52 protein-coding genes and 1 tRNA gene (1 of these 53 cut by a window edge) are annotated in these 56,908 nt (G+C 66.3%); 18 read left to right on the forward strand and 35 right to left on the reverse strand.

Going from position 1 to position 56,908, the window contains the following annotated elements; genetic code table 11:
- Window positions 1-240 precede the first annotated feature (240 nt).
- Complete coding sequence (locus tag E8M83_RS25900) at window positions 241-381, forward strand: hypothetical protein (RefSeq protein WP_170976742.1); 141 nt, start codon at window positions 241-243, stop codon at window positions 379-381.
- A 1-nt stretch (window position 382) separates the two neighbouring features.
- Here E8M83_RS25900 and E8M83_RS08945 read toward each other — a convergent pair whose 3' ends face one another.
- Window positions 383-1,879 carry a class I adenylate-forming enzyme family protein gene (locus E8M83_RS08945; protein ID WP_137173020.1) on the reverse strand — a complete coding sequence of 499 codons (1,497 nt, stop codon included), beginning with the start codon at window positions 1,877-1,879 and terminating at the stop codon, window positions 383-385.
- Between the two features lie 181 nt (window positions 1,880-2,060).
- Between E8M83_RS08945 and E8M83_RS08950 the strand changes: the two genes are divergently transcribed.
- From E8M83_RS08950 to E8M83_RS08965, 4 genes are read left to right on the forward strand one after another with little or no spacing between them, the layout of a single operon-like run.
- Window positions 2,061-2,963 carry a formate dehydrogenase accessory sulfurtransferase FdhD gene (locus tag E8M83_RS08950; RefSeq protein WP_373995042.1) on the forward strand — a complete coding sequence of 301 codons (903 nt, stop codon included), beginning with the start codon at window positions 2,061-2,063 and terminating at the stop codon, window positions 2,961-2,963.
- Window positions 2,964-3,671, forward strand: a complete 708-nt coding sequence (locus E8M83_RS08955; RefSeq protein ID WP_137173021.1) for an ABC transporter permease — start codon at window positions 2,964-2,966, stop codon at window positions 3,669-3,671.
- An 8-nt stretch (window positions 3,672-3,679) separates the two neighbouring features.
- Window positions 3,680-4,333: an energy-coupling factor ABC transporter ATP-binding protein gene (locus E8M83_RS08960; RefSeq protein ID WP_373995041.1), complete on the forward strand. Its 654-nt coding sequence runs from the start codon at window positions 3,680-3,682 to the stop codon at window positions 4,331-4,333.
- 25 nt (window positions 4,334-4,358) lie between these two features.
- Complete coding sequence (locus tag E8M83_RS08965; protein WP_137173023.1) at window positions 4,359-5,162, forward strand: substrate-binding domain-containing protein; 804 nt, start codon at window positions 4,359-4,361, stop codon at window positions 5,160-5,162.
- Window positions 5,163-5,169: 7 nt separating this feature from the next.
- Here the strand turns inward: E8M83_RS08965 and E8M83_RS08970 are convergent, their stop codons facing one another.
- The 13 genes from E8M83_RS08970 to E8M83_RS26470 all read right to left on the reverse strand — a co-directional run bounded on the left by E8M83_RS08970 (window position 5,170) and on the right by E8M83_RS26470 (window position 18,510).
- On the reverse strand, window positions 5,170-6,126 hold the full coding sequence (locus tag E8M83_RS08970; protein ID WP_137173024.1) for a zinc ribbon domain-containing protein: 957 nt from the start codon (window positions 6,124-6,126) through the stop codon (window positions 5,170-5,172).
- 115 nt (window positions 6,127-6,241) lie between these two features.
- The gene (locus tag E8M83_RS25905) at window positions 6,242-6,415 is read right to left on the reverse strand and encodes a hypothetical protein (RefSeq protein ID WP_170976741.1); all 174 of its coding nucleotides are present in this window, start codon (window positions 6,413-6,415) and stop codon (window positions 6,242-6,244) included.
- A 7-nt stretch (window positions 6,416-6,422) separates the two neighbouring features.
- A complete protein-coding gene (locus tag E8M83_RS08975; protein ID WP_137173025.1) occupies window positions 6,423-8,129 on the reverse strand; it encodes a LeoA/HP0731 family dynamin-like GTPase in 1,707 nt (568 codons plus the stop codon).
- Window positions 8,129-10,324, reverse strand: coding sequence for a hypothetical protein (locus E8M83_RS08980; protein ID WP_137173026.1), 2,196 nt, complete (start codon window positions 10,322-10,324; stop codon window positions 8,129-8,131). Before E8M83_RS08980 ends, E8M83_RS08975 begins: the two co-directional genes overlap by 1 nt.
- A 114-nt stretch (window positions 10,325-10,438) precedes the next feature.
- Window positions 10,439-11,902 (reverse strand): ribonuclease G, encoded by a 1,464-nt coding sequence (gene rng / locus E8M83_RS08985; protein ID WP_137173027.1) that lies wholly within the window; start codon window positions 11,900-11,902, stop codon window positions 10,439-10,441.
- 125 nt (window positions 11,903-12,027) lie between these two features.
- The gene (locus tag E8M83_RS08990; protein WP_137173028.1) at window positions 12,028-12,642 is read right to left on the reverse strand and encodes a nucleoside triphosphate pyrophosphatase; all 615 of its coding nucleotides are present in this window, start codon (window positions 12,640-12,642) and stop codon (window positions 12,028-12,030) included.
- 26 nt (window positions 12,643-12,668) lie between these two features.
- A complete protein-coding gene (gene rlmH / locus E8M83_RS08995; protein ID WP_109346453.1) occupies window positions 12,669-13,139 on the reverse strand; it encodes a 23S rRNA (pseudouridine(1915)-N(3))-methyltransferase RlmH in 471 nt (156 codons plus the stop codon).
- A gap of 9 nt (window positions 13,140-13,148) precedes the next feature.
- Entirely contained in the window at window positions 13,149-13,871 is a 723-nt protein-coding gene (gene rsfS, locus E8M83_RS09000; protein WP_137173029.1) for a ribosome silencing factor, read from the reverse strand.
- Complete coding sequence (gene nadD, locus E8M83_RS09005) at window positions 13,871-14,569, reverse strand: nicotinate (nicotinamide) nucleotide adenylyltransferase (RefSeq protein ID WP_137173030.1); 699 nt, start codon at window positions 14,567-14,569, stop codon at window positions 13,871-13,873. The genes rsfS and nadD overlap by 1 nt, the downstream gene beginning before the upstream one ends.
- Window positions 14,566-15,477: an oxygen-dependent coproporphyrinogen oxidase gene (gene hemF, locus E8M83_RS09010; RefSeq protein WP_137173031.1), complete on the reverse strand. Its 912-nt coding sequence runs from the start codon at window positions 15,475-15,477 to the stop codon at window positions 14,566-14,568. Before hemF ends, nadD begins: the two co-directional genes overlap by 4 nt.
- A gap of 85 nt (window positions 15,478-15,562) precedes the next feature.
- Window positions 15,563-16,828, reverse strand: coding sequence for a phosphoribosylamine--glycine ligase (gene purD / locus E8M83_RS09015; protein WP_137173032.1), 1,266 nt, complete (start codon window positions 16,826-16,828; stop codon window positions 15,563-15,565).
- 14 nt (window positions 16,829-16,842) lie between these two features.
- Window positions 16,843-17,568, reverse strand: coding sequence for a YebC/PmpR family DNA-binding transcriptional regulator (locus E8M83_RS09020; protein ID WP_137173033.1), 726 nt, complete (start codon window positions 17,566-17,568; stop codon window positions 16,843-16,845).
- Between the two features lie 90 nt (window positions 17,569-17,658).
- On the reverse strand, window positions 17,659-18,510 hold the full coding sequence (locus E8M83_RS26470) for a DUF2182 domain-containing protein (RefSeq protein WP_137173034.1): 852 nt from the start codon (window positions 18,508-18,510) through the stop codon (window positions 17,659-17,661).
- Window positions 18,511-18,898: 388 nt separating this feature from the next.
- On the opposite strand from E8M83_RS26470, the gene E8M83_RS09030 reads away from it, so the two are divergent.
- The 9 genes from E8M83_RS09030 to E8M83_RS09065 all read left to right on the forward strand — a co-directional run bounded on the left by E8M83_RS09030 (window position 18,899) and on the right by E8M83_RS09065 (window position 30,834).
- Complete coding sequence (locus tag E8M83_RS09030) at window positions 18,899-19,300, forward strand: methylglyoxal synthase (RefSeq protein ID WP_137173035.1); 402 nt, start codon at window positions 18,899-18,901, stop codon at window positions 19,298-19,300.
- 11 nt (window positions 19,301-19,311) lie between these two features.
- Window positions 19,312-20,289, forward strand: a complete 978-nt coding sequence (locus tag E8M83_RS09035; RefSeq protein WP_137173036.1) for a quinone oxidoreductase — start codon at window positions 19,312-19,314, stop codon at window positions 20,287-20,289.
- Window positions 20,286-20,447: a hypothetical protein gene (locus E8M83_RS25910; protein ID WP_170976743.1), complete on the forward strand. Its 162-nt coding sequence runs from the start codon at window positions 20,286-20,288 to the stop codon at window positions 20,445-20,447. The genes E8M83_RS09035 and E8M83_RS25910 overlap by 4 nt, the downstream gene beginning before the upstream one ends.
- A gap of 4 nt (window positions 20,448-20,451) precedes the next feature.
- Window positions 20,452-21,378 carry a TIGR03571 family LLM class oxidoreductase gene (locus E8M83_RS09040; protein ID WP_137173037.1) on the forward strand — a complete coding sequence of 309 codons (927 nt, stop codon included), beginning with the start codon at window positions 20,452-20,454 and terminating at the stop codon, window positions 21,376-21,378.
- A gap of 191 nt (window positions 21,379-21,569) precedes the next feature.
- Entirely contained in the window at window positions 21,570-23,477 is a 1,908-nt protein-coding gene (locus E8M83_RS09045) for a glycoside hydrolase family 2 protein (RefSeq protein ID WP_137173077.1), read from the forward strand.
- 10 nt (window positions 23,478-23,487) lie between these two features.
- Entirely contained in the window at window positions 23,488-25,719 is a 2,232-nt protein-coding gene (locus tag E8M83_RS09050; protein ID WP_137173038.1) for a glycoside hydrolase family 3 N-terminal domain-containing protein, read from the forward strand.
- 39 nt (window positions 25,720-25,758) lie between these two features.
- Window positions 25,759-26,814 (forward strand): LacI family DNA-binding transcriptional regulator, encoded by a 1,056-nt coding sequence (locus E8M83_RS09055; RefSeq protein ID WP_137173039.1) that lies wholly within the window; start codon window positions 25,759-25,761, stop codon window positions 26,812-26,814.
- Window positions 26,815-26,954: 140 nt separating this feature from the next.
- The gene (locus E8M83_RS09060) at window positions 26,955-28,340 is read left to right on the forward strand and encodes an enolase C-terminal domain-like protein (protein ID WP_137173040.1); all 1,386 of its coding nucleotides are present in this window, start codon (window positions 26,955-26,957) and stop codon (window positions 28,338-28,340) included.
- Window positions 28,341-28,407: 67 nt separating this feature from the next.
- Window positions 28,408-30,834 carry a TonB-dependent receptor gene (locus tag E8M83_RS09065; RefSeq protein WP_170976744.1) on the forward strand — a complete coding sequence of 809 codons (2,427 nt, stop codon included), beginning with the start codon at window positions 28,408-28,410 and terminating at the stop codon, window positions 30,832-30,834.
- 119 nt (window positions 30,835-30,953) lie between these two features.
- On the opposite strand, the gene E8M83_RS09070 is transcribed toward E8M83_RS09065, so the two are convergent.
- On the reverse strand, window positions 30,954-31,601 hold the full coding sequence (locus E8M83_RS09070) for a DUF4136 domain-containing protein (RefSeq protein WP_137173042.1): 648 nt from the start codon (window positions 31,599-31,601) through the stop codon (window positions 30,954-30,956).
- 184 nt (window positions 31,602-31,785) lie between these two features.
- On the opposite strand from E8M83_RS09070, the gene pepN reads away from it, so the two are divergent.
- The 3 genes from pepN (at window position 31,786) to E8M83_RS09085 (ending at window position 35,800) form a co-directional block, all read left to right on the forward strand.
- Complete coding sequence (pepN, locus tag E8M83_RS09075; RefSeq protein WP_137173043.1) at window positions 31,786-34,443, forward strand: aminopeptidase N; 2,658 nt, start codon at window positions 31,786-31,788, stop codon at window positions 34,441-34,443.
- 141 nt (window positions 34,444-34,584) lie between these two features.
- Entirely contained in the window at window positions 34,585-35,586 is a 1,002-nt protein-coding gene (locus E8M83_RS09080; RefSeq protein ID WP_137173044.1) for a class 1 fructose-bisphosphatase, read from the forward strand.
- A gap of 138 nt (window positions 35,587-35,724) precedes the next feature.
- Window positions 35,725-35,800: transfer RNA gene (locus E8M83_RS09085), tRNA-Thr, on the forward strand.
- A gap of 92 nt (window positions 35,801-35,892) precedes the next feature.
- On the opposite strand, the gene E8M83_RS09090 is transcribed toward E8M83_RS09085, so the two are convergent.
- The 17 genes from E8M83_RS09090 to E8M83_RS09165 form a co-directional block, all read right to left on the reverse strand.
- Complete coding sequence (locus tag E8M83_RS09090; RefSeq protein ID WP_170976745.1) at window positions 35,893-37,206, reverse strand: type II secretion system protein GspD; 1,314 nt, start codon at window positions 37,204-37,206, stop codon at window positions 35,893-35,895.
- Window positions 37,203-37,517: a hypothetical protein gene (locus E8M83_RS25915; protein WP_170976746.1), complete on the reverse strand. Its 315-nt coding sequence runs from the start codon at window positions 37,515-37,517 to the stop codon at window positions 37,203-37,205. The genes E8M83_RS09090 and E8M83_RS25915 overlap by 4 nt, the downstream gene beginning before the upstream one ends.
- A complete protein-coding gene (locus E8M83_RS09095; RefSeq protein WP_137173046.1) occupies window positions 37,514-38,050 on the reverse strand; it encodes a GspMb/PilO family protein in 537 nt (178 codons plus the stop codon). The genes E8M83_RS25915 and E8M83_RS09095 overlap by 4 nt, the downstream gene beginning before the upstream one ends.
- The gene (locus E8M83_RS09100; protein ID WP_137173047.1) at window positions 38,047-38,691 is read right to left on the reverse strand and encodes a PilN domain-containing protein; all 645 of its coding nucleotides are present in this window, start codon (window positions 38,689-38,691) and stop codon (window positions 38,047-38,049) included. Before E8M83_RS09100 ends, E8M83_RS09095 begins: the two co-directional genes overlap by 4 nt.
- Window positions 38,684-39,811 carry a pilus assembly protein PilM gene (gene pilM, locus E8M83_RS09105; RefSeq protein WP_170976747.1) on the reverse strand — a complete coding sequence of 376 codons (1,128 nt, stop codon included), beginning with the start codon at window positions 39,809-39,811 and terminating at the stop codon, window positions 38,684-38,686. Before pilM ends, E8M83_RS09100 begins: the two co-directional genes overlap by 8 nt.
- Window positions 39,808-40,995 (reverse strand): diguanylate cyclase, encoded by a 1,188-nt coding sequence (locus tag E8M83_RS09110; protein ID WP_170976748.1) that lies wholly within the window; start codon window positions 40,993-40,995, stop codon window positions 39,808-39,810. The genes pilM and E8M83_RS09110 overlap by 4 nt, the downstream gene beginning before the upstream one ends.
- A 30-nt stretch (window positions 40,996-41,025) precedes the next feature.
- On the reverse strand, window positions 41,026-41,922 hold the full coding sequence (locus E8M83_RS09115; protein ID WP_137173050.1) for a DNRLRE domain-containing protein: 897 nt from the start codon (window positions 41,920-41,922) through the stop codon (window positions 41,026-41,028).
- Entirely contained in the window at window positions 41,919-42,374 is a 456-nt protein-coding gene (locus tag E8M83_RS09120) for a prepilin-type N-terminal cleavage/methylation domain-containing protein (RefSeq protein ID WP_137173051.1), read from the reverse strand. Before E8M83_RS09120 ends, E8M83_RS09115 begins: the two co-directional genes overlap by 4 nt.
- The gene (locus E8M83_RS09125; RefSeq protein ID WP_170976749.1) at window positions 42,371-42,802 is read right to left on the reverse strand and encodes a prepilin-type N-terminal cleavage/methylation domain-containing protein; all 432 of its coding nucleotides are present in this window, start codon (window positions 42,800-42,802) and stop codon (window positions 42,371-42,373) included. Before E8M83_RS09125 ends, E8M83_RS09120 begins: the two co-directional genes overlap by 4 nt.
- Window positions 42,803-42,816: 14 nt before the next feature.
- Window positions 42,817-43,344, reverse strand: coding sequence for a GspH/FimT family pseudopilin (locus E8M83_RS09130; RefSeq protein ID WP_137173053.1), 528 nt, complete (start codon window positions 43,342-43,344; stop codon window positions 42,817-42,819).
- A 21-nt stretch (window positions 43,345-43,365) separates the two neighbouring features.
- A complete protein-coding gene (locus E8M83_RS09135; RefSeq protein ID WP_137173054.1) occupies window positions 43,366-43,932 on the reverse strand; it encodes a type II secretion system protein in 567 nt (188 codons plus the stop codon).
- 140 nt (window positions 43,933-44,072) lie between these two features.
- Window positions 44,073-45,176: a type II secretion system F family protein gene (locus E8M83_RS09140; RefSeq protein ID WP_137173055.1), complete on the reverse strand. Its 1,104-nt coding sequence runs from the start codon at window positions 45,174-45,176 to the stop codon at window positions 44,073-44,075.
- Between the two features lie 11 nt (window positions 45,177-45,187).
- Complete coding sequence (locus tag E8M83_RS09145; protein ID WP_170976750.1) at window positions 45,188-47,221, reverse strand: ATPase, T2SS/T4P/T4SS family; 2,034 nt, start codon at window positions 47,219-47,221, stop codon at window positions 45,188-45,190.
- A 2-nt stretch (window positions 47,222-47,223) separates the two neighbouring features.
- Window positions 47,224-48,750 carry an HD domain-containing phosphohydrolase gene (locus tag E8M83_RS09150; protein ID WP_137173057.1) on the reverse strand — a complete coding sequence of 509 codons (1,527 nt, stop codon included), beginning with the start codon at window positions 48,748-48,750 and terminating at the stop codon, window positions 47,224-47,226.
- Entirely contained in the window at window positions 48,740-49,156 is a 417-nt protein-coding gene (locus tag E8M83_RS09155) for a response regulator transcription factor (RefSeq protein ID WP_137173058.1), read from the reverse strand. Before E8M83_RS09155 ends, E8M83_RS09150 begins: the two co-directional genes overlap by 11 nt.
- Window positions 49,153-50,970, reverse strand: coding sequence for a cell wall metabolism sensor histidine kinase WalK (locus E8M83_RS09160; protein ID WP_137173059.1), 1,818 nt, complete (start codon window positions 50,968-50,970; stop codon window positions 49,153-49,155). The genes E8M83_RS09155 and E8M83_RS09160 overlap by 4 nt, the downstream gene beginning before the upstream one ends.
- 186 nt (window positions 50,971-51,156) lie before the next feature.
- The gene (locus E8M83_RS09165; RefSeq protein ID WP_137173060.1) at window positions 51,157-52,116 is read right to left on the reverse strand and encodes a LysR substrate-binding domain-containing protein; all 960 of its coding nucleotides are present in this window, start codon (window positions 52,114-52,116) and stop codon (window positions 51,157-51,159) included.
- Between the two features lie 162 nt (window positions 52,117-52,278).
- Between E8M83_RS09165 and E8M83_RS09170 the strand changes: the two genes are divergently transcribed.
- Window positions 52,279-53,529: an aminotransferase class V-fold PLP-dependent enzyme gene (locus E8M83_RS09170; RefSeq protein ID WP_137173061.1), complete on the forward strand. Its 1,251-nt coding sequence runs from the start codon at window positions 52,279-52,281 to the stop codon at window positions 53,527-53,529.
- A 1-nt stretch (window position 53,530) separates the two neighbouring features.
- On the opposite strand, the gene E8M83_RS09175 is transcribed toward E8M83_RS09170, so the two are convergent.
- The 3 genes from E8M83_RS09175 to E8M83_RS09185 form a co-directional block, all read right to left on the reverse strand.
- Window positions 53,531-54,715: a DUF2325 domain-containing protein gene (locus E8M83_RS09175; RefSeq protein ID WP_137173062.1), complete on the reverse strand. Its 1,185-nt coding sequence runs from the start codon at window positions 54,713-54,715 to the stop codon at window positions 53,531-53,533.
- Between the two features lie 611 nt (window positions 54,716-55,326).
- Window positions 55,327-56,679: an ATP-binding protein gene (locus E8M83_RS09180; RefSeq protein ID WP_137173063.1), complete on the reverse strand. Its 1,353-nt coding sequence runs from the start codon at window positions 56,677-56,679 to the stop codon at window positions 55,327-55,329.
- A protein-coding gene (locus E8M83_RS09185) for a response regulator (RefSeq protein ID WP_137173064.1) crosses the window boundary here: on the reverse strand, window positions 56,679-56,908 show its 3' portion. 505 nt of this gene lie beyond the right edge of the window; only the last 230 of its 735 coding nucleotides appear in the window; its start codon lies off the right edge, out of view; it ends in the stop codon at window positions 56,679-56,681. Before E8M83_RS09185 ends, E8M83_RS09180 begins: the two co-directional genes overlap by 1 nt.

A 56,908-nucleotide genomic window follows, 5' to 3' on the forward strand; every position in this document is an offset into this window, starting at 1 on the left:
CAGAGGCTGCATCAAACCCTGGGCTACCAAACGCCAGCCGCCGTCGATGCAGCATTCCGTGTGCTCAAATAGATGTCCGAGAAATCCGGACCACCTCAGGTCTGACATTCGGACACGACCTCAGCTTTAATTGACGTCTGAGAATGGCAATTCAATGCCTGCGGGGCTGATATTGTTGGGGCTGTGTCCGAATGTCAGACCTGACCCCCGTCGTGACCCCCGTCGTGTGGCCCCCGTCGTGTGGAAGAGCTGCGCAAGCGCCAGCGCGCGGGCGAGGGCATGCGCTTCATCACCATGTGCTCGGAGCATCCGGACGTGGTGGGTCATCCCGGCGTCGACGTCACCGGGCCCGATTACGACTGGAAGAAGCGGCGGCGCTAGTTCAGTTCAGCGGCAGGCGGCGCTTGAGGATCTTGCCGCTCGGCGCGGCCGGCAGTGCCTCCATGAACACGATGCGCGCCGGCCGTTTATAGGGCGCCAGGCGGGGACGCAACCATGCCTGCAGCACCGCCTCGTCCACCCCGTGCGCCTCGACGAAGGCGACGACCTCCTCCTCGGCCCCGGGCAGCGGCCGTCCAAGCACGGCCGACTGTACGACCGCCGGATGCGCGTTCAGCGCCGTCTCGACTTCTAGCGGATAGACATTGAAGCCGGAGCGGATGATCAGTTCGCGCGTGCGGCCCAGCAGGAACAATGCGCCGTCGGGATCCTGGCGCGCCAGGTCGCCCGTGGCCAGCCAGCCGCCCGCAGGCAGCGCCGCGGCAGTCGCTGCCGGGTCGCGGAAGTAGCCGCGCATGCGCCCCGGACTGCGAACCCACAGCTCGCCCGGCTCGCCCGGCGCCACCTCGCGGCCATCGCGCCCCACGATGCGCACCGCGACGCCGGGGATCGGCAGGCCGACCGACGTATCGGCGCGCGGGGCGTCGAGGCGGGTCTGGCTGACCGTCGGCCCGCCTTCGGTCAGGCCGTAGCCGTTGTGCAGCGGCAGGCCGAACATGGCCTCGACCGCGCGCTTGAGGGCCGGGTCGAGCGGCGAGCCGCCGGCGTAGCAGAAGCGCAGGCGTGACGGGATCGTGCCAGCGCCGTCTTCCTGCAGGGCCAGCAGGCGGGCATACATCGCCGGCACGCCCTGCACGATGGTCAGCTCGCCCGCCCGGATCGAGGCCAGCAGGGCCCCGGCGTCGAAGCGCGGCGCCAGCCGCACGCAGGCGCCCGCGTACAGGGTGCCGAGCAGCATCGAGGCCAGGCCATACACATGCGAGACCGGCAGCCCGCCCCAGGCGCGGTCGCTTGGCGCCAGGCCGCGCAGCCGGCTCGAGGTGGCGGCCACGAACAGCAGGCCGGCGTGGCTCAGCATCACGCCCTTGGGCTGGCCGGTGGTGCCGGTGGTGTAGACCAGGGCCGCGACCTGGTCGCCGCCCGGGGCCACCGGCTCGGGCGTGCAGGCGGTGTCCAGCGGGCCGGCCAGCACGCCGGGAAATTCGCCAGGGCAGGGCAGGGCGCCGGCGCGCGCGGCATGCCGCGCGGCGTCCGGCGAATTGCCGGTCAGGTACAGCACGCGGCGCGCGCCGCTGTGTTCACGGATGGTGGCCAGTTCGCCCTCGGAGAGGCGCGCGTTGACGTTGACGCTCCAGGCGTCGATGGCGGCGGCGGCGAACAGCAGCGCCACCTGGGCCACGCAGTTCTCGGCCACCAGCATCACGCGGTCGCCCGGACGCACGCCGAGTCCGCGCAGCAGCGCCGCATGCGCATCGGCGGCCGCCGCCAGTTGCGCATACGAGCATGCGCGGCCATCCTCGACCAGGGCCGGCGCGTCCGGCCTGTGGAGCGCGCGGTGGCGCAGGATGTCGCTGATGCGTCGGAAATCGGAGGGCTGCATGGTGCGAAGTTGCTGGACGAAAGGCGGATGTTATACCGCCCACGGGGCTCCATCGCAAGCGAGCTTGCATAAAAGTAAATGAATTCAGCCGTGCGCCGGCCTGGAGGTTTATACTATTTTTGTAAAACCGCCAACAAGAGGAGGCAATGTCTTGGCCAGGAAGGACGCAAGCGGCAATGCCATGCGCAGCGATGCGCGCCACGGTTCCGGCGCCGGCCGCCCGCTGCTGTCCGAGGCGCGCGCCGTCCTGACCCACGAGGTGCTGGCCATCGACGAGCGCGGGCGCCGCTCGACCATCGCCATCCCGGCCGAGCGGCCGCTGACGATCTACGTCGACCGGCGCGAACTGGTGACCCTGATGACCCTGGGCGGCGCGCCCGAGGCGCTGGTGCTGGGCTACCTGCGCAACCAGCGCCTGGTGCGCTCGCTCGCAGACATCGTGTCGATCCAGGTCGACTGGTCGGTGGACGCGGTGGCGGTGGTCACCCGCCACGGCATCGACGATGTCGAGGCGCGCACCGCGAAAAAAGTGGTCACCACCGGCTGCGGCCAGGGCTCGGTGTTCGGCGGCCTGATGGACGAGGTGGACCAGATCGCGCTGCCGCCGCATGCGCGGCTGGCGCAGTCCAGCGTCTACCGCATCGTCGATACCATCCGCACCCAGCAGTCGGTCTACAAGCAGGCCGGCTCGGTGCACGGCTGCGCCCTGTTCTCGGGCGGTGGCGAGCTGCTGTATTTCGTCGAGGACGTGGGCCGCCACAACGCGGTCGACGCCATCGCCGGCCTGATGTGGCTCGACGGCGTGGAGGGCGCCGACAAGGTGTTCTACACCACCGGCCGGCTCACCTCCGAGATGGTGATCAAGGGCGCGCAGATGGGCATTCCCTTCTTGCTGTCGCGCTCCGGCACCACGCAGATGGGCCAGATGGTGGCCGAGCGGGTCGGCATGTCGCTGCTGGCGCGCTGCAGCGGACGCCATTTCCTGCTGCTGGCCGGGCACGAGCGCCTGGTATTCGAGGCGCAACTGCTCGACACCCCCTACGTGCGGCCGGACCTGCGCGCCGACGCCGACCCACGCAGCTAGATGGCGCTGCTGGACGCCACCACGCACGCCTTCGCGCTGCTGTTCAGCGGCGACCCGGCCCTGTGGCACATCGTCTGGGTCTCGATCAAGACCAGTTTGCTGGGCCTGATGCTGGCCACGCCGCCGGCGGTGCTGCTCGGCTACCTGATCGCGATGCACCGCTTTCCCGGACGGCGCATCGCGGTCTGGCTGGCCCAGGCCGCGCTGTCGCTGCCCACTGTCCTGATCGGCCTGCTGCTGTACCTGATGCTGTCGCGGCGCGGACCGCTGGGCGGGCTCGAATGGCTGTTCTCGCAGCCGGGCATCGTGCTCGGACAGCTCATCATCGGCCTGCCGGTGCTGCTGGCCTTCACGCTGGCGGCAGTACAGGCGCTCGACCCGCGCTACGCCGAGACCGCGCATGCCCACGGCGCTTCGCGCCTGCGCGTGATGTTCACCGTGCTGCACGAGGCGCGCTACGGCGTGATGGCGGCCGTGATCAGCGGCTTCGGGCGCGTGATCTCGGAAGTCGGCTGCGCGCTGATGGTGGGCGGGAATATCGAGGGCGAGACGCGCACCATCACCACCGCGATCGCGCTCGAGACCAGCAAGGGCGAGTTCGCCCAGGGCATCGCGCTGGGCATCGTGCTGGTGACGCTGGCGCTGTTGATGAACGGCGTGCTGGTGCTGCTGCAGGGCGAGGCGCACAACCCGGGAGCGAGACTATGACTGCTGCCGTGCCTCCGTTATTGACCGTGCATGGCCTGCGCAAGGCCTACGGCGAGCGCCTGCTGTTCGACATCGAACGGCTCGCCATCGACAGGGCCGGCGCCTACGTGCTGACCGGCGCCAACGGCAGCGGCAAGAGTACCTTGCTGCGCATGCTCGGCGGCCTGGAACGGTGCGACGCCTGCACGGTCGAATTCGAGGGGCGCCGCCTGCCGTTGTATCCATATCCGGGCGAGCTGCGGCGCGGCATCGTCTACGTGCACCAGCACCCGATCATGTTCTCGACCAGCGTCGGCCACAACATCGCCTACGGCCTGCTGGCGCGCGGCGTCGACCGGCAACTGGTGCGAGGCCTGGTCGACGAGGCGATGGCCTGGGCCGGCGTGCTGCACCTGCGCGACAACATCCCGGCGCGCCTGTCGGGCGGCGAGAAGCAGCGGGTGGCGCTGGCGCGCGCCCGCGTGCTGCAGCCGCGCCTGCTGCTGCTGGACGAACCGACGGCCAATCTCGACGGCGCGGCGCGCGAGCAGGTCATCGCGCTGATCCCGACCCTGGTCGAGCAGGGCGCCAGCGTGGTGATGGCCTGCCACGACCGCGACCTGATCAACCTGCCCGGCGTGCGGCGGCTCAAGCTGCGCGAGGGGCAGTTGGAAGTGCGATAAACCCCATTACAACAAGGAGAAAACCATGCAACGCCGTTCGCTGTTAGCCGTCCTGCTGTGCGCCGCCTTCGCCTCGCCTTCGGTGCTGGCGCAAGAAGTGATCCGCCTGTCGACCACCACCAGCACCGAGAACTCGGGCCTGCTCAAGCACCTGCTGCCGGTGTTCGAGGCCAAGACCAGGACCCGTGTCCACGTGATCTCGGTCGGCACCGGCAAGGCGCTCGAGCTGGCCAGGAACGGCGATGTCGACGTGACGCTGGTCCATGCGCGCGAGATGGAAGACAAGTTTGTCGAGGAAGGCTGGGGCGTGGACCGGCGCGACGTGATGTACAACGACTTCATCGTGGTCGGCCCCGAGGCCGATCCGGCGCGCATCAAGGGCGCGAAGGATGTCGTGGACGCTTTCAAGCGCATCGCGGCGACAGACGTCAGGTTCATCTCGCGCGGCGACAACTCGGGCACCGACACGATGGAAAAGGGCTATTGGCAGCGCGCGGCGGTCAAGCCGCAGGGCGCCAATTACGTCTCGGCCGGCCTGGGCATGGGCGAAGTGCTGAACATGGCGGCCGAGATGCGCGCCTATACGCTGACCGACCGTGCGACCTATGGCGCCTATAAGGCCAGGACCGGGCTGGCAATCGTGGTCGAGGGCGACAAGCGCATGTATAACCCCTACGGCATCATCGCGGTCAATCCGGCCAAACACGCCGGCGTGAACTACAAGGGCGCAAAGCAGCTGATCGAGTGGATCACCTCCCCCGAAGGGCAGGCCCGCATCGCCTCGTTCAAGCCGGCGGGCGAGCAGTTGTTCTTCGCGCCGGAGCGCTGACGCTACTTTAGCGCGACGGGTCGTTCATGCCGGTCAGGCTCAGCACCTGGCCGTCCTCGGTCACGACGCCATCCTTGAGCACGATGGTCGAGGCGCCGCTCACATCCGGCAGTTCGAGTTCGATGGTGTCGCCGCGCTGCACGAAGCTGCCGCGTGCCGAACAGGTGCCGAACATGGGCGTCGGCCTGACGCCTGAAGCATCGGCCAGCAGGAAGAAGAACAGCGTCTCGCAGCTGTTGCCGCGACCGCCGCTGCTGGCCATCAGGATGGCTTCCTTGCCGCCCGAGAGCGTAAAGCTGCGCAGCGGGAACTGCCAGCCGGCGTCCTCGCCGCTGAACAGCACCCGGCCGCCCAAGGTAAGGGCGCGGGCGCCATTTGCATCGGTACGGCGGTCGAGGAGGCCGGCGACGGTCGACAGCGACGCTGGCAGCTTGTCGGCATTGCTGTCGACCAGGCCACGCTCGGTTACCGGCCCGCCATCCGTGTCGGCCCGCGTCTGGGTGGCCGCGGGCGGCTCCTCGTACAGCGCTTCCTCGGGGGCGACAAAGGCGCCTACCACCATGAGCAGGGTGAAGGCGATCATGATGCCGATGCCCCACTGCGACCATCTGCGCTGGACCCGGTTGAAGTGTTCGAGGCTGTCCCATTGCTTGTTTTTCCAGGCCATCTCGCGGCCCTTGAAACCCAGCCAGATCGCGACGATCCAGCCGAGATAGGGCACGAAGGCCAGCAGGCCGATCCAGGTACGGTTGCCGATCGCCCAGATCCCGTTGAGGAAGAAGGCGCCCCAGCTCCAGCCTTTCACGCCGTCGGGCATGCCGTCCGGCGTCCCGGGAACAGGGACGGGCGCGTCGCGCTTGTCGAGGTTGACGGCGGCCGGGGCCTCGCTGCCGGCCTTGTGGCCGCAGACCGAGCAGAAGGCGGCGTCCGGCGCCATCTGCGCGCCGCAATGTGAACAGAACATGGGTGCTTTCCTGCTGTTGACGAAGAAAAGCGGCGCCGCGAACTTCGCGGCGCCGCAGGGCGATTATAACGATCGTCGCAGGCGCTAATGTCACTTATTCCCACATAGGGTGCGATCAGATCGATCGCGGATCGGTCTCGCGCGCGAACACGCGGTGGCCGGCCAGCGCGGTCTTGAACGCGATGAGTGCGGCGTCGGCATTGGCAGGGTCGCCCAGGAACAGGCCCGGATCGGCGAACCGTCCGGCAGCTTGTGCGGGACCGAGGCCCTGGACAGCAGATCGGATCATCGACCGTTCAGGCTACGACCTCGGAAAACTGCACGTCGATCGCTTCGCCCATTTGCCGCCATTCATGGAAGCGCCGGCGCTGTACTCGCTGTTGCTCCACATTGTTCTGAACTTCTTCCACGTCGGCCTGGAGCTCAAGGAAGCCGGCAAAGAATTGTTCGACAAAGCGTGGTCCATCGAGGAGCTGGACCAGTTCCTCGCGCTGCCTTTCGAAGTTATCGACCATCTTGGCCATGGCCTTCTGGAACTCTTCGCGGCGCTTGGCCTGTTCCCAGCTGTCCCATGCTTCCAGCGCAAGGCCGACGACCGCCAGCGCACCATTCACGCCCTTGGCAAGGTTCGTCGCTCCCCAGGGTTTGAACTTCAGCATTTTTCCAAGGTCAAGCCCGATGTATTTGGCGGCAGTCACGATGCCGTCGCGTGTTGCAAGAACGGTGGTGTTGTTGACCACCTTGCTCTTGACCAGGTAATCCAGGCCCTGCTTGCCGAACTGCGTAACGGTGGAGTTGAAGTGATTGACCTCGGCATCGAAGCCGATCTTCATATTGCTGATTTCCTGTGTGACGGATTTTAGCTGGCGTTCGAATTCATTTTGCAGGCGGGTTGATACCATGATGCCGTTGCTGCCGACCTCGCGTTCAAAGAAGTCCGGGAAGGTATCCATGTTGACGCCTTTGGCCTGGAGAATCAGGTCGGCGAAATAGTCGATCACGAAGCTGCGCAGGCTGATGCGCGTATCGACGATCTGCGACTTGGCGCCGAGCAGCTGCTTTTGCAGGCGCACGCTCATGCTCTCCAGCTTGTCGACTTCGGCGGCGATGCGCTTGTCGTTCTGCACCGCCACCGGCAGCTGCTTGGACAGCACGTCGCGGATCACGCTTTTCCTGGTTTCGCTGACGATCACTGAGGCGCCACCATTTGCCGCGATCTTTTCCGACGTCGCCGCTTGCAACAGCCCGATATGCGACAGCGCCTTGAACTGGTCGAGATTCGAAAGCCAGTGTTCGGTTCCCAGGTCGAATGGATTGGCGGCCACGCCGACGATCGACAACTGGGTTGCTTCATCGGCCTGCAGGGCGATCAGTTCGGTCAGGCGGCCACGCACATTGTCCTGCTTGACCGCCAGGTTCTGTCGATACTGGTGCTCGTCCTCGACGTCCGCCACTTCATCGAACCGGCTCAGCACGAACACCGTGCGCGGCAGCAGGTTCAGCGTGCGGAACAGCCACACCAGGTCATCCTTGTGGCTTTGCTTGATCGGATTGGTCGGATCCATCACGTACAGGACCAGGTGCGCCTCGCTGACGTATTTCTTGGTGATGTCCTTGTATTTCTCGAGCGCGTGCGTTTCGGCGTTCACCTGTTCCTTGAATCCGAACAGGCCCGGCGTGTCGATCAGCACGAAATCCTGGCCGACCTCGTAGATGCGTACCTCATTCGACGATTCCTGGTGACTGATGTTCATGGTGGACTTGTCGAGCTTTTCCATCCATGCGGCCGCGATCGATGTCTTGCCGTCGGAAAAACCGCCCACCAGCGCCACCTTGAGTTTTTCGCCTGCAACGGTATTGACCGCGGTGTCGAGCTTCTGCTGCACGCTGGGATCGATCTGTACACCGACCTGAGCCCCCATGTGCAGGAAGTCTCCCAGCTTTTTCAATATCTCCAGCGATTTCGATTGTTGTGCCTTGAATGCACCGAGCGTGTTTTCCATTACAGAGTCCCTGCGGTTTCGATTTTCTTGGAAAGGTTTTTGAGTTGACGCTCGGACTTGCCGAGCATCGTGACGACACTGGCGATCTGGGCCGCCGGCTTATCCAGCACCGCTTTCAGGGCCTCGACCTTCGGCTCAAGCTGCGGTAAAGCAGCGGCCAGGCTGTCGTTCAGGGATTCGCGCATCTTGTCGGCGATATTGTCCAGGTTCGAATTGGCCGATTTGCGCTGCTGCGATTTCTTGTAATCCGAGCTGAAGAATCCGATAACTGCCTTGACCGCACCGGCCAGTACCGTGATGGCGCCAATTGCCAGCACTACCCAACCGGCTGGATTCCAGATCATCAGCGCGCCGCCAACCAATGCGCCCAGCAGGCCGGGAATATTAATACCGTTGTCGATATCGATCTTCAGGTCGAGCTTGCCGCCAAGTCCGGTGACGCGGATGTTTCCATAGGCGTCCATCAGTTCGGCCGCGAAGGTCTGGAAGCGTTTGACGATATCGTCGATCTGGACCTGGAATTTCTCGACCTCCTTCTGCATGATGCCCGGCAGCTCGGCGACCAGCGTGGCCTGTTCCCTGGCGATGAACCGCTCCAGCGCATCCTTGAAATCGTCGTTGCTGATGTCGCCCTCGATCTCGTCGTAGATTTTCTTGCGCACGTTATTGTTGAACCGGGAGATCGCGCTCTCGCCCTGCGATTCGAGCCGCGACTTGAGTGCATCGAGCGCGGTCTCGAGCTGCATTTGCGCTTGTTCGGCATCCTTTTTCAGTTCTTTGCCGAGCGGTGTGAAGGATTCGCGCAGGGTCTTCGAAACTTCGTCGATGGTGCCGCGGACAACCTGGTTCGCCTTGTTGTAATTGGAGCGGGTAATCTTGCGCTTGAAGTCCCTCACCAGGTCGGTCAGCAGCAGCTCGCGAAAAGCCGCGACGCCTGACCGCTCGAGTAACTCCTGTCCGCTTCGCTTTGCCATGAACTTGGCCTTGTTGGCGGCGTTCTGCGAGTCGGGCACGAGACACGATGCGGCTGCAAGGAACGCCGGATAGGCGCTCAGTGCCACCGTACCGCGATATTGCTCACCCAGGACTTCATGCATCCGGCGATCGAGATCCTGCAGGCTGGCCTGTTCGTCGTCGCTGACCAGGCGATCCGCCTTGAGCTGGATCGGATTCGTGACACGCTTGTTATAAACCGTCCATACCTCGGTTTGCGCACCAAGGTGCTGCCTGATCTTTTCCAGCGTTCCGGGCTGGCGGTCATCGCCTTTTTGCGGCGCTGCGGCCTTGTTGGTGACGTAGAAAACAGCATGCGCTTTTTGTACGCCGGCCAGGATGGCGTCCATCACGCGGGTTTCCTTGCCTTCGATGCCGGGCACGTCGAGTAATGCGAACCGCTGTTCGCCGTTCGAGAAATGATACGGGGTGGTGTCGAGCGTAAAGTCCGAGGTGCCGTTACCGATGATGGCGCCGTCGGCACGGCTTTCGAGAAGCGCCAGCGACGCTTCGGCCTGCTTTAGCGACTGTTCGCGACCTTCATGTTCCTGCCGCGCCGCGCGTTGTTGCTGTTCAAGCGCGGCGGCTTCCTGGCGCTTGGCGGCTTCGGCAGCCTGCAGTTCCTTTTCCAGGTGTGCAGTTTCCTTTTGCTGCGGCAGCTTGATGAAGAGATCGAGCAGCTTGCGCCATACGGATGCTGTTTCCTTATGCCGGGCGATTTGCTGTCGCAACTCATCGACGCGCTCGCGCTGGATGTGGGTTTGGCGAGAGAAATGATCGTCCAGTGCATCCAGGCTGGCCTGGCAGGTTGAACAAGCTTGCGCGGCTTCTTCGACGGCATTGCGCATCTGCGCCAGATGTTCCCCACTAATGCCGTATTTCTGCTGTAGATCCCTGAATTCCTGCTGCTGCGCCAGTTTCCCGGATTCGTTCAGCAGCATCCGCATCGTTTCGATGATGGTGGATTTACCGGCGTTCGTTTCGCCGTAAAAGGCGATGGTGAAGGTGTCCCATTCGGCATTCTTGCTCAGCGATTCGATGTTGCCGCGCAAATCCTTACTGAGTTCGCTGAAGATCTGGACCGCTTTATCTTTCGCTTGCGAAGTATCCTTATCAGAGGGTAAGTCTTTCAAGCTTTGTAAAACAGTATCCAGCTCCGATAAGACACTAATGTAAATATCTTTAGGTAACTGCAAATCCATGGCGCATATCCCATTCAAACAGGCCGGTTGAATGGGTATTTTATTTCCAAAACGCAAAAATGCGAAATAGAAATTTATTTTTCACCTAGGAAAAACTGAAAGACGTGTATTCGCTTACATGAGGATCACGTCGTACTGTTCCTGGTGATACCCTTTTTCGACCTGCAACGAAATGCGCTTGCCGATAAAGTCGCCCAGCATCGCCAGATGCTGCGATTCTTCTTCCAGGAACAGGTCGATCACCTCTTGCGAGGCGACAATGCGGAATTCGCGCGGGTTGAACTGCTTGGCTTCGCGCAGCAGCTCGCGCAGGATCTCGTAGCAGATCGTGCGGCTGGTCTTGACTTGCCCCTTGCCCGAGCAGGCCGGGCAGGGTTCGCACAGGATGTGGGCCAGCGATTCGCGGGTGCGCTTCCTCGTCATCTCGACCAGGCCCAGGGCCGAGAAGCTGCTCACCGAGACCTTGGTGCGGTCGCGCGCCAGGGTCTTCTTCAGCTCGGCCAGCACCGCGTTGCGGTGCTCGTTGTTCTCCATGTCGATGAAGTCGAGGATGATGATGCCGCCCAGGTTGCGCAGGCGCAGCTGGCGCGCGATGGCGTGCGCCGCCTCCAGGTTGGTCTTGAAGATCGTGTCGGCGAAGTTGCGCCCGCCGACGTAGCCGCCGGTATTGACGTCGATGGTCGTCATCGCCTCGGTCTGGTCGACGATCAGGTAGCCGCCCGATTTCAGGTCGACGCGCCGGCCCAGCGCGCGCAGGATCTCTTCTTCCACGCCGTACAGGTCGAACAGCGGTCGCTCGCCCGTGTAGTGCGCCATGCGCGACAATACGCTCGGGGTATAGACCTGGGCGAATTCGGCCAGCTTGATGAAGTTCTCGCGCGAGTCGACCTGGATGCTGGCCGTCTCGTCGTGCACGAAATCGCGCAGCACGCGCTGGGCCAGGCTCAGGTCCTGGTACAGCAGGGTGGTGGGCGGCAGGGTGCGGGCGCCCTGCACGATGGCGCCCCAGGTCTTGCGCAGGTAGTCGACGTCGGCCCCGATATCGTCGCTTGATGCTTCCTCGGCCATCGTGCGCACGATGTAGCCGCCTTTTTCGTCGGCCGGCAGCAGGCTTTGCAGGCGCGCGCGCAGGCGTTCGCGCTCGGCTTCCTTTTCGATCTTCTGCGAGATCCCGATATGCTGGTCTTGCGGCAGGTACACCAGCATGCGCCCGGCGATCGAGATCTGGGTCGACAGGCGCGCGCCCTTGGTGCCGATCGGGTCCTTGATGACCTGCACCGTCAATACCTGGCCGTCGAACAGCAGTTTTTCGATCGGGGTCGGCGGGGCATTGCCGCCGTCGTGGCTGCGCGCTTCCCAAATGTCGGCCACGTGCAGGAAAGCGGCGCGCTCCAGGCCGATGTCGATGAAGGCCGACTGCATCCCCGGCAGCACGCGCACCACCTTGCCCAGATAGACGTTCCCCGCCAACCCGCGCGTGAGCGTGCGCTCGATGTGCAGCTCTTGCACCGCGCCCTGCAGGACCAGCGCCACGCGCGTTTCCTGCGGTGTGATGTTGATGAGGATGTCTTCGTTCATGGATCCTGCCGTGCGTATTGTTCAGGATGACATGATACACCCCGAAGGGGGCGCCGTAGGGTCGGCGGCTCTGCCGCCGACGCGGTGATGGTTGGCCGTGAAATCAGCCGGCACGAACACAAAGATTAAATCGCCAACCCGGCCTTGCGCAGCAGGTTCGCGGTCTCGAACAAGGGCAGCCCCATGATGCCGGAATGGCTGCCCTCGATATGCTCGATGAACAGCGCAGCCGGGCCCTGGATGCCATAGGCGCCGGCCTTGTCATACGGTTCGAGGGTGGCGCAATAGGCCCTGATCTGCGCCGCAGTCAAGGTGGCGAAGCGCACGTTCGACACCTGCGTGACCTGCTCGGTCACGTTCTGGGCGTGCACCGCGACCGAGGTCAGCACCTGGTGGGTGCGGCCGGACAGGCGTTCGAGCATTGCCACCGCCTCGCGGATATCGGCCGGCTTACCGAGGATCTCGCCGTCGATCGTGACAGTGGTGTCGGCTGTCAATACAGGGCGCAGCGGCTGGCGCCGCTGCAGCAGGAGGTTGTAGGCGAAGGCGCCCTTGGCGCGCGCCACGCGTGCCACATAGGTGTGCACGTCTTCGCCCGGCAGTACGTCTTCGCTGACGTCGACCACGCGGCCCGGATCGCTGCGCAGCAGCATCAGTTCAAAATCCACGCCGATCTGGCGCAACAGTTCGCGCCGGCGCGGGCTTTTCGAGGCGAGGTAGATTTTATTCTGGTTTTTCATCGCGGGTTGGTTCGGCGTCGAGCCGTTCAGACACGGTGGTAGGGATGATTCTGGGTGATCGACCAGGCGCGGTAAAGCTGTTCCGCCAGCATGACCCGGACGATTCCGTGCGGCAGGGTCATGCTGGAGATGCGGATCAGCCCTTCAGCGCGCGCCTTCAGCTCGGGATCGAGGCCGTCGGCGCCGCCGATCAGGAAGGCGGTGTCGCGGCCGTCGCGCTGCCAGGTTTCAAGCTGTTGCGAGAGCCCGACGCTGGTCAGGTCCTTGCCGCGTTCGTCCAGCGCGACGATGCGCACGCCCTTCGGCAGCGCCGCCTCGATGCGCTCGCGCTCGAGCGCCATCGCGGTGGCGGCGGTCTTGCTGCCGGAGCGCTCGACCGGCTTGATTTCCTTGAGCACGATGCGCAGCTCGGGCGGCATGCGCTTCGTGTACTCGGTGAAGCCGGACTCGATCCAGGCCGGCATCTTGTGGCCGACCGCGGCAATGATCAACTGCATGCCTCGCCCTTACTCGGCATCCTTCTTGATGCGGCGGATCACCTTCTTGACCGGTGCGGCGGCTTCGGCGGCAGGTGCGGCCTTCGGTGCGGCGGCCTTGCTCACGCGCTTCGGCGGCTTGGCCTTGGTCGCTTCGACGGCGGCGACTTCGGTCTTGCTCGGCGCGACCTTCACGGTCTTGCCGGTCGGGACTGCCTTGGCGGCTGCCTTCTTCGCGGCCGGCTTCCTGGCGGCAGCCGTCTCGGTCGTGGCGGCCTTGGTCGCGCGCTTGGCGGCCGGCTTGCGTTCGTTGACCGGCTTGGCGGCTTCTTGCGCCTGGTTGGCGGCCAGGTGCTTCGACTTCGGCTTGGCGGCGTCGGCATCGATGCCCTCGGCGGTCGACTTGCGCTTGGCGGCGCCCAGCTTGACCGGCTTCTCGCCCCAGATCTCTTCGAGGCGGTAGTACTGGCGGATCGCGGGCTGCATGATGTGGACGATCATGTCGCCCAGGTCGACCAGCACCCATTCGCCGGTGTCTTCGCCTTCCATGCCGATGACGTCGCCGCCGGCAGCCTTGACCTTGTCGCGCACCGAAGCGGCCAGCGCCTTGGTCTGGCGGTTCGAGGTGCCCGAGACCACGGCGATGCGGTCGAACAGGCTGGTCAGGTGGGTCGTGTCGAACAGGACGATGTCCTGGCCCTTGACGTCTTCGAGGGCGTCGACCACGAGGGTTTGCAGTTTCTTGATATCCATTAGTTTTTGTACAGGTTATGTTGTTGAATATAGTCTAGCACTTGCGCCATCCCGAGCGCGCTTGCATCCGCGCCGGAGTGCAAGGCCGTCCGGAGCTGGCTGGACGAGAGGTCCACATCCAGCGTCGGCGCGAGGCAGACTTTTCCGTGCGCCAGCAGGCGCACGGTGTCGGGCGTTGCAAGCCGCGCCGACAGTTCTTGGGCCACCATGGGTGGCAATGCTTCTTGCGCCAGGTCGTAGCCTGGACGCGTCGCCACGCCCAGGTTGGCGAGGGCAAACAATTCGCGCCATTCGTTCCAGCTGTCGAGCTTGCGCAACTGGTCGGCGCCCATCAGGAACACGATCGAGGCCCGCGGGCCCAGCTCCGCGCGCAACACGCGCAGGGTTTCGACCGTGTAAGTCGCGCCTTTACCCTGTTTTGTGCGTTCGACTTCCTGCAGGTCGATCGTCACCGGCAGCGCCTCATTGCGCAGCGGTGCGAAGGCTAGTTCGAGCATCGCGATGCGGTCCGCATCGCCGGCTTCGAGGCCGGTCTTTTGCCACGGCTGGCCGGCCGGCAGGATGCGCAGCAGGTCGGGCCGCAACAGCCGGGCGAACAGCTGCGCCAGCGCGACGTGGCCCCGGTGCACCGGATCGAAACTGCCGCCCAGGACGGCGATGCAGCGGTTGCGGCCAGGCGCGCCGGCGGCCCCGGTCACGGCGCCAGCCAGTCCCGGTGCACCAGGAAGTCGGAATACAGGCGTGCCTCGGGGCTACCGGGTTCGGGATGCCAGTCGTAGCGCCATTTGACGATCGGCGGCATCGACATTAGGATCGCTTCGGTACGCCCGCCCGACTGCAGGCCGAACAGGGTGCCACGGTCCCAGACCAGGTTGAATTCGACGTAGCGCCCGCGCCGGTAGGCCTGGAAGTCGCGCTCGCGTTCGCCATACGGCTGGTCCTTGCGGCGCTGCAGGATCGGCAGGTAGGCATCCAGGAAGCGTTCGCCCACGCTCTGCACCAGCGCATACGATTGCTCGAAGCCGAGTTCATTGAAATCGTCGAAGAAGATGCCGCCCACGCCGCGCGGTTCCTTGCGGTGCTTGAGATAGAAGTAATCGTCGCACCAGGTCTTGAAGCGCGGATGCAGCTGTTCTCCAAAAGGCGCCAGCGCATCGTGGCAGACCTGGTGGAAGTGGCGCGCGTCGTCCATCTCGCCATAATACGGGGTCAAATCCATGCCGCCGCCGAACCACCAGACCGGCTCCTTGCCGGGCGCGGTCGCCTCGAAAAAGCGCACGTTCATGTGCACCGTGGGCGCGTACGGGTTACGCGGGTGCAGCACCAGCGACACGCCCATCGCTTCCCAGGCGCGGCCGGCCAGTTCCGGACGCACGGCCGTGGCCGATGGCGGCAGTGCCGCGCCGCGCACGTGCGAGAAGTTCACGCCGCCGCGTTCGAACACATTGCCTTCCTCGACCAGGCGCGAGATGCCGCCGCCGCCTTCGGGGCGCACCCATTCGTCGCGCAGGAACGGTTTGCCATCGACCTGTTCGAGACCGTGGACGATGCGCGCCTGGAGCTCGAGCAGCCAGGCCTTGATGGCGGCGGGATGGGGGGAAGACATGGGGATTTGACCGGGGAATGAAAAGTGCGCAGATTGTACACCTGCGCACCTGGTAGTTATATCTGGCGTTCGTGGTGGCCGGGCTTTACTTCACGCCACGCCAGCCGATGTCGCGCCGATACTGCGCGCCATTGAAGTGGATTTTCTCGACGGTCTCGTAGGCCTGCTTCTGCGCCATCTTGACACTGTCGCCCAGGCCGACTACGCACAGCACGCGCCCGCCGCTGGTCTGCAGCTTGCCGTCCACCAGGCGGGTGCCAGCGTGGAAGGTGACGCATTCCGGGACCTCGGCCGGGATGCCGTCGATGACGTCTCCCTTGCGCGGGTTGTCCGGATAGCCGGCGGCGGCCATCACGACGCCCACGGCGGTGCGGCGGTCCCATTCCAGCTCGACCGTGTCGAGGGTGCCGTTGCAGGCATGTTCGAGCACGGTGGCGAAGTCGCTTTTCAGGCGCGCCATGATCGGCTGGGTTTCCGGGTCGCCCATGCGGCAGTTGAATTCGAGCGTGCGCGGGTTGCCTTCGGCATCGATCATCAGGCCGGCGTACAGGAAGCCGGTGAACGGGATGCCGTCGCGCGCCATGCCCTGGATGGTCGGGTTGATGATCTCGCGCATCACGCGCGCATGCATCGACGGCGTCACGATCGGCGCCGGCGAATAGGCGCCCATGCCGCCCGTGTTCGGGCCCTGGTCGGCATCCTTCAAGCGCTTGTGGTCCTGGCTGGTGGCCAGCGCCAGCACGTTCTTGCCATCGCACATGACGATGAAGCTGGCTTCTTCGCCGGCCAGGAACTCCTCGATCACGATGCGGGCGCCGGCGTCGCCGAAGGCGTTATCGGACAGCATGTGGTCGACCGCGCCATGCGCTTCCTCGAGCGACATCGCGACCACCACGCCCTTGCCGGCGGCCAGGCCGTCGGCCTTGATGACGATCGGCGCGCCATTGGCGTCGATGTAGGCGTGGGCCGCGGCGGCATCGGAGAAAGTCTCGTATTTGGCGGTAGGGATGCCGTGGCGGTGCATGAAGGCCTTGGCGAAGTCCTTCGAGCTCTCGAGCTGGGCCGCTTCGCGGGTCGGGCCGAAGACCTTGAGGCCGCGCGAGCGGAACAGGTTGACGATGCCGGCCGCCAGCGGCGCTTCGGGGCCGACCAGGGTCAGGGCCACGCCCTCGGCCACCACGAAGTCGGCCAGCGCTTCAGGGTCGCTCAGGTCGACCGTCACCAGGCGATCGTCGAGCGCGGTGCCGCCATTGCCGGGCGCGACGAAGACCGTCTGGGCGCGTTCCGATTGGGCCAGTTTCCACGCCAGCGCGTGTTCGCGGCCGCCCGAGCCGACTACGAGGATTTTCATATTGCGTACCAAGGTTATTCTTCGATCACGGCGTTGGTGAACACTTCCTGGACGTCGTCCAGGTTTTCGAGCGCATCGAGCAGTTTCTGCATCTTGACCGCGTCTTCGCCCGTGAACACGGTCTCGGTCGCGGGCTTCATGATGACTTCGGCCACTTCGGCCTTGAAGCCGGCAGCTTCCAGAGCCCCTTTGACGCTCGCGAAGGCGTGCGGATCGCACAGCACTTCGAAGCCGCCTTCTTCATCGGCGGCGACGTCGTCGGCGCCGGCTTCGAGCGCGGCTTCCATCAATTTGTCTTCTTCGACGCCCGGCGCGAACAGGAACTGGCCGGTGTGCGTGAACATGAAGGCGACCGAACCCTCGGTGCCCATATTGCCGCCGAACTTGCTGAAGGCGTGGCGCACTTCGGCCACGGTGCGTACGCGGTTGTCGGTAAGGCAGTCGACGATGATCGCCGCGCCGCCGATGCCATAGCCTTCGTAGCGCACTTCTTCATAGTTGACGCCTTCGAGTTCGCCCGAGCCGCGCTGGATCGCACGGGTGACGTTATCCTTCGGCATATTCGCATCAGCCGCCTTCTCGACCGCCAGGCGCAGGCGCGGGTTGGACGGGATATCGCTGCCGCCCATGCGCGCGGCCACGGTGATCTCCTTGATCAGGCGCGTCCAGATCTTGCCGCGCTTGGCGTCGGTAGCGGCTTTCTTATGCTTGATATTGGCCCATTTGCTGTGTCCAGCCATGTCGAGGATTCCTTAGACGGTATGCAAGAGTGGCCGGTATTTTAGCATAGGCCCCTCTTGCAAAATCGTCGCCCGGCACGGCTTCGACTGTCATGGAAACAACAGTCGGGTTCCCAGGGCGAGCAGCGCCAGGCCGCCCGCGCAGGCGATCCAGTGGCCGCTGACGAGGCGGATCTCGGCCAGCACGAACAGGCCGACGACGACGATCGCGGCCGGGTTGTCCGGCCCGGCGGCCAGCAGCAGGAGCATCAGGAGCCAGCAACAGCCCAGGCATTGGCGAGCATGAAACGCGCCGCGCCCCAGCGCGCCGGCCAGGCCGTCGCGCCAGCCGGCCAGGATGCCGGGTAGTGGCGCCCGACAGTGCTCCAGGCAGGCATGCTTGGCGGGTGTCCACTGGTAGACGCCGGCCGCCACCATGGCCAGGCCGAGGAGAAGGGGGTGGCGCACCGCGCCGCTGGGGCCGGACTCGTGCAAGGTCCATTGGACGATCGCGGCCAGCAGGGCGAAGCCGGTCCAGGCGCCCAGGTAGCCGAGCACGAACAGGGCCGTGCGCAGGCGCGCGCGCTGGGCCGCGCGGTGGCCGGCCAGGCGCGCGAACAGCACCGTGGCGCGGCTGGCCAGCGGCAGCATCAGCGCCGTACACAGGCCGGCCCAGGTCAGGAACACCAGCACCAGCTGGGCGGCCTGGTAGGCCAGGGAGGGCGCCGCGATGGCCGCGGCAGCATTGGCAGCATTGGCGGTATTGGCGGCGCTGGCCGTGCCGCCGGCACTTGCGGCGGCGCCGGCGGTAGCGGCGGCATCGGCCAGCGGTTGGGTGCTGAGCACCAGGCCGCCCAGCACCAGGCCGGCCCAGCACAGGCTGGCCAGCAGCGAGACTGCGATCAGGGCCAGCAAGACCATGCGGTCGCGGCCCAGGCGTGCTTCGACGTCGCTCAGGTTCATTGCAGCGCTCCCGGTGGACCCGCGCGCTCTGTCATGAAGGTCATGATGATTTCTCCTTTTGGTTGAGGTGCATCTTTTCGACCCTGTGCCGCATGGCCCGTTCGGCGAACGCGGCCGGATGCGGCTTGACGCCGAGGCCGCCGTCGCCGGATGAGCCCAGGGCCAGGGGCCGGCGGTGCAACTCCCTTACCACGCCCCACTCGCCACGCCGCCGCGATCGACCCGGGCATCGTGTCGAACTTCGGCGTTGCCGCCACAGCCGTGCGCCGACCTTGATCGTGTTCAGAACGCCAGGGCGCCGAAGGTGGTTTGAATGGCAGCGTGCGCAATTGCGGTATTCTTATATGCCAACCTCCCGTGCATCCGGGACCACTTGCCGCTGCCAGACATGACCACCAAAACCCAGACCACCATCCCGCGCATCGCGCTCATCGCGCACGACAAGAAGAAGGACGACATGATCGCGCTCGCCGCCGAGTACCGCGCCTTCCTGCAGGGCTGCACCCTGTCGGCTACCGGCACCACGGGCGGGCGCCTGATCAACGAGCTGGGCCTGGCCGTCGAGCGCAAGCACTCGGGGCCAATCGGCGGCGACCTGCAGATCGGTTCGTTGCTGGTCGATGGCCTGATCGACTGCGTGATCTTCTTGCGCGACCCGATGACGCCGCAGCCGCACGAACCCGATATCAACGCCCTGGTGCGCGCCTGCGACGTGCACAACATCCCGTGCGCGACCAACGTCTCGACCGCGCGCCTGGTGCTGTCGCAGCTGATGGGTACCACTAGCTAAAGGAGAACGCCATGCTCGCCAAAGCGATCCGGATCGCCGCCACCGGCGGCCCAGAAGTGATGGAGTATGTCGAGGTCGAGGCCCCCGCGCCCGGCCCCGGCGAAGCGCGCATCGTCCAGCACGCGATCGGCCTGAACTTCATCGACGTGTATTTCCGCACCGGACTCTACCCGCAGCCGCTGCCCGGCAGCCTGGGCAAGGAAGGCGCCGGCGTGGTCGAGGCGGTGGGCGAGGGCGTCACCCACGTCAAGCCGGGCGACCGCGTGGCCTATGCCGGCGGCCCGCTCGGCGCCTATGCCAGCGCGCGCACCATGCCGGCCCGCTTCCTGGTCAAATTGCCGGACGCGATCGCCTTCGACACGGCGGCCGCCATGATGCTGCAGGGGCTGACGGTGCAGTACCTGCTCCGTCAAACCTACCGGGTCGAGGCCGGCGACACGATCCTGTTCCACGCCGCGGCCGGCGGCGTCGGCCTGATCGCCTGCCAGTGGGCGCGCGCGCTCGGCGTGACGCTGATCGGCACCGTGGGCTCGAAGGAGAAAGGCGAGCTGGCCTTGCGCCATGGCGCGGCCCACGTCATCAACTACAACGACGAGGACATCGTGGCGCGTGTGCGCGAGATCACCGGCGGCGAAGGCGTGCCGGTGGTGTACGACTCGGTGGGCAAGGACACCTTCACCGCCTCGCTCGACTGCCTGCGGCGCCGCGGGCTGATGGTCAGCTTCGGTAATGCCTCGGGCGCGGTGCCGCCGTTTGCCCCGGCCGAGCTGTCGAAACGCGGCTCGCTGTTCCTGACCCGGCCGACCCTGTTCGACTACATGGCCACGCAAGAAGAGCAAGAAGCGATGACGGCCGAGCTGTTCGGGATGGTCGCCGGCGGCCAGGTGACGGTCGAGGTGCACCAGCGCTTTTCGCTGGCGCAGGCGGCCGATGCGCACCGCGCCCTGGAAGCGCGCCGCACGACCGGTTCGACGGTGCTGCTGCCATGAGGGACGCCCGTGACGACGATCCCGTGGCGCCCGCGCCGCCGCCGACGCCACCGGCGGGCGACGGCGCGCCGAAGTTCGGCCGCCTGCTGATCGTGCTGGCGCTGGCCATGCTGATGGTCGTGGCGCTGACCTTCGGTTCCGAAGCTTATTTCACTTGACGCCATGGGCGACTTCAACCGGGCATACGAACAGGTATTCGTCCCCGGCCGCCTGACGGTCGGGCTGATGACGCCCATGCAGGGGCAGCCCGGTGCGCTGGCCGACCTCGAACTGGCGCAGCAGCATGCGCGCCTGGCCGATGCGCTGGGCTTTGCCGCCCTGTGGACCCGCGACGTGCCGCTCATGATCCCGCAGGGCAGCGCGAATGAGACGGCGGCGCTGGACGATCCCTTCCTGTGGCTGGCCGCGCTCGCGGCGGTGACGCAGGATATCGTGCTGGCCAGCGGCGCCATCGTGCTGCCGCTGCGCCATCCGCTGCACGTGGCCAAGGCGGCCTTGACCCTGGACCGGATCAGCCACGGCCGCCTGCTGCTGGGCGTCGGTTCGGGCGACCGTCCGGAAGAATTCGCGCGCTTCGGGGCCGACCTGGAAACGCGCGAGCTCGCCTTTCGCGAGCATTGGGAGGCCGTCCGTGCGGCGCTGGAGCCGGGGCCGGGCGCCGGCGTCGAGAAGGGGCAGTACCGCGTGCTGCCGCCGCCGCAGGCGCGCATCCCGATGATCGCGGTGGGCAGCGCGCGCCAGTCGCTGCAGTGGATCGCCGAACATGCCGACGGCTGGGCGAGTTATCACCGCGAAGAAGACCGGCAGAAGGGCCGCATCGCCCTGTGGCATATGGCGCAGGACCAGCGCGCGCCTGGCCTGCGCAAGCCCTTCGTCCAGTCGGTGCAGCTGGACTTGCTGGACGACCCGGCGGCGCCGGCCGAAGCGATCGAACTCGGCCTGCGCACCGGGCGCCACGCGCTGGCCGCCTATCTCGAGCGCATGCGCGAACTCGGCGTCGCGCACATCCTGTTCAACCTGCAGCGGGGACCGCGGCCGGTCGACGATGTGCTGCGCGAACTGGGCGAACACATCCTGCCGCAGCTGTGAATCCCTTGTCTGGATACCGGTACCATAGTATTCGGTGATGCTGGCCTTCCCGCGGCGACGGAATCCTTTCCACGTCGCCTGATTGCCACGTATTTTGTTGACACAGCAAAAATGTCCCGCTACGATGACCGTTCAATATGATACCGGTACCAAACAATCCACGGAGTCGCCGGTCAACGGAGGAGATGACAATGAAGCTTTTCGGTAAAGCACTGGGGGGAGCCTTGTGTGCGCTCGCCCTGGCGTGGCAGCTGCCTGCATCGGCACAGGCCCAATCTACCGCCCCCGCGGCCGCCGCGGCCGCCGCGCCGGCCGCGGGCAAGCCGGTCGCCACCGGCACTGCGCCGCTGCTGCAGAACATCTACAACCGCCAGCACCTGAGCCTGAACGGCCGCTGGAACTACATCATCGACCCCTACGAGATGGGCTATTACGACTACCGTCACGAGCCCTTCGATGCCTCGCCGACCGGCAAGGGCGGCTTCTACGAAGACCTCCAGGCACGTAACAAGGACCATGTGGTCGAGTACAACTTCGAGCTGTCGCCGACGCTCAAGGTGCCGGGCGACTGGAATTCGCAGGTCGAGAAGCTGTCGTTGTATGAGGGCACGGTGTGGATGCGGCAGGTGTTCAACGCCGAGCCCAGGGAAGGCAAGCATTACTTCCTCTACTTCGGCGCCGTCAACTACCAGGCCCACGTCTACCTGAACGGCAAGAAGCTGGGCACGCACAAGGGCGGCTTCACGCCCTTCCAGTTCGACGTCAGCGGCAAGCTGAACAAGGGCCGCAACTTCGTCGTGGTCAAGGTCGACAATATGCGCCACCAGGACGAGATCCCGACCGTGAACACCGACTGGTGGAACTACGGCGGCATCACGCGCGACGTGCTGCTGGCCGAAGTTCCGGCCACCTATATCGCCGACTACAAGGTGCAGCTGGCCAAGGGCGACCTGAAACGCATCGAGGGCTTCGTGCAGCTGGCCGGCGCCCAGCCGCAGCAAAGCGTCAGCGTGAACATCCCCGAGGCCGGCATCAAGACCACGGTCAGGACCGACGCCAATGGCCGCGCCGACTTCAAGATCCCAGTGGACAAGCTGCGCTACTGGTCGCCGGAAGACCCGAAACTGTACGGCGTCGAGATCGCCGCCGCGCAGGATACCGTGAAGGACAAGGTGGGCTTTCGCACCATCGAAACGCGCGGCAAGGACATCCTGCTGAACGGGAAGTCGATCTTCCTGCGCGGGATCTCGCTGCATGACGAGAATCCGCTGGTCCAGGGCCGCCTGCGCGGCGAGGCCGATATGCGCATGATGCTGCAGTGGGCCAAGGAGCTCAATTCGAACTACGTGCGCCTGGCGCACTACCCGCACAGCGAACAGATGTCGCGCCTGGCCGACGAGATGGGCCTGCTGGTGTGGGCCGAGGTGCCGGTGTACTGGACCATCTCGTGGACCAACCCCGACACCTTCCGCAACGCCCACCAGCAGCTGACCGATATGGTGGTGCGCGACAAGAACCGCGCCAGCGTCGTCATCTGGTCGATCGGCAACGAGACCCCGGTGGGTGAATCGCGCAATGCCTTCATGGGCAAGCTGGCCGACACCGTGCGCGGCCTGGACGACACCCGCCTGGTGGCGGCGGCGCTCGAGGTGCACCGCGAGGGCAAGGAAGTCATGGTCGAGGATCCGCTGGCCGACAAGCTCGACCTGGCCGCCTTCAACGAGTACGCCGGCTGGTACTGGAGCAACAACAAGGAGATGCTGACCTTCCGCTTCAAGATCAAGTACGACAAGCCGGTGGTGATCAGCGAATTCGGCGCCGATGCGCTGGGCGGCTACCACGCCGATGCCGACACCCGCTGGAGCGAGGAATACCAGGACCAGCTGTACAAGAACCAGTTCAAGATGCTCACCGCCATCCCCGGCCTGCGCGGCATGACGCCCTGGATCCTGGCCGACTTCCGCTCGCCGCGCCGCCAGCACCCGTACTTCCAGGATTTCTGGAACCGCAAGGGCCTGATCTCGGACACCGGCCAGAAGAAGAAAGCCTTCCATACCTTGAAGGAGTTCTACGACCAGATGCAGAAGAAGTACCAATAAGGGGCCGGGCATGACGAGAATGACCAAGACCCTGCTGGCAGCGGCTGCGCTGCTGGCCTGCGCGACCGGCGCATCGGCGAACGACCGCCAGATCCAGCAACAAGTCGACGCGCTCATGAAGCGCATGACGCTCGAGGAAAAGGTCGGCCAGCTGCACCAGCTGTCGGGCCGCCAGATGACGGGGCCGGGCAGCGAGAAATTCAGCGACAAGCTGGCCGACATCCGCGCCGGCAAGGTCGGCTCGATGCTGAACGTGAAAGGCGTGGCCGAGACGCGCGAGATCCAGGCGCTGGCGCTGCAGTCGCGCCTGAAAATCCCGCTGCTGTTCAGCCTTGACGTCATCCACGGCTACAAGACCGTGTTCCCGGTGCCGCTGGGAGAATCGGCGTCCTGGGACCTGGAAGCGATCGAGCAGTCGGCGTATATCGCCGCGAAGGAAGCCGCCGCCAGCGGCATCCACTGGACCTTCGCGCCGATGGTCGACATCGGCCGCGATCCGCGCTGGGGCAGGGTGATGGAGGGCGCCGGCGAGGATACCTACCTGGGTTCGCGCATCGCGGTCGCCCGCATCAAGGGCTTCCAGGGCGAGAAGCTCGGCGCGCTGGACCGCATCATGGCCACCGCCAAGCACTTCGCCGGCTATGGTGCCGCCATCGCCGGCCGCGACTACAATGCGGCCGACATGAGCGAGCAGCAGCTGCACGAAGTCTACCTGCCGCCGTTCAAGGCGGCAGTCGACGCCGGCGTGGCCACCTTCATGAACTCGTTCAATACGCTCAACGGCGTGCCGGCCACCGCCAGCAGCTATCTGCAGCGCGACATATTGAAAGGGCAGTGGCAGTATCCCGGCTTCGTCGTCAGCGACTGGGCCTCGGTCAAGGAGCTGGTCGAGCATGGCTATGCGGCCGACCTGGCGCAGGCGGCCGAGCAGGCCATCAATGCCGGCAGCGACATGGATATGGAGGGCTATGCCTTCACCCGCCACCTGGCCGAGCGGGTCAGGACCGGCAAGGTGAAGCAATCGGTGCTGGACGACGCCGTACGCCGCGTGCTGACCAAGAAGTTCGAGCTCGGGCTGTTCGACGATCCCTACCGCTACTCGGATGCGGCGCGCGAGAAAGCGGTCATCAACGATCCTGGACACGCACGCATCGCACGCGACGTCGCCCGCAAGTCGCTGGTGCTGCTCAAGAACGACAATGGGGCGCTGCCGTTCGCCACCGGCCTGAAGTCGCTGGCGGTGATCGGACCGCTGGCCGAGGCCAAGCGCGACCTGGAAGGCGGCTGGATCGTCGCGTCCGACGAAAGCCGCGTGGTGAGCCTGGTCGAGGGGATCCGCGCCCAGCTGTCGCCGCAAACCAGGCTGACCGTCGCCAGGGGCTGCGACGTGGCCTGCGTCGACACGGGCGGATTCGACGCCGCGGTGGCGGCGGCCAAGGATGCCGAAGCCGTGCTGCTGGTGATCGGCGAATCGTGGGACATGAGCGGCGAGGCCAAGTCGCGGGTCGATATCGGCCTGCCCGGGCGCCAGGCGGCGCTGTTCGACGCCCTGGCCGCCACCGGCAAACCGGTGGTCGTGGTGATGATGGCCGGTCGCCCGCTGGTGTTCGAGAACGTCGCCGCGAAGGCGGCGGCGATCCTGTACGCCTGGTTCCCCGGCGCCCAGGGCGGCAATGCGGTGGCCGACGTGCTGTTCGGCGCCTACAACCCGTCGGGCAAGCTGCCGATGACCTTCCCGCGCAGCGTGGGCCAGATCCCGATCTCCTACCAGCAGTACCGCACGGGACGGCCGGTGCTCAATGAGGCGAACATCGTCTACCGCTCGGCGTACATCGATTCGCCGAACACGCCGCGTTATGCCTTCGGCCATGGCCTGAGCTATACCAGCTTCGCCTACAGCGACCTGGCCGTCAGCCGGCCGTCGATGCGGCAGGGCGACAAGGTGACGGTGTCGTTCACGCTGGCCAATACGGGCAAGCGTGCCGGCGAAGAGGTGGCGCAACTGTATATCCGTGACCCGGTGGCCTCGGTGGTGCGGCCGCTGATGGAACTGAAGGGTTTCCAGAAGCTAAAGCTGGAACCGGGCGAGCGGCGCACGGTGCGCTTCGAGATCGACCGCGACACGCTGGCCTTCCACGACAGCCGCCTGAAATGGGTGGCCGAGCCGGGCGAGTTCGAGCTGATGGTGGGCACGGCCTCGGATGCGATCCGACTGCGCGGAAAGCTCACGCTGTCGGACTGATGTTACCGCAACCATGACCGCGGTGCTAGAATCGCGGTCATGGAAAAACCCGTATCGAAGGACCCCGCACCCCGCAAGAGCCGCAAGGGCGCCACGCCCACGGTACGCGACGTCGCGCGCCTGGCCGGCGTCGCGCCGATGAGCGTCTCGCGCGCGCTGAACAATCCCGATTCGGTCTCGCCCGACATCCTGCAGCGCGTGCGCGAGGTGGTCGACCAGATCGGCTACGTGCCGAACCTGCTGGCCGGCGGCCTGGCCTCCAAGAAGAGCCGCATGGTGGCGGCCGTGGTGCCGACCATCAGCGGCTCGGTGTTCCTCGAGATGGTGCAGGCGCTGACCGATGCGCTGGCGGCGCGCGGCTACCAGCTGATGCTGGGCCAGGCCGGCTACGAGAACTCGCGCGAGGATGCGCTGCTCGAGGCCATCATCGGTCGCCGTCCCGATGGCGTGGTGCTGACCGGGATCATGCGCTCGGAGCAGGGCCGGCGCCGTCTGCTGGCCAGCGGCATCCCGGTGGTCGAGACCTGGGACCTGACCGACAGCCCGATCGACATGCTGGTCGGCTTCTCGCACGAAAAGATCGGCAAGGCGGTGGCCGAATACCTGGTGAGGCGCGGCCGCCGCAAGATCGCGACCATCAGCGCCAACGACGAGCGGGCGGTGCGCCGCAACCGGCAGTTCGCCGACGCCGTGCTGGCGCTGCGGCCCGAGCTGGGCATGGACCGCGCGGCGGTGCCGACCTGCATCGTGCCGGCCCCGACCACGCTCGGCAGCGGCCGCACCGGCTTGCGCGAGCTGCTGGCGCACGATCCCGCCATCGACGCCGTTTTCTGCAGTTCGGACATGATGGCCCAGGGCGTGCTGCTCGAGGCGCTGGCGCTGGGCATCGAGGTGCCCCGGCAACTGGCCGTGGTCGGCCTGGGCGACCAGGCCTTCTCGCGCGACCTGCTTCCTCCCCTGACCACGGTGCGCATCGACGGCACCGCCATCGGTACCACCGCCGCCCAGCTGATCATCGACCGCGCCGAAGGCAAGCCGGTCGAGGAACTGGTGCGCGACGTCGGTTTCATCATCGTCGAGCGCGGCAGCACCTGACCGTCCGGCCCGCCGCATCCACGCGGCGGGACCCATCCCCGTTGTTATTCCACAAGCGCGTCATAAATCGTTGACAGCCGCAAAAAGATACCGGTATCATTGATTTCAATTTGGTACCGGTATCACGACCCAGGAAATACATGACAACGAACTCATCCGACGCACCTACCTCGATCTCGCCACCGGCGACGGGCGGCACTCCCCACGTCACCGCCATGCGCGTGGTGCCGGTCGCAGGCCGCGACAGCATGCTGCTCAACCTGAGCGGCGCCCACGCTCCCTGGTTTACCCGCAACCTCGTGATCCTGACCGACAGCAGCGGCAACCAGGGCGTCGGCGAAGTCCCCGGCGGCGAGAGCATCCGCCAGACCCTGGAAGAAGCGCGCACCCTGGTCATCGGCCAGCCGATCGGCGCCTTCAAGGGCGTGCTGCGCACGATGCGCAAGGTGTTCGCCGGTCGCGACGCCGGTGGCCGCGGCCAGCAGACTTTCGACCTGCGCGTGATGATCCACGCCGTGGCTGGCGTCGAATGCGCGATGCTCGACCTGCTCGGCAAGTTCATGGGGCTGCCGGTGGCCGACCTGCTGGGCGAGGGCCGCCAGCGCGACCAGGTCGAGATGCTGGGCTACCTGTTCTACGTGGGCGACCGCGAGCTCACCGACCTGCCGTACGCCAGTCCATCGGGCGAGCCGGAAGGCGCCGACGACTGGCTGCGCCTGCGCCACCAGGCGGCCATGGATGCCGACGCCATCGTGGCCCAGGCGCGCGCCGCCCAGCAGCGCTATGGTTTCCGCAACTTCAAGCTCAAGGGCGGCGTGCTGCGCGGCGAAGACGAGATCGAGGCCGCGCGCGCCCTGAAGGAAGCCTTCCCGCAGGCGCGCATCACGCTCGACCCGAACGGCGGCTGGCTGCTGGGCGACGCCATCCGGCTGTGCCGCGACATGGGCGACGTGCTGGCCTATGCCGAAGACCCGTGCGGGCCGCAAGACGGCTATTCGGGCCGCGAGACGATGGCCGAGTTCCGCCGCGCCACCGGCCTGCGCACCGCCACCAATATGATCGCGACCGACTGGCGCCAGCTGGTGCATGCGGTGCAACTGCAGGCGGTCGACATTCCGCTGGCCGACCCGCATTTCTGGACCATGCAGGACACCGTGCGCGTGGCCCAGATGTGCCAGGCCTGGGGCCTGACCTGGGGCTCGCATTCGAACAACCACTTCGACGTCTCGCTGGCCATGTTCACCCACGTGGCGGCGGCGGCGCCGGGCGAGATCACCGCCATCGACACCCACTGGATCTGGCAGGACGGCCAGCACCTGACCCGCAATCCGCTGCGCATCGAGGGCGGCATGGTCGCGGTGCCGACCGCGCCGGGCCTGGGCGTGGAGCTGGACATCGAGGCCGTGGAGGCGGCCCACCAGCGCTACCTGCAGATGGGCCTGGGCGGGCGCGACGACGCCGTCGGCATGCAATACCTCATTCCGAACTGGAGGTTCGACAGCAAGAAACCGTGCATGGTGCGTTAGACCGGCATAGACCGGCGGCGCATCAGGCATTCAAGGCAGTACAAAAACATAATATCAGGAGATGAAAATGCCAGCGAAACACCGTATCGTGTTGTGTCCCATGGCGCTTGCCGTGGCGGGCGCCATGCTCAGCATGGCGGCCCAGGCCCAGGAAGCCCCGCAGCCTGCCCAAGGCGCCGCCCCGGCGCTCGAACAGGTGGTGGTCACCGCCAACAAGCGCGTCGAGCGGCTCGAGAACGTGCCGCAGTCGATTTCCGTGATCAGCGAAGAGCTCCTGCAGCGCAATAATGTGCGCGACCTGGACGACATCATCGAGCTGTCGCCATCGCTGAGCAAGACTCAGTCCGACAACCCGGCCAACACGGGCCTGAACATGCGCGGCATCGGCACCCAGTCGATCGGCATCGGCGTCGAATCCGACGTCGCCGTGATCGTCGACGACATCCCGATCGGCATGCAGGTGCAGGCTTTCCGCGACCTGACCGACGTCTCGCGCATCGAGATCCTCAAGGGCCCGCAAAGCACGCTGTTCGGCAAGTCGGCGATCGCCGGCGCCATCAACATCGTCACCAAGCCGATCTCGGGCCCGGTGCGTACCCGCGCCAGCGTGCTGATGTCGGACGACCGTGAATGGCGGCTGTCGGCCTCGATCGGCGGCGACGTCTCGGAGAAATTCGGCTTTCGCATCGCCGCCAGCCAGAACGATTTCGCCGGCAACGTCCACAATCTCACCACCGGCAAGTGGACCAATGGCGCGCGCGGCAAGACCTTCCTGGGCAAGCTGACCTGGCGTCCGCTCGACAACGTCAGCGTCGACTTCTCGCCGCGCTACAACCACACGCTGACCGATTGCTGCGTGGTGGTGATCAACGGCGTTACCGGCACCAACACCCAGAACGGCCTGCTGAACAACATCCCGGCCATGCCGATCGGCCTGGCGCTGGATGGGATCTCGCCGAACAAGGACAATATCAACATCCGCAACGACACCTTTACCGGCCAGGAGTCGACCACCCGCGGCGCCGGCCTGCGCGTCAACTGGGAATTGCCGAACGGCGGCACGCTGACCTCGATCACCTCGATGGACCGCTACCACGCCAACGATTCGCGCGACCAGGACTTCACCGACCTGCCGGTGATGCTGTACTACCCGGTGACCGGCACCGGCCTGCCGGCCGGGATCAACAGCGGCTCGTCGCAGCACGGCCGCTTCGACGTCATCTCGCGCACCCAGGAACTGCGCTACACCTCGAGCGACAGCGGCGCGCTGCGCTACGTGGCCGGCGTCTGGTACGGCAAGAACGAACTGGCGCGCTACTTCAAGCGCGGCGAGTACGGCCTGATCGCGACCAGCCCGACCGAGTTCTATGGCGACACCTATAACATCAACAAGGCGGTGTTCGGCCAGGCCAGCTGGGAATTCATCCCGCGCACCACGCTCACCGCCGGCCTGCGCTACAACGAGCAGGAATCGGGCTATCGCTTCAATGGCAGCGGCAACCCGTCGGCGCTGCCGTTCGGCAGCCCGTTCAGGCCGACCCATGTGTTCTCGAGCCTGGGCAACAATGACGAGCACGTGACGGGCAAACTGAGCCTGCAGCGCCAGTTCACGCCCAACCTGATGGGCTATGTGTCCGGCTCGACCGGCTACAAGGGCCATGCCTATGACATCACGAGCAGCCTGAACGCGCTCACTGCAAGCCAGCAGCCGGTCAAGCCCGAAACCGCCGAGAGCTTCGAGGTCGGCATGAAGGGCAGCTTCCTGGGCAACCGCCTGACGGTGGCGGCCACCGCCTTCAGCTCCAAGTTCGAGGATTACCAGCAGAACTCGGGCAGCTATATCCCGGATACGCTGATCTACCAGACCCGCCTGAACAGCCTGCCGGGCGTCGAGACCAAGGGCGTGGAGCTGGACGTGAACGCCCTGGTGACCGGCAACCTGCTGGTGAACGCGGCTTTCGCCTATACCGATGCGTCGATAACGGAGTTCCGCAATGCCCAGTGCTACCAGGTGCCGGGCAGCCCGAACGGCGGCTTCAATGAAAGCTGCATCCTGCGCAATCCCGAGTTCGGCAACCAGAACACGCAGGACGTCAGCGGCGGGCGCATGCCGTTCGCGCCGCGCCGCAAGGCCACCGTCAACTTCCGCTACGACGTCCGGATGCCGAGCCGCAGCTTCGATGGCTTTGTGACCGGTACCATCGCTCACGCCAGCGACATGGTGACGAACCTGGACCAGAACCCGATCAACTATGTGCAGCCGACTACCTACCTGCACGCCGGCTTCGGCCTGCGTGACCGGACCGGCAAATACACGTTCAGCGTGCGCGTCAACAACCTGCTGGACAAGCGCTACATGAGCAACCGCTCGGTCCAGCTGGGGAACTTCAATGCGTTTGCGCCGAATCCGCTGGCCCAGGTGACCACCACCACCTGGTCGCCGCAGCGCAACGCCTTCCGCAACATCGCCGTCAAGCTGGACATGAACTTCTAGCCGCCGGCCTTACCGCTTGTCTCTCGTTGGCCCGTCGCGCACCGCGTGGCGGGCCTTTTTTCTTCCAGGCGCAAAAAAGCCGGGCAAGGCCCGGCTTCATGACAAGCGCACGGGGTCGGTCAGCCCTTGGGCTCCTGCTTGACCTCGACCCGGCGCGCCACACCCGACGGGCCCGGGAAGCCTTCGAAGGCGCTGTGCACCAGGGCCGGCATGATCTCGGGCGTCGACATATTGCGGCTGGTGTTGTGCACCGTGACGTCGAACAGGCGCTTGCCGTCGCGCGCCGCCTTGATCGAGACCTGCAGCTCGCGCCGGTAATGGTGCTCGATCGAGGTCTGGTAGGCAGGATAAGGACCCCAGAACGGATCGTAGAACGGGCTGTACCAGCCGCCCCAGTAGCGGCGGTTGAAGCCGCGGTAGCCGTAGCCGAAGCGCGCGCTCGGATAGAAATACGGCGTCATGATCGGCTCGAGCACCCGCACCGGCAGGTCGGTGGTGGTGAAGCGCATCGAGACCGTCAACGCCGGCGTGGCGCCGTCGGCGTCGCGGAAGCCCTGGCGCGCCAGCTGGCCGCGCACCAGTTCCTGGTAGCTGCGCCATTCCAGCGTGTCGTCCTGCGGCGACGGCACCTCGAATACATAACTCTTGTCTTCCATCTGGGCCGGCCATTGGTGGAAGGTGGTGACATCGCTGCGGATGGTGGTCGCGCAACCGCCCAGGAGCAGCGCAAGCGCCGTGCCGGCGGCGACCATGATGAGGCGTTTCATACCGAATCTCCAAAAATTGTGCGGAATTACCCCGATGATCTAGCTTACCTCTTGTTCGGCATCAATAAACCAGGATTTACACCCAGTTACCGTGCACACATTGCGATACATGGAATCGGACGAAACACCGGAAAAGCTTGTTGGTAAAATAAGCACTTCTCCACTGTGTTTGCGGACCCTTCCTATGCGCACCGATACGCCCCAGACCATCTACCGGAAAGACTATACCCCGCCGAGTTACCTTGTGGATACTGTCGAGCTCGGCTTCGACCTGGATCCCGCGCGAACCGTGGTGGCCAACCGCCTGACCCTGCGCCGCAATCCGGCGGCGAGCGGGCGGGCCATCGAATTGCATGGCGAAGAGATCGAACTGGTGGCGCTGCGCCTGAATGGCAGGGCCCTGGCCGCTGCCGACTACACGTTGGCCAACAACCTGCTGACGATCCACACGGCGCCCGACGACGTCGTGCTCGAGATCGAATCGGTCTGCGTGCCCGAGCAGAACACGACGCTCAGCGGCTTGTATGTGTCAAACGGCAACTTTTTCACCCAGTGCGAGGCCGAGGGCTTCCGCCGCATCACGTATTTCCCGGACCGCCCGGACGTGATGGCCAAGTACACCGTGATGCTGCGCGCCGACAAGGCCCGCTTCCCGGTGCTGCTGTCCAACGGTAACCTCATCCAGCAAGGCGAGCTCGAAGACGGCCGCCATTATGCGCTGTGGGAAGACCCGTTCAAGAAGCCGTCCTACCTGTTCGCGCTGGTCGCGGCGCGCCTGGTGTGCCAGGAAGAGACCTTCCGCCTGGCGGACGGGCGCGATGCGCTGCTGCAGGTGTGGGTCGAAGAGGGCAACCTGGACAAGACCGACTACGCGATGCAGTCGCTCAAGCACAGCATCCGCTGGGATGAAGAGAAATACGGCCTCGAGCTCGACCTGGACCGCTTCATGATTGTCGCCACCAGCGACTTCAACATGGGCGCGATGGAGAACAAGGGCCTGAACATCTTCAACACCAAGTTCGTGCTGGCCAACCCGCGGGTGGCGACCGACGTCGACTTCCAGGGCATCGAGGCGGTGGTGGCGCACGAATACTTCCACAACTGGACCGGCAACCGCGTGACCTGCCGCGACTGGTTCCAGCTGTCGCTCAAGGAAGGCCTGACGGTGTTCCGCGACCAGGAATTCACGGCCGACATGATCGGTACCGATACCGGCCGCGCCGTGACCCGCATCGACCAGGTGCGCACCCTGCGCCAGCACCAGTTCCCCGAGGACGCCGGCCCGATGGCGCACCCGGTGCGTCCCGACTCCTTCGTGGAGATCAATAATTTTTATACGGTGACGGTGTACGAGAAGGGCGCCGAGGTGGTGCGCATGTACCAGACCCTGTTCGGCGTCGATGGCTTCCGCAAGGGCATGGACCTGTATTTCGAGCGCCACGACGAGCAGGCGGTCGAGTGCGACGACTTCCGCCGCGCGATGGCCGACGCCAATGGGCGCGACCTGACCCAGTTCGAGCGCTGGTACAGCCAGGCCGGCACGCCGGTGCTGCGCTTCGAGGGCCGCTGGGACGAGACCGCCCACACCTATACCCTCAAGCTGTTCCAGTCCTGCCCGCCGACCCCGGGCCAGGCCGACAAGCTGCCCTTCCACATCCCGGTGGCGGTCGGCCTGCTGGACGGCGCGGGCAACGATATGCGCCTGGTGGAGGGCGGCGTCGACCGCGGCAACACGGCGGTGCTCGAGCTGACCCAGGCCGAGCAGACCTTTGTCTTCACCGACGTGCGCGAGCAGCCGGTGGCCTCGGTGCTGCGCGGCTTCTCGGCGCCGGTAGTCCTGCAGGGCAGCTATACCGATGCCGACCTGCTGCACCTGTTCAGCCACGACAGCGACCCGGTGAACCGCTGGGAAGCGGGCCAGCGCCTGGCCATGAACCGCCTGCTCAAGCTGGCCGGCGAGGCCGCCGCCAAGGGCAATACCAGCACCAGCCTGAACCTGGACGACACCTTCATCGAGGCGATGCGCAAGGTCCTGGTCGACGACAGTCTCGATCCGGCCTTCCGCGAACAGGCCCTGCTGCTGCCATCCGAGGGCATGATCGCCGAGCAGATCGACGGCGTCGACCCGCTGGCCGTGCACATCGCGCGCCAGTTCGTGCGCGCCGACATCGGCGCGCGCCTGCGCGGCGAGCTGCTGGCGCAGTACGAGGCCAACCTGACCCCGGGCGCGTACAGCCCGGATGCACTCTCCGCCGGCAAGCGCGCGCTCAAGAACCTGGCGCTGTCTTACCTGAATGCGGCCCCTGGCGACGACAGCGTGGCCCTGGCCCAGCGCCAGTTCGACCATGCCGACAATATGACCGACCGCGCCGCCGCGCTGGGCGCCCTGATCGCTTCGCGGGTGCCAGAAGCCGCCGGTGCGCTGGACGCGTTCTACCAGGAGTTCCAGGACGAAGCCCTGGTGGTGGACAAGTGGTTCTCGATGCAGGCCATGGCGCCGACCACCGACGTGGCGGCGGTGCGCGCGCTGATGCGCCATCCGGCCTTCACCTTGCGCAACCCGAACCGGGCGCGCAGCCTGGTGGCCGTGTTCTGCATGAACAATCCGGTGCAGTTCCACGCGCCGAACGGCAGCGGCTATGCCTTCTGGGCCGAGCAGGTGATCGCGCTCGACGCGCTCAACCCGCAGGTCGCCAGCCGCCTGGCGCGCGCCATGGACCGCTGGCGCCGTTACGCGCCGGCGCTGCAGGCGCAGATGCAGGCCGCGCTGCAGCAGGTGGCGGGGCAGGGCAAGCTGTCGAACGATGTGCGCGAAGTGGTCACGAAAGCGCTGGCAAATTGAGGTAGGGTTGGCGGCCGTGCCGCCGACGCGTCGTTAGTTGGCCGCAAGATCATCGAGCCCGAGAACGGCACCGAAAACAATCACCGCGTCGGCGGCATAGCCGCCGACCCTACAAGAATTCAAACCAAACCTGAGGAAGTCATGAAACGCGTAAGTTTGACGCAATACCTGGTGGAAGAGCAGCGCCTGCACCAGACCATCAACGCCGAGCTGCGCCTGCTGATCGAGGTCGTCGCCCGCGCCTGCAAGCGCATCAGCTATTCGGTCAGCAAGGGGGCGCTGGGCGAGGTGCTGGGCAGCGCCGAGACCGAGAACATCCAGGGCGAAGTCCAGAAGAAGCTGGACGTGATCTCGAACGAGATCCTGCTCGAGGCGAACGAGTGGGGCGGCCACCTGGCGGCGATGGCGTCCGAAGAGATGGAGACCATCCGCCAGATCCCGAGCCGCTACCCGATGGGCGAATTCCTGCTGCTGTTCGATCCGCTGGACGGCTCGTCGAACATCGACGTCAACGTCTCGATCGGCACCATCTTCTCGGTGCTCAAGGCGCCGGAAGGCATGAACCAGCCGACCGAACAAGACTTTTTGCAGGCCGGCAGCACCCAGGTGGCGGCCGGCTATGCGGTCTACGGCCCGCAGACGATGCTGGTGCTCACCACCGGCAACGGCGTGCACTGCTTCACGCTGGACCGCGAGATGGGATCGTGGGTGCTGACACAGAGCGATATGCAGATCCCGGTCACAACCCGCGAATTCGCCATCAATATGTCCAATAAACGCCACTGGCATCCGCCGGTGCAGCGCTATGTCGACGAGCTCTTGGCCGGCGAAACGGGCCCGCGCGGCAAGGATTTCAATATGCGCTGGATCGCCTCGATGGTGGCCGACGTGCACCGCATCCTGAACCGCGGCGGCGTGTTCATGTATCCGGCCGACCTGCGCGATCCCGCGTCACCGGGCAAGCTGCGCCTGATGTACGAAGCCAATCCGATGGCGATGATCGTCGAGCAGGCCGGCGGCGCCGCCACCGACGGCAAGGGCCGCATCCTCGACATCCCGCCGACCAAGCTGCACCAGCGCGTGCCGGTGTTCCTGGGCTCGAAGGAAGAAGTCGAGGTCGTGACGGGCTATCACCAGGAATGATTGCGCCGTTTTAGCCCGGGATGCGGCACGCCTGCAATACACACTAGCAAGTTTGCCGCATTGTTTGCTAGAATATGGTTCTTTCGTCACGGCGGCTTCATTGTCGTGCGCCGAAAGGAAAGGCGAAGCACAGGTTTCGCCGCTGTAGCTCAGTCGGTAGAGCAGCGCATTCGTAATGCGAAGGTCACCAGTTCGATTCCGGTCAGCGGCACCAAGATTTGCAGGATAAAGGGTTACAGGCTCGCGCTTGTAGCCCTTTTTCTTTGGCCGGGCACGATAGGGCATGCCTTCCGCCTGCCCACCGGCTCATGGCGCGATGGTGTGCAGCTTGCGGTCCAACGCCTCGTTGCGCGTGCGCATCGCGTGCTCGGCCTGCTCCAGCGTGCGTTCGGTCACGCCATCGATCGCCACGCCGCCAGCCGGCACGATGCGCGGCGTGATGACCACGATGGTCTCGGTCGCCGATCCGCCGTCCTCGGTGCTCGAGAAGATGCCGCCGATGAGGGGGATGTCCGACAGCAGCGGCACTCCCAGCCGGCGGTAGGTCGCGCTGCGCTTGATCAGGCCCCCGATCAGCACCGGCTGCCCGTCGTTGGCCACCAGCTGGGTATTGACCTCGGTGGTCTTCTTCGACGGGATGCCCGCCGACACCGTGCCGGAGCTGACTTCCGGCCGCACCTTGAGCATGATGCGGCCATCGGCGTCGACCGAGGGCGTCACGCGCAGTATCACGCCGGTGTCGAGGAACTGGATCGATTCGGACGTGACGTTGTTGATCGTCGTCGTCAACCGGTAGCCGAGCTGGTCGCCCACATTGGTCGTCGCTTCCTGGTCCTCGAGCGCCAGCAGGCGCGGCGTCGCCAGCGTATGCACCCGTCCCTTGTTGCTCAGCGCGCTCAGGTAGGCCTCGATGTTCTTGTTGACGAGGTTCAGGTAAAAGCGCGGGCCGGCGCGGGTGGCGAAACCGGTGGCCCCGAACACGTCCGGTCCCTCGCTGAAGACGCGCGACCAGTCGACGCCGAAATTCTCGGCCTGGTCCAGCGTGATCTCGAGGATCTTCGCTTCGATCAGGATCTGTTGCGGCGCGCGGTCGATCTCGCGCAGGACGGCGGCCGCGCGTTGCAGGCCCGCCGCGTTCGACTCGAGCACCACGGTCCGGGTCTCGTCGAGCACCGTGACCGCACCCATCGGGCCGACATGGCGGGCCAGGATCGCCCCGACCTTGGTCACATCGGCGTAGCGCACCTTCAAGGCCTTCACCTCGAGCGCGTCCGGCCCCTCGGCCGGCGCGGCGCGCGAGTCTTCGATCAGGAAGCCGCCCGCGCGTTCGCTCACGCTGAAACCGCCGGCCTGTGCGATCGCCTCGATGGCTTCACGCACCGTCAGGTCGTACAGGTTGATCGAGACGTTCCCGCCGACGCCCCGTCCGAGCATGATATTGACGCGTGCGCTGCGCGCAATCATGTTGAACAGTTCGCTGACCGGGGTGTCGCGGAAGGTATACGACATGGTGGCCGGAATGGCCGCCGGCGCGACGGGAGCGGCGGGCACCGGCGTGTTTTGGGCATGGACGAACGACGGCAGCGCGAGCAGGGCGCACAGCAGATGGCGCGGTTTCATCGGGAATCCTTGTCTTGCATGTTCAGCAGCATCTCGCTGCCGGCGCGGGCCAGCAGCGCGCCGCGCGCATCGATGCGCAGCACGGTGTAGCCGGAAAACCGTTCGCCGACGGCGAGCACCTGGCCATCGATATTGGCCAGCGAACGCGCGCCGCCCAGCACCAGCGCGCGCAGGCGCGGCGGCTTGTCGGGCGTGTCGCCCGGCGCAGCCGGTCGGCTCGCGGCGGGGCGCTGGAACGGGTCGCGCAGCGGCTCGGCGCCGGCGGGGAAGGCCAGCATCAGTGCGATGAACGGCGGGAGCCAGTAGGTCATGGTTGTTCCTGGGTGTCGTAGATGGCCAGTTGCAGCGAAATCCTGCGCTGCTCGCCGGCAGCGGCGGGCGCCAGCGACAGCTGGACGATGCCGACGGTCGGCTGGCTGGCCTCGATGTCGGCCAGCCAGGCCAGGATCGCCGCATAGCTGCCGCCGGCCGCGATGTCGAGGGTGTGCAGGCGCAGTCCGGCGACCTGTTGCTGGGCGCCCTGCGCCGCGGACGACACGGTCACGCCGGCACGGGTCGCGCTGCGGCTGACGGCGGCGATCAGCGCCAGCGGCGCCGGCGCCACCAGCGGCGCGGCGGATGCCGTAGCCGCAGGCGCCGGCGCCGGCAATGCATGCGCGCTGGCCGCGGCGCTGCGCGCTTCGAGCGTGGCCAGCGCCTTGCGCTGCTGCGCGTGGGCCGCCAGCGGAGCGCGCAGGCCAACGCTCCAGGCCAGCGCCAGCGCGATGCCGATCGCGCCGATCGCCACCAAATTCAACTGGCGCGCCGGCAGCGCGGCCAGGGCTTCGCCGATGCCGGGCCTCATTCGGCCTCCCCGCGCCGAGTGAGCCAGAGGGTTGCGCGGAAGTCGATCGCGCTGGCTTCGGCATTGGCGCCGCTGGCCTGCAGCTGGACGTTCGCCAGGCCGGGAACGCGGCCGAGATTGGCGAGAAAATCGGTCATGCCTTCGTAGCTGCCAGCCTGGCCGCTCAGCTCCACGTGGCTCTCGAGCAGCAGGGTATCGCCGTGCGCATTGCCGGTCGCATACGTGTCCTGCGGGCCGGCGCCCGCGGGCAACGCCGCGCCGGCTGGCGCCGCCCGCGTGGAACGCCGCAGCGCGATCGCGGTCAGCCAGGTATCCGTGGGCAGGGCGCGGTCGATGGCCTGGGCGAACGCGGCCAGCTCGCCTTCGCGCCGCACCACGTCCAGCAGGGCCGCGCGCTGCCGTTCGCGCAGCAGCGCGTCGCGCTGCGCGGCGGCGCGCTGCTGGTCCGATTGCGCCGCGCTGGCGGCGCTGCGCAACAGCGAGGCCTGGCGTTCCATGGCGGCGCTGCTCCAGCGCAGCGCCGCATGTCCTGCGGCGGTGGCGATCGCCACCGCCGCCAGCGCGCAGGCGGTACGGCGGGCGGTGCGGCGCAGGCGCACACCGTCGCGATAGCTGCGCGGGATCATGTCGATGTCAGCCATGCGCGTCCTCCCTCAGCGCGAGACCGGTTGCCAGCGCGATCGCGGTTGCGTGCTCGGCGCGCTGCAAGTCGGCCGGGGCCGGGGCCGTGGCCGGGAAGGCCTCATAGGGATCGAGCAGGTGCACCGGCACGTCGATCAGTTCGGCCATGCGCGCGCCGATATCGGGATAGCGCGCGAGACTCCCGTTCAGGTAGAGGCGGCTGATCGAGCTGCCGCGCGTGCGCGAGGCGACGTATATCTGGGTATGCGCCAGCTCGTCGGCCAGCGCCTGGCAGGCTGGATGCAGGATGGCGCGGATGGCGCGCCGCAGCTCGCCGTGCGGACCGGTATCCGGCACCGCCTCGCGCGCGCCGATGCCGTGTTCTTGCAACAGGCTGGCCGCGGTATCGTGCGGCAGGTCGAGCGCGTCGGCCACGGCGCGCGCAAGCATGTCTTCGCCGAAAGCGATCTCGCGGTCCAGCATCAGGCGGCGGCCCCAGATCACGGTCAGGTAACTCTTTCTGGTGCCGAAGTTAAGCAGCGCGACCGACTGGCCGACGTCGCTGCCGTGCAATACAGCCAGCAGGCGGCCGATCGCGGCGGGGCCGATATCGAGCGCCACGGGCGTCAGGCGTGCGCGCTCGAGCATCGCCAGGAAGGCCAGCACGTGCGTTTTCGGGGCTGCGGCCAGCAAGACCTGGCGTTCGCCGCTTTCCTGGTCGGCGCCGCGCACCTGGTAGTAGTCGACCACATGCTGCGCAGCGCGCTCGCCCAGCTGCTCGGCTGCGGCGCGCGCCACCGCCTGCGCTTCGGTCTGTCCCTGCGCCACCTGCACCGTGAGCGGCAGGATCCGCACGTCGGCCGGGGACAGCGCCGACACCACGCGGCGGCCCTCGAACGGCGCCTGCGCCAGCGCGGCGTTGACGAAGCGCAGCAGCTCCCTGGGGTTGGCCAGCAAGGCTTCGCGCGGCATCGGATACGCGCGCGAGGTCGCGGCCCGTAGCTGCCAGCAGTCGCCGCGCCGTTCGGCCTGCACCAGGTTCAGCCTGGTGGCGGCGAAATCGGCGCCGATCGGGCGCGCCGCTGCCGCCCCGGAGCCCAGGCGCCGGCCCAGCCGTGCGATCCAGTGCCGCAGGTTCATGGCGTCGCGCCTTGCGCCATGCTGCCGCAGCGGATCGCGGCGCCGCCGGCGCGCTTGGCCTGGTACAGCAGCGCGTCGGCCTGGGCGTAGGCCGCGTCGAGCGTGCATGCCAGGTCGAGCGCCACCAGGCCGGCGCTGAAGGACGGCGCCGGGATCTCGCGCTCGCCGCTGTGCGTGGCAAGCCCCGCCGCCGCGGCCAGCGTTGCCGCCAGGCGCGCGCGGGGCTCGCCGCCGCCGGCCAGGATGAAGGCGAACTCGTCGCCGCCAAGACGCACCAGGCATTCCAGCTCGCCATCGAGCCGCTCTTCAAAGGCGGCGGCGACGGCTTGCAGGACGCTGTCGCCCTGGCGATGGCCGTAGGTATCGTTCAGGGGCTTGAATTGATCGATGTCGAGCAGCCCGAAGCAGGCCGGCGCGCCGAGCCGCGCGTGCAGCCCCACCACGCGCGCGAATTCGCGCTCCAGGAAGCGCCGGTTCCAGGCACCCGTCAGGTGGTCACGCTCGGCCAGCGTGGCCATGGCCGCGCCGGTGCGCTCGAGCCTGAAGCGCAGCGCCAGGTCGTTCTTGCGCACGCGCAGGGCGCGCCCGACCAGGACCAGCGACAGCAGCGTCGAGGTGAGCATCGCCAGCTGCAGCGTCCATAGTTCCACATCGCCGAATTCCAGGCGCGTGAAGAAGGTCAGCGAAGTGAACATGAGGTAGATGGCCGCGCAGGTGAGCGAGGCTTCGCGCAGGCCCCAGGGCATCAGCGGGATCAGCATCAGCAGTATCGCCACGCTCAGCATCACCACCACGTGCAGCGTGCCCGAGCGGCGCGCCAGCAGCACCAGCGCCGAGGCGCAGACGATCAGCAGCAGCATGGCGAGCAGGTTGAGCGCCTGGACGTCGCGCACCTGGCGCGCCGACCAGAACACATGCAGCGCCAGCGCGGCCAGCAGGATATAGGTGTAGCTGTAGCCCGGCCCGAGGTCGAACCAGGAGGCGAAGGCCGCGGTCTGCACCAGGAACAGCAGGGCCGCCAGCGCCAGCAGGCTGACGCCCTGGCGGGTTGCGCGTTCGATGTGCCCGGTGGCATAGTCGGCCAGCTCCGGCGCACTGAACCTGGTCGACGACCAGAGGGCGGCGAAGGTATCCGCGAAGCGTGGCGGCGGCGTCGCAGTCGAGGCGACGGAAAGCTGGGTCACGGGTGTGGTCTGCTCCATGGTGTCATCCGATCAGCATCGTCGGGCGCTCAGCACCTGCAGCACCGGGTGCCGGCTGGACGAGGCGTCGAGGCTGTGGAAGCGAACGCTCGGGCCGGGATTGGTGAGACGCAGCAGCATGCCGTGGTTGGGAAACTGGCCGCCGAACCAGCCGTTGACCAGTTCCGTGACATCCCATCGGGCGATGGTGGCGCCGGCGACGGTGGTCGTGGCCGCGGGCTGCGCAAGGTAGTTGCCTCCGTCCCAGCGGGCGTCGTCGTCGTGCGGTCGCTTCCAGCTGGCGTCGTCTTCCCAGGGCGTCATCAGGCGCTGCACTGCCACGACGGCACCGGCGCCATTCGAGCCGTCGGGCGTGAGGGCAAGGGTGGCGGACAGCACCAGCGCGTCCTTCTTGATATCGCCCATCGCCCAGTACAGCAGGGCGTGCGCGCTGTCGAATTCCAGCCACAACTGTTTGTCGTCATCGTCGGTGTCGTCGTCGGCGCGGTCGATCGTGATGTCGCGGGCCTTCTCGGTCAGCTTCACCGTCTCAGCCTTGCTCAGGTCGTGCAGCGTGACTTGCTTGCGCTCCAGGGTGCGCAGCGTGACGCCGTTGACCACGCCGCTGGCGGCGATGTCGATCTTCTTGACCGTGCCTTTCACTGCCGGCACCTCGGCGGTAAAGGTGCCGGCGCCGAGAGCCGTGGGGGCGATCCTGTCGCTGGTGCAGCCGGCGACCTGGTTTTTCCACCGGGCCGCCGCCATGCCCGCATCGGCAAGATAGACTGCCGCGCGGCTTTCGTAGTCGCCCTGGGCCGCGCGCGACTCAGTGCTCGCCAGCCGATTGACGCCCACCGCCAACGCGGCCACGGTCGCCAGTACGATCGCCACCATCAGCAGCACCGCGCCATGCTGGCGCCGCCGCGTCATGGATTGGCTCCGACGCGCACCGTGCGCGCGCGCGTGATCGGCTCGGCAACGTCGGGGTGGCTCAGGGTTAGCGCGATGCGCAGCGTCGGGGTGGGAGTATCGGGCGCGCTGAGGTCGACCCGGTCGACGTTGGCGGCCACGATGGCGTTGCGATCTGGCTGGCCGCACCCGGCGCCTTCCAGCAGTTCGCGCGTGTCCTTGCACGCTGCGAAACCCAGCAGCTTGAGCCACTCTTCCGATGCGGCCGCCGTACCCGTCGCGGCGGTCGCCTTGGCGGCGATCCTGTCGAGGGCGAAGGTGGCCTCGGCGCCCAGGTCGATACGGGACCGCACCAGGCGCGCGCTGTCGGCGCTGGTGCGCAGCATGTCCGCCAGCGGCAGCAGGATGATGGCGGCGATGGCCAGGGCCAGCAGCAGCTCGACCAGCGTGTATCCTTCGGCGCGCGTGTTCATCGGGTCACCAGGGTGGCCAGGGTAAAGCGACTGCCGGCGGTCGGATCGGCCAGTTCGGCGCCGACGTACAGCAGGTGGTCGCTGTCGCCGCCGGGGCCGATCGCGCCGCTTTTTTCAATACCGTAGCGCGCCACGTAGACTGCGACGGCCGGGCAGCCGTCGCCCGCAGCGGCCGAATAGCCCGACGGCGTGGCCCAGTTGCCGGCCCTGGCCAGCAAGCGCTGGTAGGGTTCGGCGAGCACGATCTCCATCCGGGAGCTGACGCAGTCGAGGTCGCGCGCGGCCGCATCGGAAACCGGCGCCTGCGCGACGGCGTTGCGCAGCGCGTCGAGCGCCGGCGCCAGGCAGACGGCCAGCAGCACCAGCGCGAGCAGCGCTTCGAGCAGCGTCAGGCCGGCGCACCTGGTGCGCCATGGACGGATGGACATCGATACTGGCATGGTCAGGATTGGGTGATGCGGCCGGTGGCGCCGAGGTTGACGTTGCGCCGAACATGGCCGGCGCCGAGTACGATCGCTCCGGCGCGCAACGCCTTGTCGCGCACGGGACCCTTGCCGATACCGCGCACTGGATCGCCGCTGGCGTCGAATACGACCGTCGCGGCGGTACCGTTGTCGTCGAATGTAAAGCTGCAGCTTACGAGGGTCATGGTGGATCCGGCGGGTTCGGAGTCGAGCGCCACTACGTAGATCGGTTGGCCCGACGGCGATGTGGTGTCCTTTTCGGTACTGACGGCGCGGACAGTGACGGTGCCCGCGCCCGGATCACAGCTGACCAGCCGCTGTTGCCCACTGCGCCGGGCGTCGTCGCGGGCCAAGCGTAGTGCGAGGGCGACTTCTCCGGTGGCCGTCTCAGCCTGGACTTCCATCATCGGCGCGGACGAGGGAATAGCGACAACTGCCGCGATCGACAGAACGACGACGACCATTAATAGTTCGAGCAGCGTGTAGCCCGAGGCCACGCGTGACATCACACTACTTGCCAGTTCTACTTAGCGTTTCGAGAACGGGTTGCCGTTGGCGTCGTTGCCACTGTTATTGATGAGGAATTGACCGGTTTTGGTGCTGTAAGCCCAACCCACCGCTTCCTTGCCTTCATCCAAGGTGATGGTTGCATCGGCGGTCACAGCGATCTCGTCGGAGCTGCTGAATGGTTCAGCCGGGATGCCTTTGCGCAAATATGGGCCATAGCGGAACTTCTCGTTAGCCACGGTGCACGTTTGACCCGCCGCATTCGAAGGATACTGGAGCTGATCTTTCAACGACTGTTCCGGCGTCGTGGCGGTTCCAGTGCCGGGTTCGCCTTCGCAATCGTCAGTGGCTCCCTCTGACGCAGTAGCTCCTGGATAAACGTAGCCGGTATGCTGTGCACGATACTGTTCGATCGAATTGCGGATAGTGGCAAGATTGGCGTCGAGTGCCGAGCTTTGTGCATCCGACGTCGCCGCCGAGAATTGCGGAATCGCGATGGCCGAGATGATCGCCAGGATGATCACGACGATCAGCAATTCGATGAGGGTAAAGCCGGCCGCTGCGGCGCGTTTGAAGGAAGTGGTCATGTGTTTTTCCGCCCGGTTGATAAAGTCGAATTGTCAACTTTACTTATAGAAATTATTAATTCAAAAGGGTAACATGTAGGGGTTGCCGTACGTCATCAATTTTTCAATCGTGTGGGAATGTGTGGTTTTTCGTTAACGCCTCAATGCACACTTCGTGATAATTTAAATATCGGCAGGATCAGCGAACTGACGATCGTCCCGACCAGGATGCCCATCACCAGCAGCATCACCGGCTCGGCCAGCTTCGATAGCCGCGCCAGGTGACGCGTGAGTTCGCGGTCATAGGAATCGGAGATGCGGCTCATGACGCGTCCCAGGGTGCCGGTCTGTTCGCCGGTGGCGATCATCTGGCGCACCGCGACGGGCACGAAACCGCTGTGCTGGAAGCCGGCGGCGATGCCCTTGCCTTCGGTGACGTCATTCTCGAGATCGCGGATGAAGCGCTGGATGTCGGCATTCGGCACCACCGCGCGGCAGGATTCCAGCGTGGCCAGGATGGTCACGCCGCGCTCGAGCGAGATTCCCATCACTCGCAGCAGGCGCGCCAGGTAGATCTTCGCGAACACCTCGCGCAGCACCGGCAGGCGCAGCTTGGCGCGGTCGATCGCGACGCGCACATCGGGACGGCGCACCAGCATCCATGCGCCGCCGGCCAGGGCCGCGACCACGGCGGCGACGATCGCGCCGTGCTCGGTAAGCAGCCGGCTGACAAACATCAGGCCCCGCGTCGTCCATGGCAGCTGGTCGTGGATCGACGCGAACATGGCCGCAAACTTCGGAAACACCGACACCAGGATGAACAGCACCACGCCGAACGAGAACGCCAGCAGGATCAGCGGGTACGACAGGGCCGACACGAGTGTGCTGCGCAGCCGTTCCTCTTTCTCGTCCAGTTCGACCAGCTGCACCAGCACCTCGGCCATGAAGCCGCCCGCTTCGCTGGCAGCGATCAGGTTGACGTAGGTGCTGGGAAAGAGCCGATGCCTGGCCAGCGCCACTGAAAAGCGTTCGCCCGCCAGGATGTCGTCGCACATCGCGGCGATCATCGCGCGCAGCTGCGCCTGCTCGGTCTGTTCCAGCAGCGACTGCAGGGCCGCGTGCAGCGGCACGCCGGTCTCGAGCAGCAAGGCCAGGCGTTCGGTGAACAGCGCGCGTTCGCGCAGTCCCGGCGCGCGCGCCCGGAACAGGGACCGCGCCATGGCTGGGCGGGGCGTGGTGGTGGAAGCGTCGAGTTCGAGCGGCATGGCGGTCTGGGTCAGAGCGAATGGACGACACGCGCGATTTCCTCGGGCGTGGTGTGGCCGTCGAAGGCGCGCGCCATGCCGTCGGCGTACAGGTCGCGGTGGCCGGTGGCCGCCACCTGCTCCGCCAGCTGGTCCTTGCTGGCGTTGGCCACGATCATGCGCTGCAGTTCCGGGCCGACTTCGAGCAGCTCGTAGATGCCCATCCGACCCTTGTAGCCCGAGTCGTAGCACGCCGGGCAGCCGCGCCCGCGCATCAGGCGCAAGTCGCCCTGGCCATGCCAGCGGTAGGCGGCGGTGGCCTCGGGTGTGGCGAGATAGCTGGTGCGGCAGCCCTGGCACACCCGCCGCACCAGGCGCTGCGCCATCACCCCGATCAGGGCCGATGAGAGCAGATACGGCTCGACGCCCATCTCCACCAGGCGCGACACCGCGCCCAGCGTGTCGTTGGTATGCAGCGTGGTCAGCACCAGGTGGCCGGTCAGCGCGGCCTGCACCGCGATCTCGGCGGTCTGGCGGTCGCGCACCTCGCCGATCATGATGATGTCCGGGTCCTGGCGCAGCACGTGCTTGAGGATCTTCGGGAATGTCAGCCCGATCGCGTCGTTGACCTGGTTCTGGTTGATGATGTCGAGCTGGTATTCGACCGGATCCTCGATCGTGACGATGTTCTTCTCGATGCTCTTGAGATGGCTGATCGCGGCGTACAGGCTGGTGGTCTTGCCGCTGCCGGTGGGGCCGGTGACCAGGATCAGCCCGTGGCTGCGTCCGAGCAGGCGCTTGAAGGCGCCGGCCGCATTCGCCTGCATGCCGAGCTTGTCGACGTCGAGGATCGACTGGTTCTTGTCCAGCACCCGCAGCACCACCTTCTCGCCATAAATGCCGGGCAGCGAGGAAAAGCGCAGGTCCACCGTGCGGCCCTGGGTCGCGACCTGGATGCGGCCATCCTGCGGCAGGCGCCGCTCGGCGATGTCGAGGTTGGCCATCACCTTCAGGCGCGAGACGATGGCCGGATGCTGGTCGACCTTGGGCGACATGACTTCGTACAGCACGCCGTCGATGCGCAGGCGGATGCGGGCGCGGTTGCGCGATATCTCGATATGGATGTCGCTGGCGCCGTCGCGGATCGCGCGCTGGATCACGGCGTTGACCATATTGATCACCGGGCTGGCGCCGGCCATCTCGTCGATTTGCGTATAGTCGTCGGGGATCGTCGACTCGATCAGTTCGAGGTCGCTGGCCTCGGTATGGATAAAGTCGGGCAGGGCCCCGCCATAGGCTTCGTCGGCCAGGCGCCGGATGTCGGCCGGCGGCGCCACCACGATCCGGATCCGGTTGCCGGTACGGGTGCGGATCTCGTCGATGGCGTGGATGGCCTGGGGCTCGGCGCTGGCAACCGTCAGCGTGTCGCCGACCCGGAACAGCGGCAACACGTTCAGGCGCCGCGCGACGTCGCGTTCGATCAGCGCCAGCGCGCCCGGATCGTACAGGCCGGTGCGCAGGTTTACGTAGGGCAGCGACAGCTGGTCGGCCAGCGCCTGGTACAGCGCGGCGTCGGTGATCCACTTGCGCTCGACCATGATCAGGCCCATGCGCTTGCCGGTCTGGTCCTGCAGGCGCGCCGCTTCGGCCACCTGCTCGGCGCTGGCGGCGCCGCGTTCGACCAGGATGTCGCCCAGCTTGCTGCCGGGCTCGCGCGCGCGGCGCGGCGTGGCCGGCCGGGCGTCGAACAGCGGCAGCTGATCGAGCAGGCCGGTGGCGGCCAGGATGTCCTGCAGCAGCGGATTCGGATAGGCCAGCTTGAGCCAGCCGCCCAGGGCCGCCAGGCGCTCGCCCATGTCGGCCATCATGCCCAGCGCGTGGCCCGACAACAGCGTCACCTTGCCCAGGTCGACCACGATCGATACCTGGTGCCGGGCCACGCATTCATTCAGCGCCGCCTGCAGGGTCTGGACCGCGTCGTCCGCCACCAGCGCCGTCAGCGGCGCCAGGTAGGTCATCGCGCCGATGCGGCTCCTGGTGATCCGTTCGGCGGATGCGGTGTCCATGCTCATGCCGCGCAGGCTGCCGCGGCCGGGTCGCGCGCGATGCCGAAGTCGGCGATCCAGCCCGGCTCGGCGCGGCACAGCTGCTCGAATGCGGCGATGACGCCGGGATCGAGCTGGGTGCCGGCGCAGCGCGCGATCTCGGCCATCGCCACCTCGTGGCTGCGGCCGGCCCGGTAGGCGCGCGAACTGGTGATCGAATCGTAGGTGTCGGCTACCGCAATGATGCGCGCGTTGTACGGGATATCGTTGCCGGCCAGGCCATGCGGATAGCCGGTGCCGTCGTACTTTTCCTGGTGGTGGCGTGCGCCCGGCACCGCGCCCTTCAGGCGGTCGATGTGGCGCAGGATCTCGTAGCTGCGTTCCGGGTGCACCATGATGAAGGTGAATTCGTCGCGCGTCAGGCGGCCCGGCTTGCACAGCACGGCGTCCGGGATGCCGATCTTGCCGACGTCGTGCAGCAGCGAACCCCAGAACAGGTTGTCCAGTTCGCGCGCCGGCAGGCGCAGCGCGCGCCCGATCTCCATCGCAATGTGGTGCACGCGTTCGCTGTGGCCGCGGGTGTACGGATCCTTGGCTTCGACCGCCTCGATCAGCGCCGCCGCCATCTGCTGGTTGAACTTGCTCGTCTCGGCCAGCATGCTGTGCATGCGCGACAGGCTGGACAGGTGGTTGGCCAGCACTTCGCCCAGCTTGCGGTCACTGTTGCTGAAATCTTCCTTGTGGGCGTGGTTCAGTAGCACCAGGATCGCGACGACCGACTTGTCCTGGAACACCGGGCAGCACAGGATCTTGAACGGCATGTCGGTGAAGATGTAGGCGCGGCGCGGATCGTCCGGCGCGTTCATCACGATCGGCTGGCGCGACGAGTGCGCGAAGCGATACAGGTCGCCGCGCATCTCCACCAGCACCAGGTCGAGGTTGTGGATCGGCCGGGACAGGTTGGTGGCCGACACGCACAGGTTTTCGCCCGGCTTGATGAAGGCGGCGACGTCGGCGTCCATGTGTTCGGCCCAGCTCTCGAGCAGGCTGCCGAAGATATCCTCGCCGCTGGTCATGTCCTGGACCTGGCGATCGATTGCGTAGACCAGGTGCAGTTCTTCGTAGCGGTCCGACAGCTCGTCGGCCATGGCGTCGAGTTCGCCCTGCACGCTGCAGGCGTCGCCGATCGCCGCGGCGACGTCTTCGAGCGCCTCGGCCAGCGCGTCCCATGCGAACGGAGCGTCGCCGGCGCCTGCCGCGCAGCGCACCGCCAGGAAGCCGATCGGCTGGCCCTTGGCCTTGATCGGCAGGTACAGCAGGCTCGATTCGCCGCTGTCGTGGCGCTGCATGCCATCGCCGTTGCACGGCCAGGCGAAGCCGCCGGCGTTCAGCTGCGCCAGCCAGTCCGCCAGGCCGTCATGACCGTCCGCGCTCCAGCATGGGGCGCCGCCGGCGTCGCACACGGCCAGCGCATGATCGCCGCCGGTGCTGCGCTGCAGCCAGCGCGCGTGACGGGTGAAGTCGATGGTCGGCAACAGCTTATGCGGCATGGGGAGGCTCCGGCGGTTGCCCGGGCGTGGACGCCAGGGCGGCAAAATGGCGTGACAGGCGCGCCACCAGCTGGCGCGGACTCAGGGGCTTTTCAAGGAATTCGGTATGCGCGAGTTCGCGCGCCCAGGCGCGTTCGTCGAGCGCCGTCATCGACGTCATGACCAGGATCAGGAAAGGGTGGTCCGGATAGGTGGCGCGCGCCAGCGGGCACAGCGTGCGGCCGTCCATGCCGTCCATCTGGATGTCGCTGATCAGGACATCGGGCAGCTGTTCGGCCATGCGGGCCAGCGCCGCGTGGCCGTCGCTCGCGGTGGCGACGGCGTAGCCTTCGCGCTCGAGCGCCAGGCGCAGCACGCGCAGCACATGCGGCTCGTCGTCGACCAGCAGGATGCGACGCGCGCTCACAGTACGGCGGCGCCGGCGGGAGCCGACACGATCTTGAGGTGGATCGAGAAGGTGCTGCCGACGCCCGGCTCGCTGTCGAGCACGATGCGGCCGTGGTGCAGCTCCACGATCTGGGCCGCCAGGTACAGGCCGAGACCGTGGCCGCCGCGCTTGACCGGCGCGTCGCTCTCGCTGACGCGGTAGAACTTGTCGAAGATACGGCCCTGGTCTGCGGTTGGAATGCCGATGCCGGTGTCGCGTACGCTGATCACGATTTCATTGTCCTCATTGCGGGCGGCCAGCGTCACGCTGCCGCCGGGGCGGTTGTATTTGATGGCATTGGTGAGCAGGTTGTTGAGCGCGATCCTGAACAGGTCCTTGTCGATGGCCACCGCCTCGAGTTCGCGCGGCAGGTCGAGCAGCACGCGCAGCTGCTTGCCCTCGGCGCGCGGCAGGGCCTGGTCATGGGCGTCGCGCAGCAGGTCGTCCAGGCGCACCCGGTTGCGCTCCGGGCTCATGCTGCCGGTTTCCAGCTTGCTGACGTTGAGCAGGTTGCCGACCAGCGCGTTCATGCGCTCGATCTCGTCCTGGATCACATTGAGCGACTCCACGCGCAGGCTTTCCTCGTCGCTGTCGGCCAGCATCTCGGCATACATGCCGATGACATTGAGCGGCGACTTGAGCTCGTGCGAGACATGGGCCACGAAATCGTTGCCTGCCTGGCGCGCCAGGTGTTCGCGGGTGACGTCGCGCAGCACCACCAGGGTGCCGAAGGACATCGTGCCGTGGCCGCCGCTGAGCGCTTGCGCGCTCGCCTGCAGTTGGCGGCCATCGACATTGGCGGGCGCGAAGGCGACCGCGTGCGAGCGCGCATTGTCACGCACATCGCCGCTGTAGCGGGCCAGCAGGCCGCGCAGGGCCGGGTCGCAGCACCAGCTGTCGACCGGTTGCCCGACGATGCGCTCCATCGGAATGCCCAGCAGCGGCTCGATCTTGCCCGACGCGAAAGTGACGTCGCCGGCCGGGTCGAGCATCAACAGGCCGTCGGGCAGCGACTGCAGCGCCGCGTTGAGCTTCTTGCTGCCGTATTGCAGCAGCCGGTTATCGGCCGTGGCGTTCTGGGCGCCCTGTTCGAGCTGGGCGATGCGGGCGCCGGCCTGCGCCAGGTAGTCCTGCATATTGGCGATGAGTTCACGCATGTCGCCGCTGTCGGCCTTGTCGTGCCGGGCGGGAGCGGCGAGCGTGCGCAGTTGCGTGGACAGCGCGGCCAGTGGACGCATCTCGCGCTTGATGACGAGATAGACCACCGGCACGACCAGGAACATGGCCAGGGCCAACAGCGCGAGGAAGGATACGTCCTGGGCCAGCACCGTGTAGCGCGGCTGGTAGAAACCGACCCGCACGAAGAGCGTGCCCATGCTGCGGTCGGCCAGCGGGCCATAGAACTCGCGCAGAGCGGCTGCGCCCTCGCTGGCCGGCAGCGCGCGCTCGCCGAAACCATTCGCGGCGCCGGCGGGCAAGGGGACGACCGGGGTCATGCTGCCCCGGCCCGCGACTTCGGCCAGGGTGCGCCCGCTGGCATCGCCAATGGTGGCATACGCGAATTCGCCGTTGTCGTGATAAGCCAGCAGGGCGGCCAGCAGGCCGCCGCTCTTGCCGTTGTCGGTCAGGAGCGCCATCGGAACGGTGCTGAGCGATTTCACCAATCCCACGCCCTTGATGCGCACCTGCGCCGCCTGGCTGTCCTGCTGGCGTACCACCAGCAACGCCACGACCAGCGTAATCGCCGCCAGCGCGCAGGCGATCAGGATGATGCCGATGCGGTTGAGTTTCATACGATCGTGATTTTTAAAATGCAAATTGTCACATTGGGAGCAGGAGGCCACTATAGGTGCTGAGTTTCCTGATGGCAAATAGATTTGCAATCGTGCGCGGGTCCGTGGCCGGGATCGTTGTATTCTGCGACTAATCCCGGTCTATCTGCACGAAGCGGGTAGTATTCCTGGCAATGTTGTCGATTTCTACTCGATGACAGAATGGAACTGGTGCAGTAGGGCTGTACCTGCACCGTGCGGCATCGTCGCGCGCAAGCTGTCCATATCGACCTGCAGCCGGGCGCGCATCGCGCCCAGCATCTGGCGCACGAACGGCGACAGCGGACGGCCGGCGGGCCACATCGTCAGCGCCGTGAACTCCAGCCGCTCCGAGAACGGGCGAAACACCAGGCCTGCATCGAGGTAGTCGCTTGCTGTGACCGGATTGACCAGGGCGATGCCGATCCGGTTGCGCACCAGTTCGCACAGGCTGAAGGTGTACGAGGTCTCGACCGCGGTCTGCAACTGCACGCCGTGGCCGCGGCAGATCGCGTCCAGGCGCAGGCTGACCGCGTCGTCCGGCTGGAGGGCGACGAAGGGATGGCGCGCCAGCTGCTTTGGCGTGATCACATTGTGGCGCGCGAGCTGGTGGCCCGCAGGCAGGGCGACCACGCCGAAGTAGTGCGCGAACAGCGCATGTTCGACGCCGGCGGTGGAGATGTCCTGGGCCGCGATGCCCAGCTCCACCTCGTCGCGCAGCACCTGGCTGCGCACGTCCTGCGACCCCATGACCTGCAGCGACACCATGCTGCGCGTGCCGGCGGCCGCCAGGTCGGCCAGCACGCGCGGCACGAAGCCCGTCCCCAGGCCGGGAAAGGCGGCGATGCGCACCCGGCCGGCGCCGAACTGCTTGAGGCTGCGGATGCGCTGCTCGATGACGTCCATGCCGACGAAGTGGCGCTGCACCTCGGCCAGCAGGGCCTGGGCCTGCTGGGTGGGCTGCAGCTTGCCGCCCGGGCGCTGGAACAGTTCCAGGCCGGCGCGTTCTTCCAATCGGCGCAGCGCCATACTGACCGCCGGCTGCGACAGCCCCAGCACCTTCGCGGCGCGGGTGGCGGAGCCCGAGGTCATCACGGTGCGGAAGATCTCGATGTCGCGGCTGAGCATGGGCTGGGTTTCCGATGGTGATGGTGAGCCGATTCTACTCCGGCGGGGCGCATGCCGTGGCCGGGGTATCAATGGCGCTTATGGGACGATCATTCGCGGCCCACGCCGGCGGGCAAGCGCTTGCCTATACTTTCCTGCATATCCATTCTTGCGGGAGTCTTCATGCAACCATTCGCGTATCGCCGGCGCAAGCTGCTGCGCACCGCCGCCGGCCTGACGCTGGGAAGTGGGGCAATGACCGCGCCGGCCGCCGCGATCGACGACGCTGGCCTGGGCGCCAGTTACGACGTGGCCGGCGACATCGTCAACCTGGAAAACGGCTACTACGGCATCATGGCGCGTCCGGTGCTGGACGACTACAAGCGCAACCTCGATTACCTGAACCGCCACAACTCGCACTACCTGCGCACGCGCTTCGACCGCGAAGACCTGGCGGCAATCAGGGCGCAGCTGGCGACGCATGCCGGTGTCGCGCCTGGAGAGATCGCGATCACGCGCAGCGCGGTGGAGGCGCTGCAAAACCTGATCCTGAACTACCGCCTGCTGAAACAAGGCGACACGGTCATGATCTGCAACCTGGACTACGGCACGGTGATGGACGCCATGCGCGCGCTGGCCAAGCACCGCGGCGCGGGGCTGGTGTCGGTGACGATTCCCGAGCCGGCCACGCGCCAGAACGTCATCGACGCCTATGCCGATGCCTTGCAGCGGCATCCGCGCACGCGATTGCTGCTGCTGACCCACGTGAACCACCGCACCGGCCTGGTGCTGCCGGTGGCCGAGATCGCGCGCATCGCGCGCGCGCGCGGCGTGGACGTGGTGGCCGACATCGCACAATCGTTCGGCCAGCTCGATTTCCGCATCCCCGACCTGGGCGTGGACTTCGTCGGCGCCAACCTGCACAAGTGGATCGGGGCGCCGCTCGGCCTGGGCTTCCTGTATATCCGCGACGGCCGCCTGCAGGACATCGACATCGATTGCGGTAATACCGAGCATCCACCGGCCGACATCCGCGCCCGCGTGAATGCCGGGACGCTGAACGTGGCGGCGGTGATGACGATCCCGAAGGCGCTGTCCTTCCATGCGCGCATCCCGCTGGCCGCACGTGCCGCGCATCTGCGCTCGCTGCGCGACTACTGGGTGACGCGGGTGCGCGAGCTGCCGCGGGTCGACGTGCTGACGCCGGACGACGCGGGGATGGCGGGCGCCTTGACGTCATTCCGCCTGAAAGACAAGACTTCGTTCGAGGACAATGTGGCGCTGGCGCGCACGCTGCTCGATCGCTATGGCATCTTCACGGTGGCGCGCGAGGGGCCGGTGGGCGGCGGCTGCATCCGTGTAACGCCCTCGTACTTCACGACCACGACGCAGCTGGACCGCCTGGTGGCGGCGATCCGCGCGCTGGCCACCTGATTCAGCCGGGCTGGGTTTCCTCGGTGGCGGCTTCCTGCAGGCCGCGCACCAGGCTCGAGACGCTTGGATTATCGACGAAGACGCAGCGTTTGCCGTGGCGCTTGCAATGGTCTTTCACGCGCCAGTAGGCGCTGTGGCTGATGCAGCCGGTCTGGCAGATCACGAGGTCGGCGGCGGCCAGGCTGGCATCGAGCTGGCTGCTGCTGTCTTCGAGGCCGCCGTCGTGGTGGGCGAACTGGGCGCCGACCCGCTCGATCATATTGCGATAGATCGGCACGCTGCTGCTGCGGCCTCCCACGCACAATACGCTGCGGTTTTCCAGGCGCACCGGCATCGCCACCGGCACCGCCTGGATCGGCGTGGGGGCCGCTTCGGTCTCTTGCACCGGCGCCGGTGCGCGCGCCGCCTTCAGTTCGACCAGTTGCGTGCGCAGGGACTGTTCGCGCGCTTCCATCTGCGCCACGCGTTCGGCCAGGCGCTCGCGCGTTTCGAGTTCGGGGATACTGGCCTGCAGCCGCGCCAGTTCGGCGCGCAGGACCTGGACGTCGCCATCGCGCGCGATGGTCGCCGCGCGCGCCGCCCGCAACTGGCTTTCGTGGCGTTCGCCCTCGAGCGCCTTCTCCTGGCCCAGCGCATTGCAGCGTTCCTGCAGGCGCGCCACTTCGCGCTCGAGGCGCGCATTGTCGGCCACGACCGCATTGAACTTGTTGATATCGGCGCGCGCGCAGGCGCCGGCCTGGTGCTGCACCATATGGATATCGCGGCACATCTTCTCTTCGAGCGCGGTGCTGCAGCGCGGATGCGACAGCCCGGCCCAGAACGCCCCGGCGACATCGCCCGCAGCGACCGCCGCTTCCCACATGGCCTCGACCTGCTCAGTCGTCTTGGCCGAGCGGAAGCGCTGGATATGTTGCGCATAGCGGCGCTCGAGTTCCTTCTGCACCGCATCGGCGACGGGAGTGCGCAGCGCGCATTCGCTGACGGTGCCGACGTGGATATCGTAATCGTCGTGCAATACCTTCCCGCCCGTCACCTTCTCCACCAGCTTGCGCAGCCCACCCAGTGGCAGCCCGACCCCGACCAGCGGGCAATGGCAGGCATGGGACAGCTCCCAGACGCGCCGCCGGCGCGAGCCCTGCGGGCCGTCAGCAGGGCAGGGTACGTTCGAAGCGTGTTTATCGCACATGTCGTTCCTCTCGACGCAAGGTAGTGGCAGACCGAACGGCGCGCCTTCGATCAGATGATAATGATTCTCATTCATCATTCTATATCAGCCAATACGCCACGCAAGCGAAATCTTCACTCGTGCGCCAATTCATCGCCCCCACACCCCCCCAGTTCACCACCGGGGTCAGAGTAGAATTATTGAGCAATTCTCCAGAATTGCTTTTAATTTTACTCTGACCCTAATTATTCCTTTGGAAGGAAATTGCCAGCCAAGATGACCCTGTCCCCGATTAACCGCGCTTGGTGAGAAATTGCTCAGTAATTCTACTCTGACCCTAATTATTTAAACGCTGATTAATTGCCGAGCGTTATGAAATTAAAAGCGAGAATTTGTATTGAATGAAGTATTTTCTCCTATGAGAGAAGAATGTCCTGAGTGTAGCGATTTGACCCCGAAATTAATGAGGGTCAGAGTAGAGTTATTTTGCAATTTATTTAAAAAATGGACCTCTGGGAGTTGATCGTTTTGGTGTTTCTTTTGCGATCTTGGCCATCAATTCTACTCTGACCCTCATTATCAGCCTGGCGGAGAAATTGCTCAACAATTCTACTCTGACCCTGATTGGCGGGTTAGGTGGGGAGGGCGATGGTGGCGGTGAGGCCGGGGGGGGTGTTGGTGAGCGTGAGGGTGCCGCCGTGGGCTTCGACGCAGGAGCGGGCGATCGAGAGGCCGAGGCCGACGCCGCTGCCGCCGGCGCTGCCGTGGCCGTTGTCGCCGCCCGTGTCGCGGCAGCGGGCGCTGTCGAGGCGGGCGAAAGGTTCGAAAACGCGGTCCAGCTCGTCCTCGGGGATGCCGGGGCCGTTGTCGATTACCGCCAGCATCACGTCGTTGCGGTCTTGCGCGACGCTGGCGCATAGCCTTACTTCGGTGCCGTGGCGGATCGCGTTTTCGGCGAGGTTGCCGAGGGCGCGGCGCAGGGCCACCGGGCGGCAGCGGTAGGGCAGGTTCGCCGGGCCGGCGTAGCGGATGCTTTTGCCGGGGCGCGCCAGTTCGGTTGCCAGGTCGTGCATCAGGGCGGCCAGGTCGATGTCTTGCGAGGGCTCGCCGATGCATTCCTCGGCCGCGAAGCGCAGGGTCTGTTCCACCATCAGGCCCATCGTCTCGAGCGTGCGGATCATTGCGGCGCGCAGTTCTGGGTCGTCGATCAGCTCCACCCGTACCCGCAAGGAGGTGATCGGCGTGCGCAGGTCGTGGCTGATCGCGGCCAGCATGCGCGTGCGGTCTTCATTAAAGCGCTGCTGGCGCTCGGCCATCGTGTTGAAGGCGGCCGTCAGCTCGCGCGCCTCGCGCGGGCCGGTCACCGGCAGCGGGCCGTCATGCTCGCCGCGGCTGAAACGCTCGGCGGCGCGCTCCAGCGCGCGGATCGGACGCAGGATGCGGCCGATGAAGGGCAGCGCTACCAGCAGCACCGGCAGGGTGCTCACCGGGACCGAGAAGTGCAATGGGCGCCACCACGGACTGCCGCTGGGCGACTGGTGGTAGCCCACCAGCCAGCGTCCGTCCGGCAGCTGGACCGAGGCCAGCATCCCCGGTTTGCGCACGCCATCGGCGCCCGGCACGTGGTCGGTCAGCTGCACCCAGCTGCGCGGGGCCGGTGCGCGCGGCAGGCGGTCGGCCAGCGCCTTTGCCTGCTGGTGCTCGGCCTCGCTCATCGCCGGGCTGTCGGCGCTGGCGCTCGTGGCCAGCCAGAAGCGCGTGGCCGGCGTGCCGATCGACGCCAAGAGCTCTTCTGCTTTTTCCGGCGCCAGCCGCAGCGACTGGTAGACGCCGGCCATGCGGTCAAGCATATAGCGCGCCGCCAGCGGATGCATGGCGTCCGGCGTCATCTGGCGCACGATGATCGCGGCGGCGTGCGCGAGCAGCACGGCCAGCAGCATCGTGGCGACCAGCTGGCCGCCCATGGTCTTCGGGATCAGGCGCATCAGCCGGCCGCCGGCAGCGGCTTGACGTCGGCGGTGAACACATAGCCGTCGCCCCACGAGGTCTTGAGCAGGCGGGGGCGGCGCGGATCGCTTTCCAGTTTCTTGCGCAGGCGGCTCACCTGGCTGTCGATGCTGCGGTCGAAGTTCTGCACCTCGCCGTCGCGCGTCAGGTCGAGCAGCTCGTCGCGGCTCAATACCTTGCCGGCACGTTCGACCAGCACGCCGAGCA

This window comes from Massilia sp. HP4 (genome assembly GCF_005222695.1).
GTDB lineage: Bacteria > Pseudomonadota > Gammaproteobacteria > Burkholderiales > Burkholderiaceae_D > Telluria.

Coding starts and splice junctions, on each gene's coding strand:
- E8M83_RS09060 (WP_137173040.1), top strand. CDS start 26,955: ATGACAACGAACTCATCCGACGCACCTACCTCGATCTCGCCACCGGCG.
- E8M83_RS08990 (WP_137173028.1), bottom strand. CDS start 12,642: ATGAAAAACCAGAATAAAATCTACCTCGCCTCGAAAAGCCCGCGCCGG.
- E8M83_RS09090 (WP_170976745.1), bottom strand. CDS start 37,206: ATGAAACCGCGCCATCTGCTGTGCGCCCTGCTCGCGCTGCCGTCGTTC.
- pilM (WP_170976747.1), bottom strand. CDS start 39,811: ATGAACCTGCGGCACTGGATCGCACGGCTGGGCCGGCGCCTGGGCTCC.
- E8M83_RS26470 (WP_137173034.1), bottom strand. CDS start 18,510: ATGAACCTGAGCGACGTCGAAGCACGCCTGGGCCGCGACCGCATGGTC.
- E8M83_RS09170 (WP_137173061.1), top strand. CDS start 52,279: ATGCAACCATTCGCGTATCGCCGGCGCAAGCTGCTGCGCACCGCCGCC.
- pepN (WP_137173043.1), top strand. CDS start 31,786: ATGCGCACCGATACGCCCCAGACCATCTACCGGAAAGACTATACCCCG.
- E8M83_RS09130 (WP_137173053.1), bottom strand. CDS start 43,344: ATGTCACGCGTGGCCTCGGGCTACACGCTGCTCGAACTATTAATGGTC.
- E8M83_RS09120 (WP_137173051.1), bottom strand. CDS start 42,374: ATGAACACGCGCGCCGAAGGATACACGCTGGTCGAGCTGCTGCTGGCC.
- rsfS (WP_137173029.1), bottom strand. CDS start 13,871: ATGGATATCAAGAAACTGCAAACCCTCGTGGTCGACGCCCTCGAAGAC.
- E8M83_RS09080 (WP_137173044.1), top strand. CDS start 34,585: ATGAAACGCGTAAGTTTGACGCAATACCTGGTGGAAGAGCAGCGCCTG.
- E8M83_RS09180 (WP_137173063.1), bottom strand. CDS start 56,679: ATGCGCCTGATCCCGAAGACCATGGGCGGCCAGCTGGTCGCCACGATG.
- E8M83_RS09045 (WP_137173077.1), top strand. CDS start 21,570: ATGAAGCTTTTCGGTAAAGCACTGGGGGGAGCCTTGTGTGCGCTCGCC.
- E8M83_RS25910 (WP_170976743.1), top strand. CDS start 20,286: ATGAGGGACGCCCGTGACGACGATCCCGTGGCGCCCGCGCCGCCGCCG.
- E8M83_RS09055 (WP_137173039.1), top strand. CDS start 25,759: ATGGAAAAACCCGTATCGAAGGACCCCGCACCCCGCAAGAGCCGCAAG.
- E8M83_RS09140 (WP_137173055.1), bottom strand. CDS start 45,176: ATGCCGCTCGAACTCGACGCTTCCACCACCACGCCCCGCCCAGCCATG.
- E8M83_RS08970 (WP_137173024.1), bottom strand. CDS start 6,126: ATGTTCTGTTCACATTGCGGCGCGCAGATGGCGCCGGACGCCGCCTTC.
- E8M83_RS09065 (WP_170976744.1), top strand. CDS start 28,408: ATGCCAGCGAAACACCGTATCGTGTTGTGTCCCATGGCGCTTGCCGTG.
- E8M83_RS08975 (WP_137173025.1), bottom strand. CDS start 8,129: ATGGAAAACACGCTCGGTGCATTCAAGGCACAACAATCGAAATCGCTG.
- rlmH (WP_109346453.1), bottom strand. CDS start 13,139: ATGCAGTTGATCATTGCCGCGGTCGGCCACAAGATGCCGGCCTGGATC.
- E8M83_RS08955 (WP_137173021.1), top strand. CDS start 2,964: ATGGCGCTGCTGGACGCCACCACGCACGCCTTCGCGCTGCTGTTCAGC.
- E8M83_RS09020 (WP_137173033.1), bottom strand. CDS start 17,568: ATGGCTGGACACAGCAAATGGGCCAATATCAAGCATAAGAAAGCCGCT.
- E8M83_RS08965 (WP_137173023.1), top strand. CDS start 4,359: ATGCAACGCCGTTCGCTGTTAGCCGTCCTGCTGTGCGCCGCCTTCGCC.
- E8M83_RS09160 (WP_137173059.1), bottom strand. CDS start 50,970: ATGAAACTCAACCGCATCGGCATCATCCTGATCGCCTGCGCGCTGGCG.
- E8M83_RS09030 (WP_137173035.1), top strand. CDS start 18,899: ATGACCACCAAAACCCAGACCACCATCCCGCGCATCGCGCTCATCGCG.
- E8M83_RS08980 (WP_137173026.1), bottom strand. CDS start 10,324: ATGGATTTGCAGTTACCTAAAGATATTTACATTAGTGTCTTATCGGAG.
- E8M83_RS09175 (WP_137173062.1), bottom strand. CDS start 54,715: ATGTGCGATAAACACGCTTCGAACGTACCCTGCCCTGCTGACGGCCCG.
- E8M83_RS09150 (WP_137173057.1), bottom strand. CDS start 48,750: ATGCCGCATAAGCTGTTGCCGACCATCGACTTCACCCGTCACGCGCGC.
- E8M83_RS09115 (WP_137173050.1), bottom strand. CDS start 41,922: ATGACGCGGCGGCGCCAGCATGGCGCGGTGCTGCTGATGGTGGCGATC.
- E8M83_RS09165 (WP_137173060.1), bottom strand. CDS start 52,116: ATGCTCAGCCGCGACATCGAGATCTTCCGCACCGTGATGACCTCGGGC.
- E8M83_RS08950 (WP_373995042.1), top strand. CDS start 2,061: ATGCGCAGCGATGCGCGCCACGGTTCCGGCGCCGGCCGCCCGCTGCTG.
- E8M83_RS09125 (WP_170976749.1), bottom strand. CDS start 42,802: ATGTCCATCCGTCCATGGCGCACCAGGTGCGCCGGCCTGACGCTGCTC.
- E8M83_RS08945 (WP_137173020.1), bottom strand. CDS start 1,879: ATGCAGCCCTCCGATTTCCGACGCATCAGCGACATCCTGCGCCACCGC.
- E8M83_RS25905 (WP_170976741.1), bottom strand. CDS start 6,415: ATGATCCGATCTGCTGTCCAGGGCCTCGGTCCCGCACAAGCTGCCGGA.
- E8M83_RS09100 (WP_137173047.1), bottom strand. CDS start 38,691: ATGGCTGACATCGACATGATCCCGCGCAGCTATCGCGACGGTGTGCGC.
- E8M83_RS09095 (WP_137173046.1), bottom strand. CDS start 38,050: ATGAGGCCCGGCATCGGCGAAGCCCTGGCCGCGCTGCCGGCGCGCCAG.
- E8M83_RS09035 (WP_137173036.1), top strand. CDS start 19,312: ATGCTCGCCAAAGCGATCCGGATCGCCGCCACCGGCGGCCCAGAAGTG.
- E8M83_RS09145 (WP_170976750.1), bottom strand. CDS start 47,221: ATGGACACCGCATCCGCCGAACGGATCACCAGGAGCCGCATCGGCGCG.
- E8M83_RS09050 (WP_137173038.1), top strand. CDS start 23,488: ATGACGAGAATGACCAAGACCCTGCTGGCAGCGGCTGCGCTGCTGGCC.
- rng (WP_137173027.1), bottom strand. CDS start 11,902: ATGAACGAAGACATCCTCATCAACATCACACCGCAGGAAACGCGCGTG.
- E8M83_RS25915 (WP_170976746.1), bottom strand. CDS start 37,517: ATGACCTACTGGCTCCCGCCGTTCATCGCACTGATGCTGGCCTTCCCC.
- E8M83_RS09135 (WP_137173054.1), bottom strand. CDS start 43,932: ATGACCACTTCCTTCAAACGCGCCGCAGCGGCCGGCTTTACCCTCATC.
- hemF (WP_137173031.1), bottom strand. CDS start 15,477: ATGTCTTCCCCCCATCCCGCCGCCATCAAGGCCTGGCTGCTCGAGCTC.
- E8M83_RS09040 (WP_137173037.1), top strand. CDS start 20,452: ATGGGCGACTTCAACCGGGCATACGAACAGGTATTCGTCCCCGGCCGC.
- E8M83_RS09070 (WP_137173042.1), bottom strand. CDS start 31,601: ATGAAACGCCTCATCATGGTCGCCGCCGGCACGGCGCTTGCGCTGCTC.
- purD (WP_137173032.1), bottom strand. CDS start 16,828: ATGAAAATCCTCGTAGTCGGCTCGGGCGGCCGCGAACACGCGCTGGCG.